The 57,671-nt window shown below is 65.7% G+C and carries 47 protein-coding genes (2 of these 47 only partly in view); 19 read left to right on the top strand and 28 right to left on the bottom strand.

Features of this window, described 5'->3' with window-relative positions:
- Window positions 1-7,865 carry the 3' portion of a glycoside hydrolase family 94 protein gene (locus HV681_RS23545; protein WP_175125298.1) on the top strand. 862 nt of this gene lie to the left of the window's left edge, so only the last 7,865 of its 8,727 coding nucleotides appear in the window; the start codon falls outside the window, past its left edge; it ends in the stop codon at window positions 7,863-7,865.
- A 172-nt stretch (window positions 7,866-8,037) separates the two neighbouring features.
- On the opposite strand, the gene HV681_RS23540 is transcribed toward HV681_RS23545, so the two are convergent.
- Together HV681_RS23540 and HV681_RS23535 are read right to left on the bottom strand one after the other, a co-directional pair.
- Window positions 8,038-8,646 (bottom strand): hypothetical protein, encoded by a 609-nt coding sequence (locus tag HV681_RS23540; protein WP_175125296.1) that lies wholly within the window; start codon window positions 8,644-8,646, stop codon window positions 8,038-8,040.
- Between the two features lie 246 nt (window positions 8,647-8,892).
- Window positions 8,893-10,122, bottom strand: a complete 1,230-nt coding sequence (locus tag HV681_RS23535) for an MFS transporter (protein WP_056563913.1) — start codon at window positions 10,120-10,122, stop codon at window positions 8,893-8,895.
- A gap of 451 nt (window positions 10,123-10,573) precedes the next feature.
- Between HV681_RS23535 and HV681_RS23530 the strand changes: the two genes are divergently transcribed.
- Window positions 10,574-11,986 (top strand): DUF2252 domain-containing protein, encoded by a 1,413-nt coding sequence (locus tag HV681_RS23530; protein ID WP_175125294.1) that lies wholly within the window; start codon window positions 10,574-10,576, stop codon window positions 11,984-11,986.
- 47 nt (window positions 11,987-12,033) lie between these two features.
- Here HV681_RS23530 and HV681_RS23525 read toward each other — a convergent pair whose 3' ends face one another.
- Complete coding sequence (locus HV681_RS23525) at window positions 12,034-12,723, bottom strand: lysozyme inhibitor LprI family protein (protein ID WP_056563919.1); 690 nt, start codon at window positions 12,721-12,723, stop codon at window positions 12,034-12,036.
- Complete coding sequence (locus HV681_RS23520; RefSeq protein ID WP_175125292.1) at window positions 12,717-13,163, bottom strand: rhodanese-like domain-containing protein; 447 nt, start codon at window positions 13,161-13,163, stop codon at window positions 12,717-12,719. Before HV681_RS23520 ends, HV681_RS23525 begins: the two co-directional genes overlap by 7 nt.
- 128 nt (window positions 13,164-13,291) lie before the next feature.
- Between HV681_RS23520 and ftrA the strand changes: the two genes are divergently transcribed.
- A complete protein-coding gene (gene ftrA / locus HV681_RS23515) occupies window positions 13,292-14,251 on the top strand; it encodes a transcriptional regulator FtrA (protein ID WP_175125290.1) in 960 nt (319 codons plus the stop codon).
- A 42-nt stretch (window positions 14,252-14,293) separates the two neighbouring features.
- Here ftrA and HV681_RS23510 read toward each other — a convergent pair whose 3' ends face one another.
- The 6 genes from HV681_RS23510 to HV681_RS28055 all read right to left on the bottom strand — a co-directional run bounded on the left by HV681_RS23510 (window position 14,294) and on the right by HV681_RS28055 (window position 21,082).
- On the bottom strand, window positions 14,294-15,031 hold the full coding sequence (locus HV681_RS23510; protein ID WP_175125288.1) for a hypothetical protein: 738 nt from the start codon (window positions 15,029-15,031) through the stop codon (window positions 14,294-14,296).
- Between the two features lie 97 nt (window positions 15,032-15,128).
- On the bottom strand, window positions 15,129-15,728 hold the full coding sequence (locus HV681_RS23505; RefSeq protein WP_175125286.1) for a BPSL1445 family SYLF domain-containing lipoprotein: 600 nt from the start codon (window positions 15,726-15,728) through the stop codon (window positions 15,129-15,131).
- 66 nt (window positions 15,729-15,794) lie between these two features.
- Window positions 15,795-16,265: a YMGG-like glycine zipper-containing protein gene (locus HV681_RS23500; RefSeq protein WP_175125285.1), complete on the bottom strand. Its 471-nt coding sequence runs from the start codon at window positions 16,263-16,265 to the stop codon at window positions 15,795-15,797.
- 137 nt (window positions 16,266-16,402) lie between these two features.
- Entirely contained in the window at window positions 16,403-19,144 is a 2,742-nt protein-coding gene (locus HV681_RS23495; protein WP_175125283.1) for an aminotransferase class I/II-fold pyridoxal phosphate-dependent enzyme, read from the bottom strand.
- Window positions 19,145-19,204: 60 nt separating this feature from the next.
- Window positions 19,205-20,893, bottom strand: coding sequence for an aspartate-alanine antiporter (gene aspT, locus HV681_RS23490; RefSeq protein WP_175125280.1), 1,689 nt, complete (start codon window positions 20,891-20,893; stop codon window positions 19,205-19,207).
- A gap of 57 nt (window positions 20,894-20,950) precedes the next feature.
- Complete coding sequence (locus tag HV681_RS28055; protein WP_286940046.1) at window positions 20,951-21,082, bottom strand: hypothetical protein; 132 nt, start codon at window positions 21,080-21,082, stop codon at window positions 20,951-20,953.
- Window positions 21,083-21,264: 182 nt separating this feature from the next.
- On the opposite strand from HV681_RS28055, the gene HV681_RS23485 reads away from it, so the two are divergent.
- Together HV681_RS23485 and HV681_RS23480 are read left to right on the top strand one after the other, a co-directional pair.
- Window positions 21,265-21,408, top strand: a complete 144-nt coding sequence (locus HV681_RS23485) for a hypothetical protein (protein ID WP_175125279.1) — start codon at window positions 21,265-21,267, stop codon at window positions 21,406-21,408.
- A gap of 408 nt (window positions 21,409-21,816) precedes the next feature.
- Window positions 21,817-25,128 (top strand): autotransporter outer membrane beta-barrel domain-containing protein, encoded by a 3,312-nt coding sequence (locus HV681_RS23480; RefSeq protein WP_175125277.1) that lies wholly within the window; start codon window positions 21,817-21,819, stop codon window positions 25,126-25,128.
- A 22-nt stretch (window positions 25,129-25,150) separates the two neighbouring features.
- Here HV681_RS23480 and HV681_RS23475 read toward each other — a convergent pair whose 3' ends face one another.
- Window positions 25,151-26,449: an SEL1-like repeat protein gene (locus tag HV681_RS23475; RefSeq protein WP_367647264.1), complete on the bottom strand. Its 1,299-nt coding sequence runs from the start codon at window positions 26,447-26,449 to the stop codon at window positions 25,151-25,153.
- Here HV681_RS23475 and HV681_RS27955 point away from each other — a divergent pair.
- Both HV681_RS27955 and HV681_RS23470 read left to right on the top strand, forming a co-directional pair.
- Window positions 26,366-26,764 carry a hypothetical protein gene (locus HV681_RS27955; RefSeq protein WP_254595054.1) on the top strand — a complete coding sequence of 133 codons (399 nt, stop codon included), beginning with the start codon at window positions 26,366-26,368 and terminating at the stop codon, window positions 26,762-26,764. The two genes, HV681_RS23475 and HV681_RS27955, sit on opposite strands and share 84 nt — an antisense overlap.
- 65 nt (window positions 26,765-26,829) lie before the next feature.
- Window positions 26,830-27,273 carry a DUF695 domain-containing protein gene (locus HV681_RS23470; RefSeq protein ID WP_175125274.1) on the top strand — a complete coding sequence of 148 codons (444 nt, stop codon included), beginning with the start codon at window positions 26,830-26,832 and terminating at the stop codon, window positions 27,271-27,273.
- A gap of 58 nt (window positions 27,274-27,331) precedes the next feature.
- Here HV681_RS23470 and HV681_RS23465 read toward each other — a convergent pair whose 3' ends face one another.
- The 4 genes from HV681_RS23465 to HV681_RS23450 all read right to left on the bottom strand — a co-directional run bounded on the left by HV681_RS23465 (window position 27,332) and on the right by HV681_RS23450 (window position 30,292).
- A complete protein-coding gene (locus tag HV681_RS23465) occupies window positions 27,332-28,723 on the bottom strand; it encodes an FAD-binding oxidoreductase (protein ID WP_175125272.1) in 1,392 nt (463 codons plus the stop codon).
- A gap of 227 nt (window positions 28,724-28,950) precedes the next feature.
- The gene (locus HV681_RS23460) at window positions 28,951-29,190 is read right to left on the bottom strand and encodes a hypothetical protein (protein WP_175125271.1); all 240 of its coding nucleotides are present in this window, start codon (window positions 29,188-29,190) and stop codon (window positions 28,951-28,953) included.
- Window positions 29,191-29,224: 34 nt separating this feature from the next.
- A complete protein-coding gene (locus HV681_RS23455) occupies window positions 29,225-29,425 on the bottom strand; it encodes a hypothetical protein (protein ID WP_246282998.1) in 201 nt (66 codons plus the stop codon).
- 45 nt (window positions 29,426-29,470) lie between these two features.
- Window positions 29,471-30,292 (bottom strand): BON domain-containing protein, encoded by an 822-nt coding sequence (locus HV681_RS23450; RefSeq protein ID WP_175125269.1) that lies wholly within the window; start codon window positions 30,290-30,292, stop codon window positions 29,471-29,473.
- Between the two features lie 554 nt (window positions 30,293-30,846).
- Here HV681_RS23450 and HV681_RS23445 point away from each other — a divergent pair.
- On the top strand, window positions 30,847-31,371 hold the full coding sequence (locus tag HV681_RS23445) for a CinA family protein (protein ID WP_175125267.1): 525 nt from the start codon (window positions 30,847-30,849) through the stop codon (window positions 31,369-31,371).
- On the opposite strand, the gene HV681_RS23440 is transcribed toward HV681_RS23445, so the two are convergent.
- The 7 genes from HV681_RS23440 to HV681_RS23410 are packed head-to-tail and all read right to left on the bottom strand — an operon-like array spanning window position 31,320 to window position 39,504.
- Window positions 31,320-32,051 carry a glycosyltransferase family 2 protein gene (locus tag HV681_RS23440; protein WP_175125266.1) on the bottom strand — a complete coding sequence of 244 codons (732 nt, stop codon included), beginning with the start codon at window positions 32,049-32,051 and terminating at the stop codon, window positions 31,320-31,322. The genes HV681_RS23445 and HV681_RS23440 overlap by 52 nt on opposite strands.
- On the bottom strand, window positions 32,048-32,653 hold the full coding sequence (locus HV681_RS23435) for a class I SAM-dependent methyltransferase (RefSeq protein WP_175125264.1): 606 nt from the start codon (window positions 32,651-32,653) through the stop codon (window positions 32,048-32,050). Before HV681_RS23435 ends, HV681_RS23440 begins: the two co-directional genes overlap by 4 nt.
- Window positions 32,641-33,681: an acyl-CoA dehydrogenase family protein gene (locus tag HV681_RS23430; protein WP_175125262.1), complete on the bottom strand. Its 1,041-nt coding sequence runs from the start codon at window positions 33,679-33,681 to the stop codon at window positions 32,641-32,643. The genes HV681_RS23435 and HV681_RS23430 overlap by 13 nt, the downstream gene beginning before the upstream one ends.
- Window positions 33,682-33,738: 57 nt before the next feature.
- A complete protein-coding gene (pdeM, locus tag HV681_RS23425) occupies window positions 33,739-34,410 on the bottom strand; it encodes a ligase-associated DNA damage response endonuclease PdeM (RefSeq protein ID WP_175125259.1) in 672 nt (223 codons plus the stop codon).
- Window positions 34,394-36,856 carry a ligase-associated DNA damage response DEXH box helicase gene (locus tag HV681_RS23420; RefSeq protein ID WP_175125257.1) on the bottom strand — a complete coding sequence of 821 codons (2,463 nt, stop codon included), beginning with the start codon at window positions 36,854-36,856 and terminating at the stop codon, window positions 34,394-34,396. The genes pdeM and HV681_RS23420 overlap by 17 nt, the downstream gene beginning before the upstream one ends.
- Window positions 36,853-38,457, bottom strand: a complete 1,605-nt coding sequence (locus HV681_RS23415) for an ATP-dependent DNA ligase (protein ID WP_175125255.1) — start codon at window positions 38,455-38,457, stop codon at window positions 36,853-36,855. Before HV681_RS23415 ends, HV681_RS23420 begins: the two co-directional genes overlap by 4 nt.
- 42 nt (window positions 38,458-38,499) lie before the next feature.
- On the bottom strand, window positions 38,500-39,504 hold the full coding sequence (locus tag HV681_RS23410) for a ligase-associated DNA damage response exonuclease (RefSeq protein WP_175125251.1): 1,005 nt from the start codon (window positions 39,502-39,504) through the stop codon (window positions 38,500-38,502).
- A gap of 300 nt (window positions 39,505-39,804) precedes the next feature.
- Between HV681_RS23410 and HV681_RS23405 the strand changes: the two genes are divergently transcribed.
- Window positions 39,805-41,208 (top strand): 3-deoxy-D-arabino-heptulosonate 7-phosphate synthase, encoded by a 1,404-nt coding sequence (locus HV681_RS23405; protein WP_175125249.1) that lies wholly within the window; start codon window positions 39,805-39,807, stop codon window positions 41,206-41,208.
- Here the strand turns inward: HV681_RS23405 and HV681_RS23400 are convergent.
- Window positions 41,187-42,152, bottom strand: coding sequence for a LysR family transcriptional regulator (locus tag HV681_RS23400; RefSeq protein WP_175125248.1), 966 nt, complete (start codon window positions 42,150-42,152; stop codon window positions 41,187-41,189). The genes HV681_RS23405 and HV681_RS23400 overlap by 22 nt on opposite strands.
- Window positions 42,153-42,256: 104 nt before the next feature.
- Here HV681_RS23400 and HV681_RS23395 point away from each other — a divergent pair, with 104 nt between their 5' ends.
- From HV681_RS23395 to HV681_RS23380, 4 genes are all read left to right on the top strand, one after another.
- The gene (locus HV681_RS23395; protein WP_175125246.1) at window positions 42,257-43,468 is read left to right on the top strand and encodes a CaiB/BaiF CoA transferase family protein; all 1,212 of its coding nucleotides are present in this window, start codon (window positions 42,257-42,259) and stop codon (window positions 43,466-43,468) included.
- A complete protein-coding gene (locus HV681_RS23390) occupies window positions 43,468-44,541 on the top strand; it encodes an NADPH:quinone oxidoreductase family protein (protein ID WP_175125244.1) in 1,074 nt (357 codons plus the stop codon). The genes HV681_RS23395 and HV681_RS23390 overlap by 1 nt, the downstream gene beginning before the upstream one ends.
- Complete coding sequence (locus HV681_RS23385; RefSeq protein ID WP_175125242.1) at window positions 44,481-45,476, top strand: Bug family tripartite tricarboxylate transporter substrate binding protein; 996 nt, start codon at window positions 44,481-44,483, stop codon at window positions 45,474-45,476. Before HV681_RS23390 ends, HV681_RS23385 begins: the two co-directional genes overlap by 61 nt.
- A gap of 145 nt (window positions 45,477-45,621) precedes the next feature.
- Entirely contained in the window at window positions 45,622-46,641 is a 1,020-nt protein-coding gene (locus tag HV681_RS23380) for a histone deacetylase family protein (RefSeq protein ID WP_175125240.1), read from the top strand.
- Window positions 46,642-46,750: 109 nt separating this feature from the next.
- Here the strand turns inward: HV681_RS23380 and HV681_RS23375 are convergent, their stop codons facing one another.
- Both HV681_RS23375 and HV681_RS23370 read right to left on the bottom strand, forming a co-directional pair.
- Window positions 46,751-48,340, bottom strand: a complete 1,590-nt coding sequence (locus tag HV681_RS23375) for a GGDEF domain-containing protein (RefSeq protein WP_254595058.1) — start codon at window positions 48,338-48,340, stop codon at window positions 46,751-46,753.
- 207 nt (window positions 48,341-48,547) lie between these two features.
- Window positions 48,548-49,069, bottom strand: a complete 522-nt coding sequence (locus tag HV681_RS23370) for a GNAT family N-acetyltransferase (protein ID WP_254595053.1) — start codon at window positions 49,067-49,069, stop codon at window positions 48,548-48,550.
- Between the two features lie 179 nt (window positions 49,070-49,248).
- Here HV681_RS23370 and HV681_RS23365 point away from each other — a divergent pair, with 179 nt between their 5' ends.
- The 3 genes from HV681_RS23365 to HV681_RS23355 all read left to right on the top strand — a co-directional run bounded on the left by HV681_RS23365 (window position 49,249) and on the right by HV681_RS23355 (window position 52,700).
- The gene (locus tag HV681_RS23365; protein WP_175125237.1) at window positions 49,249-50,382 is read left to right on the top strand and encodes a metallophosphoesterase; all 1,134 of its coding nucleotides are present in this window, start codon (window positions 49,249-49,251) and stop codon (window positions 50,380-50,382) included.
- A gap of 309 nt (window positions 50,383-50,691) precedes the next feature.
- A complete protein-coding gene (locus tag HV681_RS23360; RefSeq protein WP_175125236.1) occupies window positions 50,692-51,567 on the top strand; it encodes an RNA ligase family protein in 876 nt (291 codons plus the stop codon).
- Window positions 51,564-52,700, top strand: a complete 1,137-nt coding sequence (locus HV681_RS23355) for an AAA family ATPase (RefSeq protein ID WP_175125235.1) — start codon at window positions 51,564-51,566, stop codon at window positions 52,698-52,700. Before HV681_RS23360 ends, HV681_RS23355 begins: the two co-directional genes overlap by 4 nt.
- A 16-nt stretch (window positions 52,701-52,716) precedes the next feature.
- On the opposite strand, the gene HV681_RS23350 is transcribed toward HV681_RS23355, so the two are convergent.
- A complete protein-coding gene (locus HV681_RS23350) occupies window positions 52,717-53,622 on the bottom strand; it encodes a LysR family transcriptional regulator (RefSeq protein ID WP_254595052.1) in 906 nt (301 codons plus the stop codon).
- A 71-nt stretch (window positions 53,623-53,693) separates the two neighbouring features.
- Between HV681_RS23350 and HV681_RS23345 the strand changes: the two genes are divergently transcribed.
- From HV681_RS23345 to HV681_RS23335, 3 genes are all read left to right on the top strand, one after another.
- Window positions 53,694-54,941, top strand: a complete 1,248-nt coding sequence (locus tag HV681_RS23345; RefSeq protein ID WP_175125233.1) for a CaiB/BaiF CoA transferase family protein — start codon at window positions 53,694-53,696, stop codon at window positions 54,939-54,941.
- Window positions 54,938-55,417 carry a MaoC family dehydratase gene (locus HV681_RS23340; RefSeq protein ID WP_175125232.1) on the top strand — a complete coding sequence of 160 codons (480 nt, stop codon included), beginning with the start codon at window positions 54,938-54,940 and terminating at the stop codon, window positions 55,415-55,417. The genes HV681_RS23345 and HV681_RS23340 overlap by 4 nt, the downstream gene beginning before the upstream one ends.
- A gap of 86 nt (window positions 55,418-55,503) precedes the next feature.
- Window positions 55,504-56,469 carry a Bug family tripartite tricarboxylate transporter substrate binding protein gene (locus tag HV681_RS23335; protein ID WP_105240027.1) on the top strand — a complete coding sequence of 322 codons (966 nt, stop codon included), beginning with the start codon at window positions 55,504-55,506 and terminating at the stop codon, window positions 56,467-56,469.
- Window positions 56,470-56,555: 86 nt separating this feature from the next.
- Here the strand turns inward: HV681_RS23335 and HV681_RS23330 are convergent, their stop codons facing one another.
- Window positions 56,556-56,930, bottom strand: coding sequence for a tautomerase family protein (locus tag HV681_RS23330; RefSeq protein WP_175125231.1), 375 nt, complete (start codon window positions 56,928-56,930; stop codon window positions 56,556-56,558).
- Between the two features lie 125 nt (window positions 56,931-57,055).
- Window positions 57,056-57,671: the end of a quaternary amine ABC transporter ATP-binding protein gene (locus HV681_RS23325; protein WP_254595051.1), read on the bottom strand. 668 nt of this gene lie beyond the right edge of the window; only the last 616 of its 1,284 coding nucleotides appear in the window; its start codon lies beyond the right edge, outside the window; it ends in the stop codon at window positions 57,056-57,058.

Here is a 57,671-nt window from a genome sequence, read left to right as displayed (position 1 = left end):
AGAACCAGCAGCAGGCCGCCGACCAGGTGTCGATCAGCAACAGCATCGGCAGCCTGCGCACTTTGTCGAAGACGAACTGGAACGACTTCGTGGAAGCCGTCAGCATCGTGGACCGGACCCTGAGCCAGGATCCCGCCAACGTCTACCGGAGCATGGACTTTCCCACCCGAGACCACTACCGCCATCGAGTGGAGCGGATGGCGCGCAATTCTGACCATGCCGAAACCGAGATCGCCGCCATGGCGATCGACCTGGCCGCCGCAGCGGCGGCCGACCCGACCCCTGGCGTCGATCCGCGTCGCGGGCACGTGGGCTTCTACCTGATCGACCAGGGCCAGGACGAGCTGGCAAAACAGGCCAAGGTTAGATCCAGCATGGCGGAAAGGCTGGCCCGCATCTCCCCCCGCGCCGCGCTGCGCCTGTATGCGGGCGCCATCATCCTCCTGACGGGCGCGGTCAGCGCGCTGCTGCTGACGATGGCCCATGGGGCGGGAGCTGGCCCCTGGGCCATGGCGTGCTTCGCCTTGCTGTCCGTGCTGGCCGCCAGCCATCTCGCCGTGGCGATCGTCAACTGGTCCTTGACATGGCTGGTGCGCCCCCAGCGCCTGCCGCGCATGGATTACGCCAAGCGAATCCCCGACGATGCCCGCTGCCTGGTCGCCGTCCCCACGATGCTGATCGACCTGGATGACGCGGATACGCTCGCCGAAGCGCTGGAGATCCGCTTCCTGGCGAATCCCGGGGACAACCTGAGCTTCTGCCTGCTGACGGATTTCGCGGATGCCGCGTCGGAGCATCTGCCGTCGGACGCCCTGCTGCTGGAGCGCGCCAAGGCGCAGGTCCAGGCCCTGAACAAGAAATATCGGACGCTCGGACGCAGCCCGTTCTACCTCTGCCACCGCCCCCGCCGCTGGAACGAACAGGAACGGATCTGGATGGCCTACGAAAGAAAAAGAGGAAAGCTGGCCGATCTGAACGGCCTGCTTCGCGGCCAGGGCGCTGACGCATTTTCCTGCGTGGTGGGCGACTTGGCGGCGCTCGCCGGCACCAGGTACGTCATCACGCTGGACACCGACACCGACTTGCCTCGGGAAACCGCCTGGAAGCTGGTTGGCGCGATGGCCCATCCGCTCAATCAGGCGCAGTTCGACCCAGCGACGCGTCGGGTAACGCGCGGCTACGGCATCCTGCAGCCCCGGGTGACGGTAAGCCTGAACGACCTGTCGGCGTCGCCGTATGCACGCCTCAATGGTGGCGATCCGGGCATCGATCCCTATACCAACACAGTCTCGGACGTTTACCAGGACATCTTCAAAGAGGGGTCCTTCATCGGCAAGGGCATCTACGACGTGGACGCCTTCGATGCGGCATTGAAGGACTGCTTCCCGGACAACCGGATCCTGAGCCACGACCTGCTGGAAGGCTGCTATGCACGCTCGGGCCTGCTAAGCGACGTCCAGCTATTCGAAGGGCAGCCCGCCCGCTACGTCGCGGACGTCAGCCGCCGGCACCGTTGGATACGGGGAGACTGGCAGTTGCTGGGCTGGCTGTTCGGCCGCGCGCCCGCAGCCCCGGGCGCGGAACGCGGACCGCCCCTGCCTGCGCTGGCGCGCGCGAAGATCCTGGACAATCTGCGCCGCAGCTTGGTCCCGGCCAGTCTTGTGCTTTTGCTGGCGCTGGGCTGGATGCTGTTGCCGACCCCGTACCTGTGGACCGTCGCCTGCGTGATTATCCTGTTCCTGCCCGCCCTGTTCGCCTCCGCCTTGAGTGGGGTAAGGAAAGAAGAAGACGTCGAGCTGTCACGGCATCTGGTCGGCTGGTTGGCGCCCACGCTGCAGCAATTCACGCGGGCGGCGTTTTCCTTGACCAGTCTGGCTCACGAAGCCTTGTACAGCCTGGACGCGGTCATCAGGACGCTGTACCGGCTGATTTCGCGCCGGCGGTTGCTGGAATGGAAGGCGTCAAGCATCACCAACCAGGACAGCGGGACGCGTTCCGGTCCGTTCCTGCTTTCCGTCTGGGGCTCGCCCGTGCTCGCCGCCGCCATCGGCGCAGGTGTGATGCTGCTGAACCCATCGGCCTGGGTGGCTTCCTTGCCGGTGCTGGCACTATGGGTGGCGATGCCTGCCATCGCGTGGCGCTTGAGCCGCCCGCCGGTGCTTGCCCGGATCGACTTGTCTCTCGACCAAAACCAGTTCCTGAGAATGCTGGCGCGCAAGACCTGGTCATTCTTCGACGGCCACGGCGGCGCGGAAGACAACTGGCTGATACCCGACAACATCCAGGACCAGCCGTCCCCGGCCATCGCCCACCGCACCTCGCCCACCAACCTGGGGCTGGCGCTGCTGGCCAACCTGGCCGCTTACGACTTCGGTTACCTGCAGGCGGGCCGTCTGCTGGAAAAGACGCAGGCGTCGCTGGGCACCATGGCGACGCTAGAGCGCTATCTGGGCCACTTCTACAACTGGTACGACACTGTCACGCTGAAGCCGCTCGCCCCGCTCTACATTTCGACAGTGGACAGCGGCAACCTTGCCGGCCACCTGCTCACCTTGCGCCCCGGCCTGCTGGAACTGGCGCATGCGTCCATCCTGCATCCCCGAACATTCGAGGGTTGCGCCGACGCATTCGCGGTCTTGCGGGAAGCCGTCCCGACCGACGATTCGCCCGAATTGGAGGCGCTGGCCGACGCACTGGCGTCCGCCACCCTGGCAGGTCCCGCGACATTGGGGCAAGCCAGGCAACATCTCGACCGGCTATGCCAACTGGCCGCCGGCCTGACCGCACGCTACGCGGCGCCGGAATTCGCGCAGGCGCTGTGGCACGGCGAGGCGTTGTTGCGCCAATGCGAGGCCGCGCGCGATGAGCTGGCTCTGCTTGCGCCCTGGCGAGCCTCGCCCGCCGGCGTCGGATGGGGAGACATGCCCGAATTGAACGCCGTGCCGACCTTGCAGCAGGTCGCGGGTCAGGCCACGGGATTGCTGCCCGCCTTGCGCGCGCGGCTGTCGCTGCCGGAGACTTCCTCCGACGAGCGGGCATGGCTGCTGGAGACCGAGCTTTCCGTGGTCGTGGCGAGCGAGCGGGCCCGCGAACGCCTCGCCTTGATTGCCCTGCTGGCCGACACGCTGGCCGAGATGGCGGTGGCCGATTACGGGTTCCTGTACGACAAGGGCAGCCGCCTGCTGGCCATCGGCTACAACCTGACCGAGCGCAGGCGCGACGAGGGCCTGTACGACCTGCTGGCCTCCGAGGCCAGCCTTTGCAGCTTCGTGGCAATCGCGCAAGGCCAGCTCCCGCAGGAAACGTGGTTTGCCCTGGGCAGGCAGCTCAGCAGCGCCGCGGGCGGCACCGTGCTGTTGTCGTGGAGTGGCTCGATGTTCGAATACCTGATGCCGCGGCTCGTCATGCCGTCCTACGCGCATACTCTGCTGGAGCAGACCTGCAAGTCGGCCGTTCGCGCCCAGATCGAGTACGGCGACAAGCTCGGCATTCCCTGGGGCATGTCCGAAAGCGCGTACAACCTGTTCGACATCGGCATGAATTACCAGTATCGGGCGTTCGGCGTGCCGGGCCTCGGTCTGAAGCGGGGGCTTGCGGATGACGTGGTGGTGGCTCCGTACGCATCCATTCTGGCGCTGATGGTGTCACCCGACGAGGCGTGCAGGAACCTGCAGCGCCTGGCCAAGGAGAACCTGCTGGGTCGCTACGGGTTCTACGAGGCCATCGACTACACGCCGCGCCGCCTGCCGCCGGGCAAGACCGGCGCCATCATTTATGCCTACATGGCGCACCACCAGGGAATGGGGTTCCTATCGATCGCAAGCGTGCTGCTGGGACGCACGATGCAGGCGCGCTTTGAAGCCGATCCGTCCTTCCAGGCCACTCTGCTCCTGCTGCAGGAGCGGATCCCTCGCGCGGCGGCGGCCCACACCAAGGCCGTGGAACTATCGGTCATCCGCAGCACCGCGTCGGGACTGCCAGAGGCATCGGTGCGCGTGTTGGATACCGCCGACACCGCCATTCCCGAGGTGCAGCTCCTGTCCAACGGACGCTATCACGTCATGGTCACCAACAGCGGCGCGGGCTCGAGCCGTTGGAGAGACCTGGCCGTGACCCGCTGGCGCGAAGACGGTACCTGCGACAACTGGGGCACGTTCTGCTACCTAAAGGACAAGGACAGCGGCGCCATTTGGTCCACGTCGCACCAGCCTACCCTGACGCGGCCGAACCACTACGAAGTCATCTTCTCCGAGGGACGGGCCGAATTCCGCCGCACCGACCATCAGATCGACACGCATACCGAAATCGTCGTGTCGCCGGAAGACGATATCGAGCTGCGGCGCTGCCACCTGACGAACCGGAGCCGCGAACGGCGGACCATAGAAATCACCTGCTATGCCGAGATCGTCATCGCGCCGCCCATGGCGGACGAACTGCATCCGGCGTTCAGCAATCTCTTTGTGCAGACCGAGATCGTTCCGTCCGAACGCGCCATCCTGTGCTCGCGCCGGGGCCGCAGCCCGGCGGACAATCCGCCGAGAATGTTCCAGCTTCTGGCGATCCATGGCGGCAATCCCGGTACGGCGTCCTATGAAACCGACCGGTCCATCTTCCTGGGCCGAGGCCGCTCGGCGGCTGATCCCCAGGCGCTGGAGGGCGACGCGCCGTTGACGAACAGCCAGGGGTCGGTGCTGGACCCGATCTCCGCGATTCGCTGCGAGATCACCCTGGAGGCGGAGGAATCCGCGGTGATCGATCTGGTGCAGGGCGTGGGCGACAGCCGCAGCGCCTGCATGAACCTGATCAGCAAATACCGGGATCGCCACCTGGCCGACCGGGCCCTGGAACTGGCGTGGACGCACGCGCAGGTACTCGTGCGCCAATTGAACGCCACCGAGGCGGATGCCCAGCTCTATGCGCGGCTTGCCAACGCCATCGTCTACCAGAACCCGGCCATGCGCGCGGAGGCGGCGACGCTGCTGAAGAATCGCCGGGGACAATCGGGTCTGTGGGGATACGCCATCTCGGGCGACCTGCCCATCGTGCTGCTCCGGATCAAGGATCCGGCAAACTTCGAGCTGGTTCGCCAACTGGTCCAGGCGCATGCCTACTGGCGGCAGAAGGGCGTGGCGGTGGATCTGGTGATCTGGAACGAGGACACGGGCAGCTACCGCCAGGCGCTTCAGGACCGCATGATGGGTCTGATCTCCGCGGGCGTGGAGGCGCACATCATCGACCGCCCGGGCGGTATCTTTGTGCGCCCCGGCGACCAGATATCGGAAGAGGACCGCACGCTGCTGCTGGCGGTGTCGCGCATATCGCTCAGCGACGCGCTGGGTACGCTGGCGAACCAGGTGAACCGCCTGGGCCTGCCGGAGATCCGCACTCCGCCCATGGTGATCTCGACGCCGCCCCTGCCGCCTGCCGCGCAAGCGGCCGCCGCGCAGGAGCAGTCCGAGCTACTACATCACAACGGGCTGGGCGGTTTCACGCCCGACGGAGAGGAATACGTGATCACCACAAGCCGGGGCCAGCGCACGCCGGCGCCCTGGGTGAACGTCATTGCCAATGCCGGCTTCGGCACTGTCGTGTCCGAAAGCGGACAGGCCTATAGCTGGAGCGATAACGCCCACGAGTACCGCCTCACTCCCTGGCACAACGACGCGGTTAGCGACGCCTGCGGAGAAGCCTTCTACCTGCGCGACGAGATCAGCGGCCACTGCTGGTCCCCTGCGCCCTATCCGGCGGGCGGCGAGTCCGCCTACGTCACGCGCCACGGCTTTGGCTACACAGTGTTCGAACACTGGGAAGACGGCATCGAATCTGAACTGTGCGTCCATGTCGCCCAGGATGCGCCGGTGAAGTTCTACGCGTTGACGCTGCGCAACCGGTCGGGGCGGCGCCGTCGCCTGTCGGCAACCGGCTACGTGGAATGGGTGCTTGGCGACCTGCGCGCAAAGACCTCCATGCACGTCACGACCGAGATCGATCCCGACACCGGTTCACTGCTGGCACGCAACAGTTTCAATACGGATTTTGCCAGGCACATCGCGTGGTTCGACACCAGCAGCGCGAGCCGGACCATGACCGGCGACCGCAAGGAGTTCATCGGCAGGAACGGCACCCTGCGCCACCCGCAAGCGTTGCGCCGCAGCCGGCTCTCGGGCAGGACGGGCGCGGGACTCGATCCCTGCGCGGCCATCCAAGTCCCCGCCACGCTGGAGGACGGTCAGGACGTGCGAATCCTCTTTCACCTCGGCGCGTCGGCGCAGGGTATCGAACAAGTCAGGCAACTGGTGCGCCAATACAGCGAGCCGGGCGCGGCCGGAAGCGAACTCCAGGCGGTCAGGCGGTATTGGCGGGACACGCTGGGTGTCGTGCGCATCGACACCCCGGACGCGGCCGTGAATACGCTGGCCAATGGCTGGCTGCTCTACCAGACGTTGGCCTGCAGGCTGTGGGCGCGCAGCGGTCACTACCAGTCGGGTGGCGCCTACGGCTTTCGCGACCAACTGCAAGACGTCATGGCGCTGGTGCTCGCCCGCCCTGCCCTGGCACGCGATCACCTGCTGCGCTGCGCGGCCCAGCAGTTCGTGCAGGGGGACGTGCAGCATTGGTGGCATCCGCCCACGAACCGCGGCGTGCGCACGCGCTGCTCGGATGACTACCTGTGGCTGCCGTTTGCTACCTGCCACTATGTGAAGGTGACGGGGGACACAGGCGTGCTGGCTGAAGAAGTGGGCTTCATTGAGGGCCGCCTGCTTAACCCCGGCGAGTCTTCCAACTACGACCACCCCATTGCGTCCAGGGAGTCCGCAAGCCTGTACGCGCACTGCGCCCTTGCCTTGGCGCACGCCTTGAGCGCCGGCGGCGCGCATGGCTTGCCGCTGATCGGCTCCTGCGACTGGAACGACGGCATGGACAAAGTCGGAGAAGCCGGACGCGGCGAAAGCGTCTGGCTCGGCTTCTTCCTTTACGACACGCTGACGCGGTTCGCGCCAGTGGCCCGTGCGCAGGAAGACCTGGCGTTCGCCGCGCACTGCGAATCGGAAGCCGCCCGGCTGCGCTTGTGTCTTGAAGCGTCCGGCTGGGACGGCGGGTGGTACAGGCGGGCCTATTTCGACGACGGCAGCCCCCTGGGGTCCGCCGAGAATCCGGAATGCCAGATCGACGCCATCTCCCAAAGCTGGGCCGTGCTGTCGGACGCCGCCCGGGAGGACCGCGCCCGCCTGGCCATGCAGGCCGTGGACGACCGGCTCATCGACAACGCCCGCGGACTGATACGACTGCTGGATCCGCCTTTTGATTCCTCTGGCCTGAATCCCGGCTACATCCGAGGCTATGTGCCTGGCGTGCGCGAGAACGGCGGCCAGTACACCCACGCCGCCATCTGGACCGCCATGGCATTCTGCGGCCTTGGCGAAGATGCGCGAATCGGTGACCTGCTGACGATGCTAAACCCCATCAGCCATTCCGACTCCCCCGCAAAAGCTGCCGTCTACAAGGTGGAGCCTTATGTCATGGCCGCCGATATCTACACCACGCCCGGGCAGCGAGGCCGTGGCGGCTGGACCTGGTACACCGGCTCATCGGGCCTGATGTACCGCCTGATCCTGGAATCGGTGCTGGGGATGCGCCGGCGCGGCGCATCCATGAGCTTTCACCCCTGCCTGCCCGCAGACTGGAACGCCTTCAAGCTGCACTACCGGCACGGGGCTACGGTGTACTCCGTGACCGCCCTGCGCGGACAGTCCGAGAATGGCGCGGGGTACGTGACGCTTGATGGAGTGCTGCAGAAATCGGGTGAAATCCCCTTGCTGGACGACGGAAGGGATCGCGAGGTCATGATCGTGTTACAGGCGTGATCTCCCCGCCGTTGCACCGTAGAGCGCACCAATAGATACCTATTAGTGTGTTGTGGAAGATGCCACGTGCCTGCCTGGATACCGTGACGCGTTCAAAACGGTTGATGGCTCAATCACTTGGGAATGGCCGCTCTATTCCGGGACATGTCGCGCGCGCAAAACGACAGGCCGCTTAGGGCTCCAATCCCGCCACCGGCAAAGCGAACAGCACGATCCCCGGATTCGCCACGACAAACCCCGTGCCCGCCAGGAAGATCACAGGCGACAGCGCGCGCGCCATGTCCGCGCTACCTTGCGAATCTTGCACCGTAATGCGATACGACTGGTCCAGCGCCGTCTCCGTGGATCCGCCCGCCTGCGCCGCACCCGGCGTCGCCGGCCGGGCAAGATAGCGTTTGCCCTTGAGGTGGTGGGTGTAATAGACCATCCCTTCCTTTGTGGTCTGAAAGTGCATGGCCAGCGCCTGCTCCCGATCACGCGGCGTCGCGTTGTCCTTCAGTTGCAAGCGCACGTAGCCCCACGTGAAGCCGTCGGCCCCGACATAAAAGTTACGCGGAATCCCTGCGGTCAGGCGGGTGCGAAAGTCAGCTTTCATCGCCTGCGCCATCGCGGGCGGCATGTCGAACAGATAGTGATACTGCGGGCCCAGCACCGCAAACGTCTTGCCGTCCGACGACACCATCAAAGTGGAGACGTTTTCGGTGTAGGTCTTGGTCGACGCGCAGCCCGCCATCAGAAGGGTAAGCGCGGAGAGAAGCAGCGTGGTCAGAAAGCGTTGCATGGATCCATTGGTGCGTGTATTACCCGAGCACTACACGAACCAGCGCAACGTGTAGGCGTAGTACCCAACGCGTCAGATTGTAGACGCCAAAATCAAGCTGGTTTGTGCATTGCGCTCACCTGCGCGCTGACAGTCGAACAAGGTAAGAAATGGGACGAATGATTCGATGACTTCCATAGTCTGGCTCCGCTCGCCGGCCGACTGGCGCGGGGCGGTATAAATCCGTCACCGCGTTCATCACGATGTTCAAGAAGGCGCCGGGGAAGTATGCCTATCCCGAGGCAAGAAAAACAGCACCAACAACGAGCATGCTCCGGCGCAAAGGAACGCGATATCGTACCTGCCGCTGATCGCCACCGTCGCCGCGAAAGCAGCCGGCGCCACGATGTTCACCAAACTGACCAATATCGAGGCGCCCGCAGCAGTTTCCGCGATTTGGTGGGCCGGCGAGCGCCGGGCAACCTCCGCAATTTGCACACCGTTCCAACTTGCCGCGGAACAGCCAGCGACAAAGGCTAGAACCATGAGAGACCACAGCGGCCATTGCGCAGTGGTAAATCCCAAGAGAATTGTCGTGCCTGCAGAGAACAGGGCAGCAATCGACAGGCTTCCCGTGGCCGAACCCAAGCGGTCCGAGAGCCAACCCAACGCAATTCTGCCGACGACCCCCCCTACCTGCATCACGGCAAATATCGCACCCGCCAAGCTCAAGGAAAAGCCCAGCCTGTCCACCAGGTAAACCACGGTGAATGCGAACCAGCAGCTTTGGGATACGGCAAACAGGCTGCCCACAATCGACATCTTCAACAAGCCGGGATTGTTTCCTAGCGATGCCAACGGCACGCTGAGCATGCGTAACGAGTGCAGCGTAGGCACGATGGATGTCCGCCGCCTCTTCGCCGAACCTCTCACATCCAAGATCTCGCTCAATCGCCAGGTCAGCGCGGTTGGTACCAATACAATCACCGCACAGACAATGAGGGCCAAACGCCAACCGATAAGGGCGATCACTACGGGAATACACAGCCCCGCGATCATTCCGCCCAGAGGAACACCCGCCTGCTTGACCGAGAACATGAGATTGCGCATCTCCGGCGGCGAGAATCTCTGCAGCACCTCACTGCCCGCCGGGTTCGCAGCCCCGTTGCTCATACCCATGGCAAAGCAGGCCACCAGGGCTACGGCCATGCTCGGGTAATAGAAAAGTCCCATGCTTGCCGTTCCCAAGACCAGCGCAAGCTGCAGACTGCGCGTTCCTCCAATTTGCCTAAGCATGGACGAGCCGACAACGAGAATCATCAGGCCGCCTAAAGCGTTGCTCGCAGTCAGGTAACCGATGGAACTACCGCTCCATCCGAACTCTTCGGACATTGCAGTGGCAACGATCGGGATGAGGCGTGAAAGAAACGCGGAGACAGTCTGTAGCGTAAAAATGGCGACTACAGGCATGACCCATGCGGTGGAAGAGCTCTTCATGGCGGCGGGACCCAAGATGGTGACGAGGGTGATCTCTCGTTAAAGCCAGGCGAAATGATACCTACTGCGCGGCGTCTGATTCGCCGATGGGACCGTCGCCCGTGACTATCTGCATGTTCAGGGCGACCTCAAAGCCCGCCCCCGGCCGAGATGGGCCGGGCCTGGTCGTCGAACTTGGCGCTCGCGGAATCGTTCGCAAACCCAGGTCGAGCCCGGAAGCCCCCCCGAAGCACCAAGATAAGGCTGCGTGCCAGGCTTCGCGATAATTGGCCAGACACGAGAAATCCATCATTGATTTCGTCTTAAATCTGTGTAGCCTTTCGAAGTAGCAACCAAGCCGCACCGCTTTGCCAGATCGCTAGCCAGCGTCTATTGCGTCTTCCGGGATGCTCGCTGGTTTGCCCGTCCGCATGTCACTCGTACGTATTTCCTTAAATACCAGAGGGCGAAAATGGTTGAACCCCAAACCCTGGCGGAGCGGAAAACGGTAGGCCGGCAGGCGCGGCGCCGAGCGAAGCGATCTCAACATGCGCAGATCGGCAACACGGCGCGTGATCCCATCGAGCTTCTGCAAGCCAATAGTGCTGGCCGCGTCGAGGCACTGATTCCATTGCGTTATGGGCGCATGGCGGTGTCGCCGTTCACCTTCTTTCGAGGCAGCGCGATCCTCCAGGCCCACGACCTTGCGGGGACCGTCGATTCCGGCATCGTCTTTCCGATCTGCGGTGACGCCCATCTGATGAACTTCGGTGGCTTTGCGACACCGGAACGACAACTTGTCTTCGATCTGAATGACTTCGACGAAGCCGCGACGGGTCCATGGGAGTGGGACGTAAAGCGCCTTGCGGCGAGCTTGGCGATCGCCGGTCAACATGCGGGCGCTAAAAAAGGCACGATCAGCGACTTCATACACACGGCCGTCCTCGAATACGCTGCGCGCATGCGCGAGTACTCCAGCTTCAGCGCCCTCGAAATGTGGCACGAAATCCTTTCGTTCGAACGGTTGCGGGACAGTGCAGCAACGGACGAGGGGCGCAAACTCATCGACAAGGCGATTGCAAAGGCCGGAACCCGTACCCACGACAGCGTATTGAGCAAAATGGCCGTGCAGCGCGACGGCGCCTGGACAATTCAAGATGCCCCGCCCGCCTTGTTCCATCCGGCGGGCCCGGCCTCGTTGCTCGGCCCCGCCAGCAACTGGACCGATACACATGCCTGGCGAGGCAAGCTGGCCAAGGCATTCGAGGCTTATACCGAGACGCTATCTGCCGACCAGCGCACCTTGCTACGGCACTACACGCTGAACGATATCGCCTTCAAGGTCGTCGGTGTAGGCAGCGTGGGAACTTTCTGTCTGGTGATGCTGTTCATCGATGGACATGGGAAACCCTTGTTCCTGCAAGTCAAGGAAGCGCGCAATTCGGTGATCGCCGACTACTACCCCGCGTCAGGGGAGAAGCACCAGGGCGAGCGCGTGGTGGTCGGACAGCGGCTGCTGCAAGGCGCAAGTGATGCCTTTCTTGGCTGGACGTCCGGGCCTGCTGGCCGGAACTTCTATTTCCGGCAGTTGCGTGACATGAAGGTGTCGGCGGAGATCGAGCGTATGAGCAATACCTTGCTCCTGGGCTATTCCCGCTTTTGTGGCTGGGCGATGGCGCGAGCCCACGCCAAAGCCGGCGGGAAGGCCGTTGAGATTTCTGCCTATCTGGGGCGTGGAGAGGGCTTTTCCGACGCGCTGAACAAATACGCATTGGCTTACGCCGATCAGAATGAAGCGGACTATACGGCCTTCATTCGTGCGTGCCGCTCTGGAAAGCTGGAAGCCCGAAGCGACGAAGACATGGCAGCGGATTTCCGCATTTGAAGTCTTCTTTCAGACGCCCTACCCGCAGGCACGCATTTCGCTATCGCTCAGCGTATCGGGAAGTACATACCAGCCAAGGTTCCATTCGCGCCGCAATAAGGCGGACCCGATGCACCCGCGCCGGGCGGCTGCTCCTCGACGACCAGCCCATCACCCTGGCGCTTCAGGTTCAGAACCCAACCCTTGGTGTCGACGCTCTTGACCTGCAGGCGCTCGCCCTTGGCCTTGCCGGAGGCTTCCACGTTGCACGACCAGCTTCCGGTGCGAGGCTGGTCGGCCGAACCTTCATACAGGATGTCGCCGTCGGGCTTCTTCCAGAGCGTGATCTCGCCCGAGATGTTGCGCCATCTGCCGGTAAAGCCCTTGCGTTCGCCCAAGTCCAGCGAGGCGAGGAACGCGTCTCGATGTTTCATGCGGGTCGCGATTTCCTCGACGGGCTTGTTTTTGTCGAACGGCTTCTCGAAGGCGTCGTCGCGCACCTTGGTGAAATCGCGTTGGTCGCGCAACAACGCTTCGGCCGTCGCGGAGTCCAGGGATTTGCGCGCTTCGTTGTAGCGCTTGGCGATGCTTGCATCGAGCGCCGCGAGTTGCGGATTGGCGCAGATGGCTTTTTCTGCTCCCGTGCGTGCCTTGGCGCAGTCAAACGAAGGCGAGACCTCCGTCGCCGCCGCGGCGGACAGGGAAAGTGCGCACAGCACAGCGGCGCAGGCGGCGGGGAGTATCGTTTTGGTCAGCATGGTGTCGTGGATGATAGCGAGAATTTGCCCTGCCCGTCATCACTTCCCACAAGCGGAAAACGCTCATCGAGCCATCCCGTGATACCGCCGCGCATCACCTTCACCGGCCGCCCCAACTGAGCAAGCCGTATTGCGCCCCGTGTCGCGCCATTGCAATGCGGACCCGCGCAGTACGTCACGAAAATCGTGTCCATCGGATAGCTCGCCAACTTCGACTCGACGATTTTTCCATGCGGCAGGTTTACCGCGCCTGGCACATGGCCCTGCGCGAACAGCGTAGGGCTACGCACGTCCAGCAGCACAAAGCCCGGTGTTCCGCCAGCGAACGCGCTGGAGACATCTGAACAATCGGTCTCGAATTGCAGCTCCGCGCGAAAGTGGGCGAGCGCGGATGCGCCGTCTGCGGCGGGGATGGCGGTGACGGGATTGGTGGTCGGCATAAGAGAACCTTGAACAATAGGCCTAAGGAAGAGATTCGCCCGGAAAGATCGATCCAGGAGCCTCATTCTGACGTCGCGCCGCGATTCGGATAAGTGGCGTAAATGCCATTAACCGGTAATATCACGCCATGCACAAACATCTCGTCGTCGCGCTGGCCTATGACCGGCTGTGTACTTTCGAATTCGGCTGCGTGACCGAGCTGTTTGCGCTCGAGCGTCCGGAGCTTGGCGTCGATTGGTATCGCTTTGCAGTCTGCGCAAGCGAGCCCGGCCCGCTGCGTGCGGCAGGGGGCATCACGGTTGCCGCGCCCTACACCCTCAAGCTGCTCGATCAGGCGGACACGATCGTGGTCCCCGGCTGGCGCGATGCGGACGAAATGCCGCCATCGCCGTTGCTGAAGAAGCTCCGCAAGGCGTACGAGCGGGGCGCGAGGCTCTGCTCGATTTGTTCCGGTGTGTTCGTGCTGGCGGCGGCGGGGGTGCTCGACGGGAAAACTGTCACCACCCACTGGCGATACGCCGCAAAGCTGCAGCAACGCTACCCGCAAGTGCGGGTCGAGCCGGATGCGCTGTATGTCGATGAAGGACAGATCATCACGTCGGCAGGCTCGGCAGCCGGTCTGGACATGTTGCTTCACCTCGTGCGACGCGATTACGGCGGAGCCGTGGCAAACCGGGTCGCGCAGCGGCTCGTGGTGGCGCCGCATCGGGAGGGTGGTCAGGCGCAATTCGTGCCGCGCCCCATGCCGCATGACGAAAGCGGGCGCGTGGCCAAGCTGATGGACTGGATGCGCCGACATCCCGCTTTGCCGCACACCTTGCGCTCACTGGCAGAGCACGCCGCCATGAGCCCGCGCACGCTGCAACGGCAGTTTCATGACGCGACGGGCATGGCGCCGTATGAATGGCTTGTCCGGGAGCGGGTGGCGGCCGCCCGGGACATGCTCGAAGCCAAACCGCCCTTGCCGATTGGCCGCATTGCCGAACTAGCCGGGTTCGGCTCGGAAGAGTCCATGCGCAGGCACTTCCGGCGCATCGTACTGACGAGTCCGACCGCTTACCGGGACAAGTTCGGCAACGGCGTGTAGGCGCTTTCGGGAAGACCGCTCAACTCTTGGCAGCCGTCTGCCCTACCAGCGGATCGTATACGGCCTGTCCCCCAGCCCCCACACGCCGTCTTTCCGTTCCAGCATGATGTGCCGGGTTTCCCACTCGTCCGGCTGATCCTTCGAGGGAAAGCCGCTTATCTGAGGATAGAACGCGGGATCCGCCGCCCAATCCGCGGTGGTGCGATCCAGCCGCCATTCGAACTTCACCGCCGACACCGCGTTGGGGTTTTCGTCGAACGGATTCTTGCCCGGCTTGGTGTAGTTAAGAATCCTGCCGACCTGCAGGCCAGGGGCGCAGAACTTCGCGGTGTAGAGCAGTTTGGAACCGAAGAGGGCTTGGCCGTCGGTATAGTACGCGCGGCCCTTTTCGGTCAGCGCCATGTGGCTAGTGGCGTCGTCGGGATCCTCATCCGGTTTTGGAGGTGAACCGTCGCCATCGGCGCTGACGCGCTTGACCGTGATGAGTTCGTGCTTGATCAGCGCTTGCACGATTTTGTCCTGCTCTTGCAGAAAGACCGTGTAGACATCGGTCGGCAAGGGGCGCACACCCACCACGTTGACGCAGGCGCTGCCTGGCGCATTGGTGGGCGTCGCCATGGCGTCGACCAGGATGTTGTGTATCTTGCTTTCGGTCAGGCCTGGGCCCAGCGGCGATTCCTTCCAGGCATAAAACCCCACGGCTGCGACGATCGCCAGACCCAAGGCCCAGACCTTGCGCGGAATTCGGCGGCGTTTTGGCGTGCGCGACTGCTGATTCATTCCCTTCCTTGCGGCTGGTGGTCTCGCGATAGTAACGCGGGACGCAGGGGGCTTGCAGCGCGCCCGGCCGCGTCCCGCGGGTGGACCCATTCCGCCGTCAGGGCTCGTACTTCGAGATCTTCGTGCCCTCGAGCGATACGCCTGCCATCAGGCCACCGTTGTTCATCACGAAGCCAACAATCGGCTGCTTCGCAGTGTTCGTGTCGATGCGTCCGTTAGCGCCGATATTGACGATCGCCACCGTGGCGTCGGCGCCGACAGTCCAGCCGCTGCTGTTGCGAAACTTGTTCAAGGCGTCATCCGTCATGAACAGCAGGACCATGGCCTTTGATTGCGCGCCTGCCTGAAAGCCGATCGACCCCGACGTGGTGCGGTAGTAGCCTACCGCCGACTGCCCTACGCGCAGCACACCTTTGCCATGCTCGGCGCCAACGATGAAGCTCCCGCTGAGCACATCCGGGAACACCAGCACGCCCCTGGCGCGAGCGACCAGTTCACGGGATGACGGCGCGGCTTCGTAAAGCTTGGATAAGGTCGCGTTGGCCGCGTCGTCCAAAGCAGCCCGCGTATCGGTCTTGGGCGCAGCAGACGGTTTGGACGGCGGTGTCGTGGTACAGCCGCCAAACAGAAAGCCAGCCGCAATGATGGTGAAGAGGGCCATACCGGTCCGGCAGACTGCGGAATATTTATGAGACATGACGTACTCCTTTTGTGGTGTGTCGCACGGGAAACTGGGTAACGCGAGAAAAAATGCCCTGCGCGTTCACGGCCCGACCTGATAGCCGCGCTGCTGCATGCAAGCGGCATATGCTGACGAAGCGTTCGCACTCTGCTGCGCCTGGTTCGCACGATCCTGACGCCGGTCCTGTCGTTGGCGCGACCCGCCCACCACCATGCCCGCCGCGGCGGCGTCTTTCGCTTGGTTCTGCCGGTACGCCTGCTTGGTGTCGTCATCCATACGGTCGTACACCTCTTCGTGCTGGCGTCCACGCGCGCCTGCGACGACAGCGCCCGCCGTGGCGCCGGCTGCTGCGCCACGGGCTCGTCCGCCAGCCGAAGGCGTGTCGGCGGCCGCCGCGCTCGACGTGTTGGCCGACTGCGCCTGGCACGCGGCGACGTCCTGCTGGGTCAATTCGGGAGTCTGGCCTTTGAGCGGCGTAACGGTCTGGGCGGCCGTCGACAGGCAGACGCCTGAGAGCACGACCGCCATGCAAGGGAAAATCGACTTGTTCATGAAATGCTCCCTGAATATGAAAGTCCGGGATTCTTGGAGTGCGGCATCCCTCGCCCGAGCAAATTGGCGTGGCGCGGCGGTGACTTCCAGCATTCCGGCAGCGCAACGGAGGTCCGCATTGCTCGGGTCGGCGGCGCTCATTTCCCGATGACGGAGGGTTTGATCAGCTTTATGCCCCGCGACGCGTTGTAGCCGTGGATCTCCTTCACATCGAGCTTGCGCATGAACCCGACGGTGTGGGCATCGATGATTTGTCCCGGCACCATGATGGGAAACCCCGGTGGGTACGGAATGACGAAATTGGCGGACACCAGCGCCGGTCCGGCTTCCAGGCGTTGGTCCAGTTCCGGGCTCGCCAACGGTAGGTACTCGCAGTCCTCTTCGTTGTAGGCGGCAAAGAATGCAGCGCGGACGTTGCCCTCCGGCGTGATGCTGCCGGGATCGTCGCGGTATCCATCGTGGAATTGGCTGAAATTGGGCAAGTCCGGCACATCCTCCATCAGACTCCGGACCTTTTCCGCGAAGGCGGCCCGCCCGGCTTCGCCCGTTTCCCTCAGCCGCGTTTCGATCTCTTCCGAGATTTCGAGCAGTACCTTGATAAGCGACGCGACGTCGCTGCGGGTGTTGTTGATATTGCTCTGCAAGAGCACGCTATTTCGCGAGGTCTTGTTGAGCTGGATGTTGTAGCGCGAGGCCAGCAGGTTCTTGAACGCGGTGCCGTCATACCCCGCCGTGCCGCACACCAGCGTCAGTCGCGTCGGATCCAGACAGAACTCATCGTCCTTGAGCGCCTTGGCGGCGGTCAGCCAGTTCGTGCCGGGCGCCAGAAAATCGGCAAACCCCGATGCCCGAAACTCCTCAGGGATCATTTTGTCGGCGCCCAGGACACTGAAGTATCTGGAAATCAGCGGGTGATTGGACACCTCGCGCCGAATGGCCAACGCGACCTCGATGGCGCGCATGACCAGCTCGTAGCCTTCCAGCTCCATCTGCCGGCGTGCGACGTCCAGCGACGCAATGATCTGGGCATTGGGCGACGTGGACGCGTGAATGAAAACCGCCTCGCGAAATGCCGACACATGATGTTCGTAGTCTTCGTCGCGCACCGCCACGATCGACCCCTGCCGCAGGCTGGACATGGACTTGTGCACGGAATCCGTCTCGTAGACCCGTATCCGCATGGTCTTCGGGTTCGGCGTCAGCTCCCGGTCCAGCAGGCGCGGATCCTTGGGATCCAGGTCTTCGCCCAGTTCCCGGCACTGGGCCTCCCAGGCTTCCTGCGCCTTGGGATCGTCCCGCCACTCGCGCAAGGCCGCTGCAGCGCCCATGGCGGTGCGCATGCGCAGGAACGGTGACCAGCGCGCAAACCCAAACCACGCTTCATCCCATAGGAAGATCAGGTCCGGCTTGATGGCCAGGCATTCGGCCATGACGCGGCGGGTGTTGTAGATGTGGCCGTCGAAGGTGCAGTTGGTCAGCGTGACCATGGCGGCCTTGTCCAGGCGCCCCGCCGCCTTCAGGTCCAGCAGCGCCTGCTTGACCGTGCGTAGGGGCACGGCCCCGTACATCGAGTACTCCGTCATCGGGAAGGCTTCCACGTAGAGCGGCTGCGCGCCAGACAGCACCATGCCGTAGTGGTGCGATTTGTGGCAATTGCGGTCCACGATGACGATATCGCCCGGCTTGGTCACCGCCTGGTAGACCATCTTGTTCGACGTCGATGTGCCGTTCGTGACGAAGAATACGTGGTCAGCGCCAACAGCACGCGCGAACTTCTCCTGAGCAACCTTGATGTTGCCGGTCGGCTCCAGCATGCTGTCCAGGCCGCCGGTCGTGGCAGAGGTCTCCGCCAGGAACAGATTCAGGCCATAGAACTCGCCGAAGTCGCGGATCCAGTTCGACTTGATGATCGACTTGCCGCGTGCGATGGGCAGCGCATGGAAGGTGCTGATCGGCTTGGCGGCGTATTGCTTGAGGTTGTCGAAGTGCGGTGTGGATTGCCGATCTCGCACTCCTTCAAGAATGTTCAGGTGCACCTCCATGGGTTCCTCGACCTCATAGAACACGCGGCGTATGGCCGACGCGCTGGGGTCTCCGGCAAGCTGCTCCACCTTCCGGTCGGTGAGCAGATAGATGTCCAGCTCGGGCCGTATGTTGGCAATCAGGCGGGCCAGCTTCACGCCGATCTCCCTCGGCGAGTCCACCGTGGTGTCCAGATGCTGGTAGACGGACAGGTAATCGCGCAGCAGCGACGCATCGTGCTTGGACGGAACGGGTATGCCATCGTAGATGACCACTGCCTCGAGCTTGCCGTTGAGAATGGTCGCCAGCAGCGCATCTTCGACGCTGCCCGCCATCACGGGCTCGTAGATCAATGTGTCGTCGTGACGCCGAAGCTCGCGTATTTCGCGGCAGATGGCGGCGGCGCGCGCTGGTGGCGCCGGGCTGACGAAAAGCGCCTCAAAGTAAGGCCGCCGCGCAAGGCTCCCGGCCATCCCGGGTGGCGTTCGGTCCGGCCCCTCCCCCGCAGACTCCTCGGCTGCCTCCCATTCGCCTTCGTCGTAGCGGTAGCTACCCGAGAGCAGTGCGTTGCTCATGCGCAGCACCAGCCGCGCGGCGCCCATCGCATCGCCATCGGCGATTCGGTCGTCCAGCGTGCGCAGCAATTGCACGCCGGGGTATGCAAAGTAGCTCTCCATCGGCCGAAGATCGCTCAACGCGTCCTGAACGGCGCCGGACCCGCCCGCCCCCTTACCGCTGCGTACTTCGGCGGCCCAGGTCTGCGCCTTGGCGTTCAGGTCGCGCCATCGGTCCAGTCGCGCGGCGGAGATGGAGAACAAGTGGTCCAGTTGATGCCCTTCGTGTGTCTCGGTCGACATGACAGTCCCCTGATGGTTTGCGCAAGCCCTGTTGCCAAGCCGGCGGGGCTCGCAATGTCTCTACGAAAGAATCATGATCACCACCATTCCCCAGATCGTCAGCAAGGTATTGCCCACGGCGTACGTCACCGTGTACCCGAGTCCCGGCACCTGGCTCTTGGCCGCTTCGCACACCATGCCCAACGCGGCCGTAGTGGTGCGCGAGCCTGCGCAAATTCCAAGGATCAACGCCGGGTCGAAGCGGAAGACGAACTTGGCAATGAACATGCCCAGCACGAGCGGCACAGTCGTCGCGAAGATGCCCCACAGGAACAGGCTGATGCCGAGCTTCTGCAAGCCCGCGACGAAGCCCGGCCCTGCGGAAATACCGACTACCGCAATAAACACGTTCAAACCCACGGAGTTCATGAACCACAGCGTGGGTTCGGGAATCCGGCCAAAGGTGGGATGGATGGCGCGGAACCAGCCAAACACGATGCCGGCGATCAACGCGCCACCCGCTGTCGAAATCGTGAGCGGGATACCGCTGACGTTGATCACGATCGCGCCGATCAGCGCGCCGATGGTGATCGCCAACGACACGAAGGCGACGTCCGTCACAGTCGTGGGCCGGTCGACGTAGCCCAGATTCTTGGCCGCGGCATTGATGTCCTGGGTCCGCCCGACCACGGTGATCACGTCGCCGCGGAACAGTTCCGTCTTCGGCAGGATGGGGATCACCGTCTCGGTCGGCCCGCGCCGGATCTTCTTCAGGAACACGCCGCGCGCGCCGGGCCAGTGCGCCAGTTCCTCCAGCCGCTTGCCGTCCACGCTCTTGTTCGAGACGTAGATATCGACACCCTCGGTCTTGATGTCCAGCAGTTCGGCGTCCTCGACCTCCCGGCCGCTCGGGCCTAACCGGGCGATCATCTGGTCGCGCTTGCCGCCTACCGCGACGATGTCGCCGGCTTCGATGACGGTCGCCTGGTCCACCTCGATGATCTTGCCCCCCCGCCGTATCCGCTCGACAAAGGCCCGGAAGCCGGCCTGCGTGCCCGCTTCAACCTCGCCGACCGTCTTGCCGATGAAGGGGCTGTTCTCAGCGATGGCGTAGGCGCGCACTTCGAACTCGTACCAATGGGTAGCATCCGCCGCGCCTTGCCCCGCGCCCAGCTTCTGCTCATAGGCCTTGCATGCCGCCACTAGGTCGATGCCAAGCAATTTCGGGCCGATCTGCGCCAGGATGATCGCCGATCCCACGGTGCCGAAGATGTACGTGACCGCGTACGCGATCGGCATGGCGTCCAGCAACGCCTGCGTTTCCTCCGGCGTGCGGCCCAGCCGGTTGATCGCATCGGTCGCCAGGCCCATGGAGGCGGAAATGGTCTGCGAGCCCGCAAACAGCCCGGCCGCGGAACCCAGGTCGTAGCCGGCGAGCATCGCCGCGACGACCGCAGCGCCCAACGACAGCAGCGCCATGATCACCGCGAAGATCGCCTGCGGCAGCCCATCCTTTGCGATACCGCGCACGAACTGCGGGCCCACGCCGTAGCCCACGGCAAACAGGAACATCAGGAAGAAAACCGACTTCACATTGGGGGATATCTTGACGCCGAGAATGCCGATGACGATCGCGACCAGCAAGGTCGAGGTCACCGCACCCAGGCTGAAACCCTTGAAGCTCTTTCCGCCTACCCAGTAACCGATACCGAGCGCGAGAAAGATGGCGATTTCAGGGTAGGCCTTCAACGTAGCAACAAACCAGTCCATGACTTTCTCCTTGCCGATCCAAAGATGGAAAGCGCCGTGTCATGCAGTTCGGGGGTGCTAGCGTGTCCTGGCGGCCCTGCCGACGTCCAGCATCAGCCTGTTGGTGATGCGGCCGGCCAGCTTGAAAAGCTCGTCCTTCAATTCGAACGGGGAAAGCCTGGCTGGATGAGACGTATCGCGGATATTCATTGCGGCCTCCGATGCATAAAACAACGGTCAATGAAAATGCGTCTTGCGCGGCGCCAAAAGCGCGGCAAGTTCCGGAATGCGATTTGTCACTTGGGACTTGTTCTGGCCGGGCGCCAGGCGCATCGCACCATGCTTGATGCGAAATCTACCCGACGCCTGCGACCGTCTCAATCATCCCAAACATGCTGATCCTGCGGATGAATATACTGCTGCGAAATAAAAACAGCATCATCGTTTTTACAGTGACGGAAGACGCCATGGCGGGTCCAGATCAAGTGATTTCATTCCATCCGGACAGCCCAAGCACCAAGCCCATGATCAGCTGAGCAGTCGTCCCCTCTGGCGCTCGTCGCGCGAGGTTAAGTTCATTCGCTCCATGCCGTAGTACCAGAAAGAGCTCGAATCGGCGCTACGGCGCACATCGACCAACGGAGGAGTGCGACATGCCGAGGTTTCCCTTGAAGCGTCTTACCAATCAGAGAACCCCGCGCCGCCTGACGGGCTTTGTCGCCGTCCCCCTGTTGAACCTCGCGTCCAGCGCCTATATCGGGCAAACCGCCCTCGCCGGGGACTGCACCGTAAGCCCTACGTCCATTTGCTCCGGCCCGGCTGCCGTTACGGACGTCCCGCAGGGCATCAATGCGGGGGCTCCCATCTCTGTCACCACCCAACCCGGATTCGGCCTGTCCGTATCCGTGGCAGATAACGGAATCGATCTTCAGGGTATAGGCGGGGTGTCGTTCGTCGACGATCATCAGTCGAATATCAGCACGGCAGGCAGTTTCGGCATCTATGGCTTGAACGACATCAGCGGCGACCTAAACATCACCTCCACCGGCGCAGTCACCGCGACGGGCCCGTCGGGCGAAGGAATCCGAGGCGACAGCTATGGTGCAAACATGCTGATCATCGCCAATGACACCCAGGGCGGGGAAAACGGCATCGGCGCCAACGGCTACGGCAGCGGGTCGGTTCGGGTTGTCTCGACGGGGACGGCCACGGGCGTGAGCAAGGCAGGCATCTACGCCAACATGGTCGGCGGCACCGATCTGACGATCGAGGCGAATCACACGCAGGGCCACGAGAATGGCATCGTCGCCATGTCCGGAACCGGCGCGCTGACCGTGACCTCGTCAGGCTCGGCCACCGCGACGAACGGCCATGGCATCGCGCTTTACGGGCAAAACGGTGCCATCACGCTTACCGCAAGCGATACCTACGGTGGCAACGGCAACGGCATCTATGTGTCGAACAGCGGTACGGGCGCTGTCCACGTCACGTCCACTGGCACGGCCACCGGGTCCATCGACGGCATCGGCGTGCAGATCGCAGGCGGCACCGATACGACCGTCACCGCGGCGGACACGGCAGGCCTGAGTGGCGCGGCCATCATCGTCAACAACAACGCCGGCACCGGCGCCGTCCAGGTCAGCTCGACCGGCACGGCGAATGGCGCCAGCGACGGCATTGCCGTCACCAACGCGACCGGCACCAGCACCACGGTCCGCGCTGTAAACAGCAACGGCGCCAGCAACATGGGAATTCTGGTCGACCACAGCGGATCCGGCGCGGTGCAGATCGACTCCACGGGCACGGCGACCGGCGGCTTCAGCGGCATCGCCGCGTTCACCTATTCCGGGGTGGACACGACTATCGACGCCGTGGATACCCACGGTGAATTCGGCATTGCGGTCTCCGGCAACGGAGGCGCCATTTCGGTCAGGTCGACCGGTACCGCCACTGGCACGACGTCGTCGGGGATCTCGGTTGCAAATGCGGGGGCCGGAGACGTTACCGTTACCGGAAGGGTCACGAACGGCGGACTGTATGGCATTTACCTGGTGACGACCGACACGGGCGATGTCAGCATCACAAGCACGGACACCGCGACGGGCGCCGGCATGGATGGCGTGTATGCCGAAACCCGCGGCCTTGGGTCGGCGCTGGACATCACCGTCAATAACGCCCAGGGCGGACGCAGTGGCGTGTATGCGGTGAATGGCGCTGGCGCCTCGCCGACCGCCAATAGCACCAACGTCGTCGTGCTGGGACACGTGGCGGGAGGTTCCGGCGCCGCGATCTCTACAGCCTCGAATGCCGGCGGCACGAGCACCGTCGACGTCAGGCCGGCTGCCCGCGTCGAATCAACCTCCGGCGTTGCCATTTCGAACAATGGCGGGAACAGCCATGTCATCGTCCGCAACGGCGCCGTCGTCAACGGCGCCATCAACCTCGGCGCGGGCAACGATACGATGGACCTGTACGGCGGGTTCTCCGGCATCACCGCGCTGGACGGCGGCGGTGGCGGCGTTGACACCCTCAACGTGTCCAATGCCGTGAACGCGACGCACGCCGGCAGCGACATCCGCAATTGGAGCGTCTTCAACTTGGCCAGCAGTGGTCTCACCTTGACGGATGCCGGATTGGCGGTGGGCACACCCGCCGACACTACGACCGGTGTGTTCCTGCGTGACGGATCGTCGCTGACGGTTCAGCAGAGCGGTTTCGTCCTGAACGGCAATTTGTCCCTGGCTGCGGGCACGGCCCTGTCCGGACCGGCCATCAGCGGCGGTACGGCGACGATCAACGGCACCGTCACCAACGCGGGAACCATCACGCTGGGCGGGGCCGCGCCAGGCAACGTGCTGACCATCGGCGGCAACTACGTGGGCAGCGCCGGCGTCATCGCCTTGAACACCGTACTGGGCAACGACGCGTCGATCACCGACAAGGTGGTGGTCAACGGCGATACGGCCGGCACCTCGGTGTTGAAGGTAACCAACGCGGGCGGCGCGGGGGCCGCAACCACGGAAGGCATCATGCTGGTGTCGGTAGGCGGCAACTCGAACGGTGCCTTCTCGCTGGCCGGCGATTATCAAGTGAACGGCAAGCCCGCAGTCGTGGCGGGCTCGTACGCCTATCAGCTTTACCAGGGCAACGCATCCGGCACGGAACTGGGCAACTGGTATCTAAGGTCTGAACGGACGGACGACGCACCGTCCGCGCCGGGCGTGAATCCCGCGCCGCAACCGCTGTATCAGGCCGGCGTATCGGCCTACGAGGCCTACCCACAGGCGTTGCTGGCGTTGAACGGAGTGTCGACGCTGCAGCGCCGTGTCGGGAACCGCTATTGGTCGGGCGCGGGTGGCGGGCAAGTAGCAGGCGGCGATGCCCGCGCGGGTGGCATGCAGGACGCCGGCGCTCACCTCGACGGCACCGGCGCGTGGGCACGTATCGAAGGCGGCAACCGCCGGGTCGAGCCCAGCGCGTCGAGCAGCGGCACCGACTTCACGCTGAACTACTCGAAGGTGCAGGCGGGCTCGGACGTTCTGTTGTCCCGCCGCGAGAATGGCGCGCTGGTGGGCGGCGGATACTTCCAATACGTACACGGCAACACGTCGACGCGCTCCGTATATGGCAATGGCGACATCGCCACCGACGGCTACGGCCTGGGCGGCACGTTGACGTGGTACGGCAACGACGGCCTCTACGTGGATGGCTTGGCGCAGGTGATGTGGTTCAACTCGGACCTGAGTTCGCGACTGGCTGGCCGCCGCCTGGTCAAAGGCAACGATGGCGCCGGTTACGCCCTGTCCGTCGAAAGCGGCAAGCGCATCGCGCTGAACGCCGTATGGTCGCTGACGCCGCAGGCGCAGTTGACCTATTCGGGCGTGCACTTTGATCGCTTCGACGATGCGTTCGGCGCGACGGTGCGCTCAAGCCGGGGCGGCAGCCTGCAGAGCCGGCTGGGCGTGACGCTGGACCGTGAGACGCGCGGCGGCAAGGATGGGATGGACCGCGCGCATGTCTATGGTGTCGCCAACCTGTACTACGAGTTTCTGAACGGCAGCCAGGTGGATGTGGGCGGGACGGCATTCAAGTCTCGGCCGGATCGCCTGTGGGGCGGCATCGGCGCCGGCGCATCCCACAACTGGGGCAAGGACAAGTATTCGATCTATGCCGAGGGGTTGCTGAACACCAGCTTGGCGCACTCAGGCGGCAATCGCTCGTTGTCGGGGACCATGGGCTTTCGGATGCGCTGGTGAAGGCGGCGGACGAACGCCCGCTCTACTTCTTGAACATCCCTTCCGCGACCAGATCCGCTTGCCGGCCATTCACGAGCGCAGTCGCTTCCGTGATCCGGTAGTCGGCCAGAAAATCGCAGAATTCCTGGGTCTTCATCGGTAACAAGGTGCTTGAACTGAACGAATCCCATGCCCGGCCATCCAGCCCTTCGTTCATCGTATTCATGCCAAACGGACTGAACGCCAGGGTGCGCTGTGTCGTCGCGCCCTGGTCATTCTTCAATTCCACAGTCACCCGCAGATTGGCGATTTCACCCAGTTTGTCGGTGGTGACGACAAAATTCGGTTCGCAGGCCAAGGCGCCGCCGTTGCCGCCGTGGTACGTCGACTTGTGCTGCAGGCGCAGCATGGGCGCCGCTTTGCCCGCCTGTTTGCGCTGGTCCAGATCGCTTTTACATTGGCCCAGGAATTTGGCGTCGTCCTGCGGATCCGGTTGATGGTTGCGCCGCTCCTGGCGGTATTGCAGGGCCTTTTGGCAATCGGTCTTTACCGACTGGCCGTTGTAGTAGATCCAGATCAGGAATCTTGGTGCACGGGCGGAGCCCTGCTCAATCGCCTCTTCAAACAGGGAACGCGCCCGGGCGTAATCAACTGGAACGATCTCGCCCAGGTAGTAGATTTCGCCCAGATTGACCAACGCATCCCGGTCGCTTTGCGCGGCCGCGCGCTCGAACCATGACACGGCGACGGGTGGATCCTGATCCACGCCCCACTTGCCTTGCAAGTAGGCAAGGCCCAGCAGGTTCTGCGATTGCGGCTCGCCGGCTTCTGCCGCGCGTTGCCACCACCTGAAGGCCTCGGCGTCCTTCTTCTCGACGTGCGAGTAGCCAAAGTTGTAGAAGCTGCCAACACGGAACAGCATCTCGGGTTCTTTGTCCCGCTCTGCCCAGACGCGCGCCAACCGCAGGGTGTCAAGCTTGGTGAAGCCGATTCGCGCCATCATCGCGCGGGCATCAGAGGAGGCCGACCCGACGTGACGTTCAAGGTATTCGATGACCGGCAGCCGCATTTCGACGTCCGTCTCGGCTGCGGCCTTGCCCTCGTAAACGATGTGGCGCTGGCGCTCCAGCTCTTTCATGTCGTCGATGTTGTCGATGTCGTCCTTGGCGATGAGCCCGATGTAGCGCTCAGCGATGCTGGCGTCTTTGTCGACACCGATGCCGTACTCGAAAAAGTAGGCGGCGTTGGCACACCCGTATTGACCGACCTGATGGCACGCCAGCGCGTAGTTGGCGATGGCCAATTTGACGTCGCGGCTGACGCCAACGCCGTGCTCATACATGAAACCCAGCGCCATGAGCGCTTCGGGATCGTTGTCCTTCGCGAGATCCTGAAGCGCCTTCAGCGCCCCGGCGTCTTGCTGGACGGCGCGGTCATAGAGGCGTTCGGCCTGGTGGTCTGGCCCGGCGATGGCCGAAAAGGCGGATCCCACCAGCACCGCGGCGGCGGCGAACTTCAAATACGTGTACATCTACTGCTTCCCTGTGAACAACGGCTGTCGCTGTGGTGCAAACGACCGGGCGATTGTATCTGCGCCATGTGGCATGGCGGTTCCACGCAGATCAAGACGAACGCATTGATCCCGCACACCACCTGACCGCGCGATGCGTTGCGATAGACTCCCGGCTTGTTCGGCATTTGAATCAGCAGGAGTTACACGCAATGAGCAGCATATTTCCAGGCGATATGTGGGCAGTGGGCGAAGCCCAGATCAACGGTCTGCCGGTCGTCGTTCGCTTTCGCACCGGTCTGCCGTCCGAGTCCGATCGTCAGCTCAACGAAAACCTGATCATCATCACCTGGGCGTATCAGGGCATCGAGACGGGCATGCCGAACGACGAAGACAAGCAGCGCACCAATGCGTTTGAAGAAGCCATCGAACAGGGCTTCGAGCATTCGGACGCCGGTGTGCAGGTGGCTTGCCTGACGGGCAATCATCAGAAGGAGTGGCGGTACTACACGCCGAATGTCGAAGCGTTTCTGGATGCGTTCAACGCATGCCTTGCGGGGCATCCGGTCTATCCGGTCGAGCTGCGCATGTTCAAGGATCCGGACTGGAATGCCTTGGCGGGATTGCAGCCGAAGGGGTCGGATCAGTTGCATTGAAGCGGGGCCGGTCCCATGCTGCATCCCGCCGGCCCGGCTGACGCATCGCTCCCCGACATCAGGGCGCGGCCGGCTTGATGTTCTGGTTATGCCGGAAGAGGTTGTGCGGATCGTAGCGGGTCTTCACCTGCACCAGCCGGTCGAAGTTCTCGCCATAGGCCGCTCCCACCCGTGCGGTTTCGTCCTGCGTCAGGAAGTTCACATACACGCCGCCTTGCGACCAGGGCTCTGTCGCCTTGAAGATATCGCGCGCCCAGGCGATGCAACGCGCATCGTCCTGTGGATCGTCCCAACGTCCGTGCACGTTCATGGCGAATTGCGCTGCCCGGTGCGGATACGCGGTGGCTGACACCGGCACCTGCATCGCCACGCCGGCAATGTGGCCAAAGAAGATCTCGCATTGCGGCGACGGCACGTTCTGTACCGCCGACACGACGGCGTCGATCAGGCCGTCTTCCAGCTCCCCGATGTTGTGAGACTTCCAGTAGTTGCGCGCGCCGGGCGTCAGCAATGGATCGAACGCCTTCTGCCAGGCCGCGTACGGCATCGGCCCAAGATGTTCGCCGTAGGGCTCGCCCAGACCACGCACCACTTGCAGGGCATCCGGCCCCTTGTCCACGCCGCCCGTGTAGCACGACGCAAAGGCGATGATGGGCTTGCCGTGCACGGATGCCGGCAGGAAAGGCAGCGGCGGCGCCTGGCGCAGCACCGCCCAAACGGTCAGCTCCTGAGGCATGGACGGCAATGCATCGCGGTATCGCGCCAGCGCGTCGCGCGCCTGTTCGAGCGGTATCACCACCAGTCCGCCGTAGACCTCAGGCCCCACCGGATGAAGCTGAAACTCGAACATCGTGACCACGCCAAAATTACCGCCGCCGCCGCGAAGTGCCCAGAACAGGTCCGGGTTTTCCGAGTCGCTGGCGTGCAGCAACTGGCCGTCGGCTGTGACGACGTCGGCAGACACCAGATTGTCGACAGTCATGCCGAACCGGCGCGTCAGCCAGCCGAAACCGCCTCCCAACGTCAAGCCGGCTACGCCGGTCGTGGAGTTGATGCCCAGGGGAACGGCAAGGCCGAATGCCTGCGCTTCGTGATCGAGGTCGGACAAGGTGGCGCCGGGTTCCACGAAGGCCCGAGCGCGCACGGGATCGATGCGTACCGATTTCATGGGTGACAGATCGATCATCATGCCGTCATCGCAGACGGCGGTGCCCGCGATGTTGTGGCCGCCGCCGCGCACGGAGACTACCAACTGATTCTCGCGCGCGTAATCCACGGCGCGGCGCACGTCGGCAGGGCCCGCGCATCGCGCAATGACGGCGGGCCGCCGGTCTACCGTGGCGTTCCAGATCTTGCGAGCGTCGTCGTAGCCGGCATCGCCGGCGGACAGGATCTGGCCCCGGACCGCGGCGCGCAGATCTTCCAAGGTGCTGCTGGACAGTTTGTTCATCACACATCTCCTCGAAGGCGATGCATTTACAAACAGCGTCTAAAGCAAGCCGTCTATCTGCTGGGGCGCGACATGGGAGTTGCCTCCTTGAAAAAGGGGCCATGACCCTGTGCACATGAATGCCCGGCGAACGCCGCGCGGGGGGAAGGCGGCAGACGCCCTGTGCCGTGCGCCGGAGCGTGCGTGATGGGGAAAAGTATAGGCCTTTGCCCGCGCGGACAGGAGTCCTACGAATCGTTTTTCAGAACCCCGCGCACGTTCATGACGGCCAATCCCAGTTGCAGTGCAATAAGCGCCCACGCGTCATCGTGCAGGCCCCACGCCACCCACAGCACGTTGCTGGCGAGAAAGACCCAGAAGCCCGCGTGGCGGCGCCCGGCGCTACGCGACGCGACCAGCCAGGCGGCAGCAAGCGACGCCGCCATGGCTGGCCACTGCAGAAAGTCCCACAACGCGTCAAGCGTCATCGGCTACGGTCCCTGCACAATCTGTGCACCGGGATCACGGCTTGGACCGGGCGCCCTGACCGCGGTTGCGCTGGCTCTGCTGGTCCTGGCCAGTGCCGATCTGCGTGGTATGGCCCTCCTTCTTCGTGCGGTTCTGCGTGTCGCCGTGACTCGCCTGCGACTCGCGGGGCGTGTCGTCCTGGCTGCGGTCGGGCGCGTCCGTTTCGTGCGTGCTGTCCTTGTGTTTGGTCATCATGTGCTCCTTTCATCAGGGTCAACGTGGTACGTACTGGGGGACCAGTCATTCCTTCGCGGTGCCGACGTCATCGACACTGCCGGTGCTACCGGCGCCCGAGCTGCTCGCGCCTGGATTCAAGCCTCCCGCGGCTCCAACGCGGATCCGGTTCTCGACATCATTCACGCCCGCGCACTCGACCGTGCAATCCTCGACGCGGTGTTTGGTGCGCCGATCGGGAACGGTGCCCTCCAGCACGACATGACCGTCCAGGACCGCGACCGAAACGTCGCTCACGTCCAGGCCGCTATGGGCCAGCGCTTCGCATACGTTCTCGCGGATGCGATCGTCCGAACGGATGTAGCCCTTGGGATCGGTCCGGCGCGATGCGCGATCCCGCCAGGCCGTCGGGCCACGGTTATAGCCGCCCCGTTCGGCGGTTTCGAACGACATGGATTCCTCGCGCCACGCGGGGCGGTCGCCGTAGTAGCCGCCTTCGTCATCGCCGAACGACGTGGGACCGTCGTAGGCCTGTTCCCGGCCGCCATAGGCACGGTCGCGGCCGCTCTGGAAGCGTCCCTGGCCGCCGGCCCCGCGGCCTTGATCGCCATATCTATTTCCTTGCGGGTCGTATCCGCGATCATCACCGCCACGGCCGCGGCTCTGACCCTCATAGACCTGTTGGCGCTGGAACGAGGGATCTTCATTCGAAAACCCGCCATAGCTGCTTTGGCCGGGATCGGCACTGCGGCTGCGCACCGGTTCCCGGGTCTCGCGCGTGCCGCCTTGTCGCGTGCCTTCGCCCTGGTAACCGTATGACGGCGCGGGGTCCTGCCACGGTTCCCGGTCGCCGCGATAGTTCGACGTGTTCCTCGGGTCTCTACTCATATCGTCTCTCCCGTTGCAAGTTGCGAAACAAGCAGGCCGGACTCGCGCTCAAACGTTGAAACGCGCGCCCTCGCCCGCCCGCTTGGTGTAGGCAGCAAGTGCTGTGCCGGGTGCCGATTGCGCAAGCGGGGGCAGGGGTCCACGCTTTATGGCCGATAGGCCAAAGGCGGCCGCGATGCTAAGAAAGGGTCATGCGGTCAGAACGCCGTGGCAAGGCCAAACAACCGCATCCGGCAACACGACACTCGACATTCAGGAGATGAATATGGCTTCAGGATCCAGGCTGTCCGACGTAATCGTAAAACTCCCCGATCGCTCCACATGCCGCGTAGAACGGCGTTTGATCGCAAAGAGAACCCAGGAGGCCTCCAGCGTCCCCATCTATGTCTGCACCTTGCCTTCTGGCGAACCCGTAACGTGGCTGGGAGGCGGTAAATATCGCTTGCCGTGCGGGTCGGTAGGCGTGGCCGTTGCGCACAAACCGCCAGAAAGATGACGGGAGGGCGGACGGCACGGAGCTTGCTGGGCCCGGGCATTCACGCAGGAGGATCGGAATGAATGCCATCGAACGGGTCGCCGCTTACATGCACGAGCATTCGCTGAAACTGGTGACGGCCGAGTCCTGCACGGCGGGGCTGATTGCGGCCACGCTTGCGGACATACCGGGCGCGGGCGCGCTGCTGGATTGCGCGTTCGTCGCCTACTCGCCACAGGCCAAGCAGAAATGCCTGGGCGTCGCTGCACGCACGCTGCAACGCCACAACCTCACGAGCGAAGCCGTGGCGCGGGAAATGGCGCTGGGCGCGGCGCGAAACAGCCCGGCAAATGTAGCGATCTCAAACACGGGCGTCACCGACGATACCGACCCGGAGATTCCCGCCGGCACGCAGTGCTACGCGTGGGTGTTCAAGTCGGGTCCGGCCGACGCCTCGCCCGCGATCTATACCGAGACGGCGCGCTTCGAGGGCGATCGCAACGCCATCCGCCGCGCCAGCGCCGAACACGCCCTGGCGCAGCTGATCGCCTATCACAAGCAGTGGCTGGACGGCGCCCGCCCCTCCTCGTCCCGATCAGCCTGAGCACCAGCGCCGTCCGGCTCGGCCTCCCACCCCATCCGCAGTGCGGCGGCGAATCCGCCTTCGACGCGCGAGTACGGCCGAGCGCTTGTGCTGACGCGCGGCAGGCACGACCATGCGATGTGCGCCCCGCCGGCTTCCAGCTTGTCGACCAGGGCCTGGTCCTCGCTGCACGTCAGCGCCGCAAAGCCGCCGATGCGGCGGTACGTGTGCGCCGCGATGCCCAGGTTCGCACCATGCACATGCCGGTGACCGTCGCGATCGTGGTAGTGCGTGGCGAACGCCCGGCGTGCGCGCTGCGCGAACTCGCCATGCGCATCCCATCCGGTGACCGATACGGTGCCGCAAACCACCTCCGCATTCAGGGAAAGCTGGTCGGCCAGCCACCCGGGCGACACACAGGTGTCGGCGTCGGTGAAAGCCAGCCAGCGCGCGCCGGCATTGAGCAGATGTTGAGCGCCCGCCGCGCGCGCCATGCCGACGTTGCGCGCCTGGACCATCAGAAGCTCCACCGGCCAGCCTGCCGCCCGGCGCGCGGTCTCATCCTCGCAGTGATCCAGCACCACGACGATACGCACGGGTTCCCGGCCAAGACGCGGATGGCGGGATGCGCGCATGACGGCACGCAGGCAGTCTTCGATGTGGCGCTCCTCGTTGTGCGCTGGAATGCATACGCCGATCATGAATGGCTTCCTGATTGGGGGTGTCTGCGCCAGGCATCCAGGCGGAACTCGTCTTCCACGTGATGCACGCTGCGCGACAGGCCGGGCAACGCGCCGATCGCCGCGTGCAGCGCGTCCGTGTTCTGAAGACGGTCATCGAAATCCGGCCGCCAATGGCAGGCAACGATCTCGCCGTCCGGCGCAAGGGATGCATCGACGGCGCTCAGAAACCTGCACAGCGCGGCGCCGTCCAGGTAGTACGCGACTTCCGACAGCACGATGAGGTCAAAGCCAGCGGCGGGCGTCTCGGGCCACTGCCGCGGCAGGTCCAGCGTCAAGACCTGGACATGGTCCATGCCTTCGCCGGCCACGCGGGCGCTGCAACGCGCCGTTGCGGCCGGCGCGGCGTCCACCGCACAGACGCGCGCGCAGCGCAGCGCAAGGCACCGCGTCAGCTCGCCCGTGCCGCAACCCGGCTCGAGGGCATGGCGATAACACTCGCGCCCCAGCGCCGCCAGCAACAGGCCGCGTTTGCGGCGTTCGTACCACGCGCTGGCCACGCGCCACGGATCGGGATCCGCCTGGTAGAGACGTTCAAAATGGTCCACGGCTACAGAGCCCATGGCGTGCCTCCGTCGTTGAGCACCGCCTGCCCATGCGCGGCCTGATCACGCTCCGCATGGCTCTGCCGGATAAACACGGGCAGATCGGCCATTACCTGCGCAAAGTGCGCGTCGCGGCACAAGGGGCCCGCGCCCAGCGCCCGCGCGGCCCGTTCCACCACCACCGACGCAGCCGCTTCCACGGCCAGCCGCGCGCGGGCGCAGGCCAACGCGCACGCCTGCCGCGGATGCGCGTCGATCTCGGCGGCGGTTTCGCGCAACACCGCCCGGGCCTGCGCCAGGGCCACGTCGATGGCGCCCAGATGCACCAGCCGATGCGGGTCGGCGGAATGCCTGGGCAAGGCCCGGTGCAAAGTCTGTGCGATATGCAGCAATCCGCCGTACCAGCACGCTGCAATACCGGCGCCGCCGTGAAGAAAGCCAGGCCGATGCACGTACGCGCCAGGATCATCCACCAGCGCGCAGCGCGCGTCCCGAAAGACCACGTCCACGCTTGCCGACGCGCGCATGCCCACGGCATGCCAGCCGGCATCGGTCACCTGCACGCCGTCCTGATCCATTGCTACCGCGGCCAGACACGCCTCGCCCGCGGGATTCCAGCCGCTGACGAGCGCGTGCGTGACGGCAGCCGCGCCGGAGCACCACGCCTTGACGCCTTGCAGCACTGCCGTGCCGTCGGGCTGCGGGGTGATTTGCACGCGATGATCCGGGGGCTCCGCGCACCACACCGCCCAGCGGCTATTCGCCGGCGGGACAGGCGCCTGGAGTTCCGCCAGGATGGCGAGCGCATCGGTGTGCCCTTCGTAGAGTTTGACCAGGCTCAGGTCCGCCTCGGCCACGCGGGCCAGTGCGCGCCACCGATCCAGCGTTTGGCCCGACCCCGGCAAGGGCAGTTGATCGCATCCCTGTTCCACCAGGACGCGCAGCCAACGGCCGGGATCCAACGGCGCATGGGCGTCGGATAGGACCTCATTCAATCGTTGGTGCGCGGACTGCCGGGGAGGTGACGGGTCGGGACGTTCGGTCATGGCGATGCGTAGGTGCGGCGTTGGGGTTATGTCCCCGGACAGCAAGCGCCGTGCCCATCACCGCGCGCGCGGCGTCCAACCCATGGGCAACGCGTCGCCTTCCACGCAAGCGACCAACGAAGCCCCCTGCCCGCCCTGCACCGCATGGCCGCCGGTGAAATCGGAAAATGCCGGCAGCACGGTGATGCCTTCACGCAGCCAGAACGCGGGCCAGCTGCGCGGGACGCCCGGCACACGCGTTTTGGGGTGGACGTGGCCGGCGATCACGTGCCGGCCCAGCGCGTCCGGTGTCGGCAGGTGGCGGAACAGGAACGGGCCGTCGGCCCACGCCTCGCCGAGCTGGCGCATGCCCAGCGCCGGGGCGTCCAGCGCGCGGTCATGGTTGCCGGCCAGCACCGCCACGTCCACGTCCGGATTCGCCTCGCGCCACGCAATCCACGCATCGCGCCACGCGGCCTGCGCGGCGGGCCCGTGCAGGACGTCGCCGACAATCAAAAGCTCCGTGGCGCCCGTCGCGGCGATCAGGTCCGACAGGCGCCGCAGGTCGTCCATCGTCGCCCCGCGCGGCACGGCGATACCCGCTTGCCGAAAGACGTGGCTCTTGCCCAGATGCAGGTCCGCGATCACCAGCCGGGACCGCGCAGGCCAGTGCAACGCGCGCGCCCCCAGCAGGACGACAGGCTCGCCTGCCAGCGCCACCGCAAGTCCGGCCTCAGGCGATTCGCGCATACCGCTTCTCCAGTTGCTCGGCGGCGCGCTTGACTCGTGCCTGCCAGGTTTCGGTGCTGAGCTGCCCGCGCAGGCTTTCCGTCCACAGCGGAAACGACAGCGGCGTAAGCGCGCGCGGCTCGCACAAGGCCAGCTCGCGCCGCTGGCAGTCCTGCAGCGCCGCCAGGAGCCGCGGCGCCTCCAGTTGCAGTTCAAAGACTTCGCGCTCGGCCTGCGCGAGCAGCAGGTGATCGGGATCGTAGCGGCGCAGCACGTCGTAGAGCAGCCCGCTGGAGGCCTGCACCTGCCGCAGCGAACGCGCCGCCTGCCCCGGCAGCGATGGCGTCAACAACCCCGCGACACGCGCGATCTCTCGAAACTGCCGGCGCGCCATTTCGCCCAGATTGACGCCTTCGCGCAGGTCATCGGCCATGTTGTCCGGGCTGAGCAGTGCGCGCAGCAGCGTGTCGTCCAGGGCTGCGGGTTCGGCCAGCGTCAGCATCAGGCCGTAATCGTTGACGGTGTAGGAGATGGTGTTGGCCTGCCGCCGGCCCCAGCGCAGGGCGACCATCGCAGCGATTCCTTCATGCACGGCGCGGCCTGCAAACGGAAACAGGAACAGATGCGAGCCGCGCCGCGTCTTGATCAGTTCGGCCACCAGACGGCCGTGGTCGGGCAGTGCGCTGGCCTGTTCCTGGATGCGAAGCAGCGGGGCAACGGCGCGCATTTCCGGGTGCTCGCCGGGATGGGAGTACAGGCTCTCGACCTCGCTCGCCAATTGCGTGGACAAGGGCATGCGCCCGCCCTGCCAGGTCGCGACGGGTCCGTCTCCGCCCTTTGCCCGCCGTACGTAAGCCACCATGCCCTCCAGCCGCACCAGTTCCAGCGTGCGCCCGGCAAATTGAAACCGGTCGCCGCGCCGCAAGCGCGCCAGAAAGCCCTCCTCGACCGATCCCAGGCCGCCGCCTCGCAGATACTTCACCGCCACCGCGCCGTCGGACGTGATGGTGCCGATGGACAGCCGATGCCGGAACGCGATGCGCCGGTCATGCACGCGGTAGCAGCCGTCTTCATCGCGCACGACGCGGTGGTAGTCCGGATACTTCGCGAGCGCGCGTCCGCCCTGCACGATGAAATCCAGCACGGCCTGCCAGGTCGCGGCATCGAGCGTGGCGTAGGCATGCGTGCCGCGCACCTCCTCAAACAGATCGCCAGCTTCGAAGCCGCCACCCAGCGCCAGCGTCACCGCGTGCTGCGCCAGCACATCCAGGCTGCCGATAGGCGGCACGCGGGACTCGATCTCGCCGCGCGCGATCGCCTGCCGGGCCGCGGCATACTCGATCAGTTCCAGCGCTTGCGCGGGCACGCAGACCACGTTGCCGGACTCGCCGGGCCGGTGCTTGGCGCGGCCGGCGCGTTGCAACAGCCGCGCGACGCCCTTGGGGCTGCCGATCTGCAGCACCTGATCCACCGCCGGAAAGTCCACGCCCAGATCCAGGCTGGACGTGGCCACCACGCAGCGCACCGTGCCGTCGCGCAGCCCTTGTTCGACTGTGGCGCGCAGTTTGGGGTCCAGCGAGCCGTGATGCAGCGCCAGCGTGCGCGGATCCTCCGGCCAGATCGACTCCAGCGCGCGGTGCCACAGCTCGGCCTGCGCACGCGTGTTGGTAAAGAGCAGCGTCGCGCGCACATCGAACAGGCGCTTGAAGACGCGTTCCAGCTGCGACAACCCCAGGTGGCCCGCCCACGGCAGCGCGCGGCTGCGTTCCGGCAGCAAGGTGGAGATCTGGATCTTGCGCGGCCTGGCGCCGGCCACCAGCGCGCTGTCGGGCGCCTGCGGCAGCAGCACGGCGCGGGCCTCATCCAGGTTGCCCAGCGTGGCGGACAACCCCCACGTTCGAGCCGCTGGCGACAGCTTGCGGACTCGCGCCAGGCACAGCTGCAGCAGCACGCCGCGCTTGTTGCCCAGCAGTTCATGCCATTCGTCGACCACGATGCAGCGCAAGGCGCGAAAGCGCGTCGACGCGTCGGCGTAGGACAGCAGCAGCGCCAGCGATTCCGGTGTGATCACCAGCACGTGCGCCTTGCCCTGCCGCGCCAGCCGCTTGTCGCGCGCGCTGGCATCGCCCGTGCGCAACGCGACGGTCCAGTCGATGCCCAGTTCGGCCGCCGTCTGGGTCAATGCCCGCGTCGTGTCCGCAGCCAGTGCGCGCAGCGGCGTCACCCACAAGACGCGCGGACCTTCGCCGGTGGCCGCCTTTGCCGGCATGTCTTCCGAAAGCGCTTCAAGCAGCGGGCCGCCAAATGCCGCCAGCGTCTTGCCGCTACCGGTGGGCGTGTGCAACAGGCCCGACTCGCCGTCCAGATAGCGGCGCCACGTCTCGCGTTGAAAAGGCGCGGCTTTCCAGCCGCGCGCCGCAAACCACGCGACCAGCGGCGCACCCCTGCCCCGGGCCGTGCCGCTCATCGCGCCAGCGCCTTCAGCGTGTCCAGCTGATCGGCCTGATCCGCCGGCTTGTCGTGCCGCCAGCGCAGGATGCGCGGAAAGCGCACGGCGATTCCGGACTTGTGACGCTTGGAGATGTTCACGCCTTCGAAGCCCAGTTCAAACACCTGCACGGGTTCGACCGAGCGCACCGGACCGAAGCGCTCGCGCGTGTGCGCCCGCAGCCAGCGGTCCAGTTCCAGGATCTCTTTATCGTCCAGGCCCGAGTAGGCCTTGGCAATGGGCACCAGCGCGTCGCCTTCCCACAGCCCGAAGGTGTAGTCGGTGTAGAGCGTGCTGCGGCGGCCGTGGCCGGACTGCGCGTACAGCAGCACGGCGTCGATGGTGAGCGGGTCGATCTTCCACTTCCACCAGTCGCCGCGCCGCCGCCCGCTTTGGTACGGCGCGCTGCGCCGCTTGAGCATGAAGCCTTCGACGCCACGCTCGCGCGATTCGCCGCGCAGCGCGTGGGCCTCGTCCCAGCTTGCCGGCACGACGGCCGGTGACATCCGCAGCCGTGGGTCGGGATGGCGGCGCAGCAGCGCTTCCAGGCGCTCGCGGCGCTCGGCCTGCGGCAATTCGCGCAGGTCCTCGCCTTCAAGTTCGAGCAGGTCATACGCCAGCAACTGCACCGGCGCCTCGGCCAGCCACTTGGGACCGGGCTTCAGGCGCTGGATGCGGGTCTGCAGGGCCGAGAACGGCATGGGGTCCGTGTTGCCGTCCTGCCAGGCGAGCAGTTCCCCGTCGATGACGCAGTCCACGTCCAGCGCGGCGGCCGCCGCTTCAACTTCCGGAAAGCGGCCGTCAAGGCGCTCTTCGCCGCGCGACCAGATGGACACCTCGCCACGCCGCCGGATGAGCTGCGCGCGGATGCCGTCCCACTTCCATTCCAGCAGCCATTCGTCGATGGGTCCAAGCACGGCGGGATCGCCTTCGAGCGGCGACGCCAGGAAAAAGGGATACGGTTGCTGGCGGTCGCCTGGCAGTTCCTCGGCGCTGAGCAGATCGCGCAGGAACGCCGGACTGGGCGACCACGCGCCCAGCATGCGCTGCGCAATGCGGGCGATGGGCACGCCCGACATTTCGGCCAGCGCCTGCTGCACCATGCGCTGAGACACGCCGACGCGCAGCGCGCCGGTCAGCAGCTTGTTGAAGACCAGGCGTTCTGCATAGGGCAAGCCCAGCCAGGCCGAGACGACCACCTCGCGCCGCTCGATCTCATCGCGGTTCGCGACGGGCAAGAGAATCTCTTCGATCCAGTCAGCCAGGCCGCGATCCGGCGCGGCCGCTTCCGGATCCGGGACGAGCAGCGCCAGGGTTTCGGCCAGGTCGCCGACCTGGTCATAGCAGGCGTCCAGCAGCCAGGGCGCAGTGCTGGAAGCGTCGGCCGCCCAGGCCCGCAACTCGCTAACCCCCGCGATCTTCTTACGTGTGCTGGTGATCTTGCCGCCGGCCAGCAGATACAACGCCCAGACCGCGTCGCGCGGCGGGGCATCGCGGAAGTACGCCACCAGCGCCGCGCGCTTATCCAAGGTGGCGGTACTGCGGTCAAGCTCCTGATACAACGCCGCGAATCGCTTCATGCCTGCGTCCGTTCCCCTGTCGATCTTCGTTCATTGGCCGCCCTAATCGTCTTCGCCATACTGCGTCACCAGCGTCTCGGCGGCGATGCCGGATTCATTCAACGTACGCACCAGCGCCTCGGTGTCGCCGTGCGTGGCGATGACCCGCTTGGCGCCGGTGTCGTGGATGGTGCGCAGCAGGTCGGGCCAATCAGCATGATCCGACACGACAAAGCCGCGGTCCATGTTGCGGCGCCGGCGGTTGCCGCGCAGCCGCATCCAGCCCGACGCAAAGCCATGCTGCGCCTTGCGGAAGCGCCGCAGCCACGCGCTGCCCGCCGCCGACGGCGGCGCCAGGATCAGCTCTCCAGCAAATCCCGTTCCCGAGGCCGCGGAAGGGCCGTCCGCGTCGATGACCAGACGCGTGTCGGCCAGCGGAACACCGGCCTTACGATAGACGTCCACCCCCGCGGCGATCGCGCCGTGCAGGTAGACGGGCCGGTCCGCAAAGGGGATCAATTCAGCCAGCACGCGCTGCGCTTTGCCCAGGGCGTAGCAATAGAGGATGGCGGCCTCGCCGCGCGCGGCGCAGTGGTCGCGCCATTGCACGATGTCGCGCGCCACGTCCGAGGCGCTGGGCCAACGGTAAATAGGCAGGCCAAAGGTGGCCTCGGTGATGAAGGTGTCGCAAGGCACGACTTCAAACAGGCTGCACGTCGGATCGGGCTGGCGCTTGTAGTCGCCGGACACGACCCAGACTTCGCCATCGACTTCGATGCGCACCTGCGCCGATCCCAACACGTGGCCCGCCGGATGCAACGACACGCGCGCGTTACCCAACGTGAAGACTTCGCCGTAGGCATGGACCCGGTAGTCCTGGTCGCCCAGCCGCCATTGCAGGATAGGCAAGCCTTCGGCGCTGGTGTGGTAGCGCCCCATGCCGGAACGTGCATGATCGCCATGACCATGCGTCAGCACGGCGACCTCGACGGGCCGCCACGGATCGATATGAAAGCCGCCGGCTGGGCAATACAGGCCTTCCGGACGCAATTGCACGATGTCGCGCATGGGACCTCCCGATCGGCGCGGCGCGACGGTTTCGCGGCCGCATGTCTTTGGTTATACCCCGCGAGGACGCAGAAAAAGTGCGCTGGAAACGCACCGCTAACATCCGATGAAAAATTAAAAGTTCAGTTGCAGACGGGGGGCATCGTAAGCCGGTAGTGTGGAGCGGTGGCTTAAAGGAGAGAATATGCGTACCAATCACATCCTCACGATTATTGTTGTGGTCGTCGTCGCTTCGATCGCCCTGTCGGTCGTTCCCTGGTAATTCCTTGGCAGCGAGGCCGGACATGACACGGAACCTTCATGCCCTCTGCTTTGCCGCATTCCCTGCTGGACCTGACGCTGCGCGCCATCCCGCGTCGCTATCGCGTGGGCCCGCTGCCCGCGGCCCGCAGCGGGCTTGAAGTTTCCGACCCGGCGACGGCGCTTGCCATCGCCATCGAACAGGCCCGCGTTGCGCTCAGTGCAGACGCAGCGCCGTCATCCGCCTGTGAACGCCTGTTCGTAGACGCGCTCTCGCAACTGATTCGGGATGCACTGCGCGAAAGCGGCGGAGATTCCGCGTTTCGGGCCATGGTGCTGCGGCATCAATCCCCTCTGGTGCGCGAATACGCTTCGTTGTCGGCGCACGCCCAGGCGGACCGGCGCGCGGTACGTACTGCGGTCGATGCGTTTGCGCATCCCGGCAAGCGCCGCGGCATGCCGGCCGGGCCGCTGGGGGACGCGCTGACGTCGTTGCATGCGGCGGCGGCGGCCGAGGACTGGGCGGTTTTGACGCAAGGCGCCGAGCGCCTGCTTGCGGCGCAGCCCTCGGATGCCGCGACAAGCCCGGCGATTTCCGCGCCACTGGAACGGTTGCTGAAGGATCCCGCCTTGGCGCGTCTGCGGCGCATGGAGACGTTGTCCACGGATCCGCTGGTGCAACGCTATCAACACTTTTGGCAACGGCAAGGCCCCCGCCCCGGCACGCCGCAGGCCGCCGCGCAGGGGCTGGACGCTCGCCGCCGCGGCATCGCCGTTGAAGCGTTGGCCAAAGGCGCCATTGCCGCAATGGCCACGCAGCTTGCGCAAAGGACGGGCGAAAGTTATCGGGTGGTCACGTCAATGCACGTCCCGGCGTCTATCCCGGGCAACGCAGACCGCGCCAAGACCGAATGGGACGTGGCCCTGCTGCGCCAGTCGGCCGGCGACGCTGCGGCGCCGGTCTGGGATGTGTGCCTGCTGGTCGAGGCCAAGGCATCAACAGACGCGGCGACGACGGATCTGCCCCGCTTGCTGCGCGGTCTGCGCTTGCTTGCGCACGCAGACGCACAGACCATTTATGTGTTCGAGAGCCATCAGGGGCCGGTGCGGCTGCGCGGTGCGGCGTTGGCGGCTCTGTCGGCGGACGACGCGGATCTTGCCCGGACGATTCTCTACTTCTCCGACGCGCCGGCGGATACCGCGCCTCGGCTGCTGAATGCCGCTGGCCGGATGCAGCTGTTGTCGGCGCAGGAAAGCCTGGACTTCGCCAGCGCGTTGGCCTCAGGCGAGGCGCCGGATGCGTCGGCGCTTTCGCCGGTGTGGCAACAGTTGCTGGTTTCGCCTCGCTGGCGCGCCGTGCTGAACCAGTTCGCGCTGTTGCGGCAGGTGCGTGAGCTGATGGTGCATGTGGATGACATGCACACTGCCATCACGCGCTTGGGTCAGGATCGCGCCGGCACATAAGCGCAGTCGCCCGCGGCCGCTCCGCTCCAATCCGGCGCATGCCGCTCGATGTGCGCGCGGATGAAATCCGCCAGCACGCGCGTAGCCATGGACGGGAACCGGTTGGGCGCGGTCAGCAGGTAGATGGCGTCGCCCACCCCCTCGGGCTCGTACGCGGGCAGCACCTGCACCAGCGTCTCGTCACGCAGCAATTCCCACACGGCATAGCGGGGCAGCAGCGCCACACCCAAGCCCGCCAGCACCGCATCGCGCAGAAACGGATAGTCGCCCGACTGCAGCCGCGGCGCGACGCGCAGGATCAGCGGGTCGCCATGCGCCTGCTTGAGCCGCAGGTCGAAGCGCCGGCCCAGCGATTGCGGCGCGATCAGGTCGCAGCGGCCCAACTGCTCCATGCGTTGCACCGGCCCGTTGCGCGCCAGGAAATCCGGCGACGCGCACAGGCACCACTGAATGTCGCACAGCCGCCGCGCCACGTGATCTTCGGGCGGAGACGAGGTGATTTTGAGGGCGATGTCGACTTCGGCGGAGATCAGGTCGCCGATCCCGTCGTTGATGTGCACACGCAGCGCAATGTCGGGGTGCGCGCGCGCAAATTCCAGCAGCACGGGGGCAAGATAAAGGTGGCCCAGGCCAGTGGGCAGCCGGATGCGCACATCGCCGCGCACGGTCCCATCCAGGCTGTCGATGGCCGCCTGCACCGCGCGCATCTCGTCCAGCAATCGGATCCCGTGCTGGTACAGCAACTGGCCGGCCTGCGTCAGCTCGACATGCCGGGTGGTGCGCCGGAACAGCTGCGCGCCCAGATCGAGTTCCAGCCGCTTCAGGCGGTGTGACATGTTCGACCGCGTCATGCCGCAACGCTGCGCGGCCGCGCTCAGGTTGCGCGACTCGACCATCGCGACGAACAGTCTGACGAGGTTGAGGTCCGGCTTATTGTCAATCATGGTTCACCATTCCCGGCACAAACCGGTGGATTGTCCAATGCGTCGGCCGAGTCTAGCATCGTCTTCATCGCCTTCGAACCCTTGCTCCGGACCGACATCCACCCATGCCCACCCCGTTGACCGACGCTTCCAGCGGACCCTATTCCGGACTGCGTGTGCTGGACCTCAGCCAGGGCATCGCGGGCCCGTACTGCGCGCAGATGCTGTGGCAGCAAGGCGCCGACGTCGTAAAGGTGGAACCGCCAGACGGCGACTGGGGCCGGCACGTCGGTGTGCTCCGCGACGACCAGAGCGCGCTATCCATCGCCTACAACGCCGGCAAACGCGGTGTGTGCGTGGACGCGCGCCAGCCGCAAGGCAAAGTGCTGCTGGCAGACATGGCGCGGCGCGCGGACCTCGTGATCCAGAATTTCCGCCCCGGCGTCGCCGAACGCATGGGGGTGGGCTACGACAGCCTGGCCGCACGTTGCCCGGGGTTGATCTACGTGTCCATCAGCGGCTACGGACCGGACGGTCCCTACGCCAATGCGCCCGCCTCCGACTCCGTGATGCAGGCGGATAGCGGCCTGATGTTCGCCAACCAGACACCCGCCGGCGAGCCGCGCCGCATCGGCCTTCTGATGGCGGACATCGCCACCGCGCTGTACGCCGTGCAGGCGGCCAGCGCCGCGCTCTACCAATTGGCGCGCACCGGCCGCGGCCAGCATGTGCAGTTGAATCTGCTGCAGGCCTGCGCGGCCTTGCAGGTGAACGACATCCTTGCGTACGGCATTGCGGGACAGCGGGAGGCCGTGGCGGTCAGCGCCCCCAACGGCGTCTTCGACACCGCGGATGCGCGCCTGTCCGTGCTGGCGTTGAACAACGACCAGTTCGCGCGCTTGTGCCGCGCGCTCGAACGAACCGACTGGCTGGCGGACCCCGCCTTATCCACCAACGCAGGCCGCATGGCGCAGCGCGACCGACTGCATCGGGAAATGGCGGAACAGTTGGCGCGGCGCCCTGCCGCACACTGGGTGGAGCGCCTGGCCCGCGAGGACGTGCTGCACGCGTACGTGCGGGACTACGACGGCCTGGCGGCGCATCCGCAGGCCACGCATCTGGGACTGCTGGAACCGCTGGCGCAGCCCGGCGGCCAGCCCCTGCCCTATGCGCGCGCGGCCGGGGCCTTGTCACGCCGGCCGCTCACCGCGGCGCCGGCGGTTGGCGAGCACACCGTGGATGTGTTGACCGAGTGGGGCGTCGCGCCCGCCGACATCCAGGCCATGCTGCATGCCGGCGTGCTGCGCCAGGCAAAATGCGGCAAGGAAGGCCGCTGATGCGCGCCCTGGTCTGCCATCGCCATGGTCCGGTTGAAGACGTGTTGCCCGGCGAGCTTCCCGAGGCGCCGGCGCCCGCGCCCGACGAAGTCACCATCGCCGTCGAGCATGCCAGCGTCAGCCACGCAACCAAGCTGCTCATCGAGGGACGCTATCAAAGCCGTCCGCCGCTGCCGTTTGCGCCCGGCACGGAGGCCGCGGGCCGCGTCATCGCGTGCGGCGCCAAGGTCACGCGGTTCAAGCCCGGCGACAAGGTAGTGGCGCTGGCGCGCTGGGGCTGCTATGCCGAACGACTGACCTTGCCGGAATACACCGTCTATCCCGTGCCCGAGGATCTGCCGCTTCTGACCGCGCTGCCCATTCCCATCTCGTACGGCACGGCATGGGGCGCGTTGTTGTGGCGCGCCGCGATGCAGCCCGGCGACACGGTGCTGGTGCTGGGTGCGGGCTCGGGCGTGGGACTGGCGGCCGTGGAGATTGCGTCGGCGCTGGGCGCGACGGTGCTGGCCTGCGCCAGCACACCGGCCAAGCGCCAGGCCGCGCTGGACGCGGGCGCGGCGCAGGCGTTCGCCGCTGACGAGTCGATGCCGCAGGCCGTCAAGGCGGCCAGCGACGGGCGCGGCGCGGATGTGGTGCTGGACGCGGTGGGCGGCGACGCCTTCGAACGCAGCGTGCGCGCCGCGGCGGCCAATGCCCGCATGGTGTCGGTGGGTTTCGCCAGCGGCCGCGTCCCCGACGTGCCGCTGAACCTGCTGCTTGTGAAGAACATTGCCCTGCATGGGTTTTTCTTTGGCCGCTACATCGGCTGGACGCCCGCGGACGAACGCATCGTCCACGCGCCTGCCATGCAGCGGACCATGTCCACCCTGTTCGACTGGGCCCGCCGCCAGCGGATCCGGCCGGCTGTAACGGCGATCTATCCGATCACCGGTCTTGCCGCAGCACTCGCCGCCCTGGAAAGCCGACAAGTCGTCGGCAAGGTGGCGATCACGATAACGACGGAGACAACCCCATGCGTACCAACGACTTCCGGCGCGCCGCCCGGCCACGCCATCTTGCCGCCGCGGCGCTAGCCGCCTGCTGCGCCAGCCTGCCCGTCGCCGCGGTGGCGGCCGACGCCTATCCCGGCAAACCCCTCACGATGGTCGTGCCCTACCCGCCCGGCGGGCCGACCGACATCGTGGCGCGGTTGGTGGCCGCCGAGATGTCCAAGACCATCGGCCAGAACATCGTCGTCGACAACAAGCCCGGCGCCAGCGGCATGATCGGCGCGGACCTCGTGGCGCGCGCCGCGCCCGACGGCTACACGTTCCTGGCCAACGCGTCGCTGCACGTCATCAACCCGTACATCTACGCGTCGATGCGTTACGACGCCTTCAAGGACTTCGCGCCCATTACGCAGCTTGCAAACGTGCCACTCGTGCTGGTCGTGCCTGAAACGTCGAAGGTGCGCACGGTGCAGGACCTTGTGGCGCAGGGCAAGGCCCAGCCGTTGAACTTCGGATCGGCGGGCTCGGCCTCCGCGCAACAGCTTGCGGGCGAATCGTTCAAGGTGCGTTCCGGCCTGCCGATGCAGCACGTGCCTTACAAGGGTAGCGCGCCCGCGCTGACGGATCTGGTGGGCGGGCAGATCCAGCTGATGTTCGATTCGATGCCGTCGGCGATGCCGTTCATCAAGTCGGGCAAGCTGCGGGCGGTGGCGGTGACGACCAGCCGCCGCGTCGATGAACTGCCCGACGTGCCCACCATGGCCGAATCCGGTTTCCCGGGCTTTGACATCAGCACGTGGTACGGCCTGTGGGCGCCCAAGGGCACGCCGCCGGCCATTGTGGCCAAGCTGTCCGAGCACGCGGCGCGGGCGCTCAAGCAGCCCAATGTCGTGACGCAGTACGCCGGCCTGGGCGCCAAGCCGGTGGGATCTGATCCCGCCACGTTTGCCCGTTTCAATGTGTCCGAGGGCGAAAAGTGGCGCGACATCGTCAAGGCGGCGCAGATCACGCCGCAATAGTGGAAAAGGCGGCTCAGACTGACCTCGACCCGGGCGGCGCGGGTAATCCCCCATAAGCAGCGCCACGCCGCTGGATAAGAATTCATGGTTTCCTATCCGCGGCCGCCGCGCGCATCGCGCGCCAACCAACCCCGAGGTCCCAGGCATGAAGGCGTTCTTCCACGACGATCAAAAGCTTCACCATCCGCAGACCTACTTTTCGCGCGGCAAGATGCGCACGCCGCAGGAGGTGCCGTCGCGGCTGGACGGCCTGGTGCAGGCGGCGCGCAAGCAGGGATTCGACGTCCAGGCTCCCGCCGACGACGGGGCGGGTGCGATCGCGGCGGTGCACAGCCTGGATTACCTGCGCTTCCTGCAGGACGCGCATGAGGACTGGATGAAGCTGCCCGGCGATTGGGGCGGCGAGGTCGTGTCGAACGTCTTCGTGCGCGAACGCAATGCGCTGCGCGGCGTGCTGGCCAAGGCCGGGCGTTACCTGGCGGACGGCAGTTGTCCGGTCGGCCCCAAAACCTGGCACTCGGCGTATTGGTCGGCGCAATGCGCCATCGCGGGCGCCGACGCCCTGCTGGCCGGAGACCGCAGCGCCTACGCGATCTGCCGCCCGCCCGGTCACCACGCGCGGCGCGATGCCGCGGGCGGCTTCTGCTACCTGAACAACGCCGCCATCGCGGCCCAGCGGCTGACGTCCAAATTTCCGCGCGTGGCCATCCTGGACACCGACATGCATCACGGCCAGGGCATCCAGGAGATCTTCTACGAGCGCAGCGACGTCCTGTACGTGTCCATCCACGGCGATCCCGAGAATTTCTATCCGGTGGTGGCAGGCTTTGAAGACGAGCGCGGAGCTGGCGAAGGATACGGCTACAACATCAACCTGCCCATGCCGCACGGCTCGCCCGAATCCGTGTTCTTCGACCGGCTGGCGCAGGCGCGCCGCGCGATCACGTTGTTCCAGCCCGATGCGCTGGTGCTGTCGCTGGGCTTCGACATCTTCGAAAAGGATCCGCAGGCCATGGTCAGCGTGTCCGAAGACGGCTTCGAGCGCTTGGGCCGCGACGTAGGCGGACTGAACCTGCCCACGCTGATCGTGCAGGAGGGCGGGTATTACATCGAAGGTCTGGAGTCGAACGCGAAGCGGTTTTTCGCGGGCCTGGCGGGCGCCTGATCCACCGGTGGGCACACTGGCCGTCAGAAGCTGACCGCCACCCCTGCGCCGCCGCGGTCAGACGGTTCAAGCCGAACCACCCGAAATCGCTGGTGGCCGCCGGGCGGGTTCAAGCCTCGGCCGACGCTTCCCACATCGTCACTCTGTCCCGGCCCGTCTGCTTTGATCGGTACAGCGCCTGATCGGCGCATTTGATGACGGCCTGCGGCGACGTGCCGTCCCGCGGCCACAGCGCCACGCCCACGGACACGGTCACCGGACGCACGCCGTCGGGCATCGGGCGCGCCGCCACGGCCGCCCGGATGCGCTCGGCCGCCTGGGCTGCTATCTGTGCCGCGGGCCGCGTGGCGCCCTGCGCTTCGTCCTGCGCGCCTCGCTGCGGCAAGATCATCACGAATTCCTCGCCGCCGATGCGAAAGGCCTGATCGCCGGCGCGCACGTTCTCCTGCAGGGTCCGCGCCAGCGCCACCAGGACCTTATCGCCCGTCGGATGGCCATACACATCATTGATCTGCTTGAAGTGGTCGAGATCGAGCGCGATGACCGCGAACGGCGACGCGGCGGCGACCAGCTCGTCGATCCGCGCGCGCAGGGCGCGGCGATTCATCAGCCCGGTCATGGGATCGGTCAGCGATTCCGTGTTCAAGCGGCCGACTTCGTCCCGATGGCGCGCTTGCGCGGCGGCCAAGGCCTGCCGCAGCTTTTCGGCCTCGAAATACCAGGTCTTCAGCGTGGTGGCGCGCAAGGCCGTCGGACCAACCGGCTCGTCGCTGGCGAAGGCCTCAGCCAGGCGTGCGAGCGGCCGTGCGATCGCGTAGGCGCATGCGCTGACGAGCAACAAGGTCAGCACCACAGCCGGAACGGCAAACTGCAGCGACGCGCCCAATAGGTCCTTGAGCGGCGACAGCGCGCTGTCGAGCGGACGCTGCACCACGACCGCCCAGTTGCCCTTGACCAGCGGCGCGTATCCCGCGATCACCGCCGCGCCAGAAGCGTCCATGACTTGCTCGACGCCCGGCCCCGTGGCGGGCGACAAGCGCGCCTGGACCGCGCTCGCAATGTCCGCGTCCGCGCCATGCCGGTACAGCATCTGACCCTCGCCGTTGACCAGATACACGGAGGTGCCGTCCGCATACGCATGCTGGCCGACGAGCCGGTCCAGGCCGCCGCCATGCTCCAGCACAACGATGGCGGCGAGATAACCCGACACCGCGTTCTGCGGGCCTGGCACAGGTTCCACCAGTGTCAGCGTCGCAAAACGCGCGCCGCGCAGGCAGCATGGCCGCGCCCATTGCCCCGCGCGCAGCTCCCGCACGCCCAGTTCGTCCAGTTGCTTGATGGCGGCCAGCGGCGACGGACTGTCCTTGGACCGGCTGGTGATCCGGCCACCGGGATCTGCCAGCAGTACCGCCGTCACGCCTTCGATCGTGCCGGCCAGATCCGACAGTTCAGCCTGCAGCGCGCCGGGCGCATCCGCCAGCCGCGGGATGCGGTTTGCCCCGGCGGTAAGCTGCCGGTCGCCCGTCTGGATATACAGGTTGATGATGTCCGCCAGCTTCTGCGCGTAGGCCAGATTGGCGTCGAGCGTGTTCTTGACGACCTGCGTCTTCTGCGCCTGGTAGCCCGCGTACATGGCATTGAAAAAGCCGACCGCCACGCTGAGCACCGCCAGCGAAATAAGCACGGTCAACAAGCGCACCCTGCGTTCTCTTGCCATGTCGCTCCTGAGGGGAGAGCACCGCGAATCGCCCGGATCGGCGTAGCTGCCGGATGCGCACGCCACGGAGGACGACAGCGCAGTCACCGGCGCGGGCTGGCGCACCGGGATAACGCAGAATACCGAACTATTTTTGGGTAATCCAGCGGTCGCCAACCGCAACTCGGCAGGCCCAACGCGGCGCTTGGGCTATGCGTCCGGTGCCCGCTGCAGGCGCATCGCCACGCGCCGCGCAACCGGCAGCCCGTGGCTGGCCTCGGCCGCCAGCACCGCATGCAGCCGTGAGCCGGGAGTTACCTGCACTTCGCGGAATCCGAGCCGCGCATACCAGGGCGCATTCCATGCCAGGTCGCGAAAGGTCGTCAGGGTGACAACAGCCAGGCCCGCTGCCCAGGCATGGCCGCATGCGGCCTGCACCAGGGAGCGGCCAATTCCCATGCGCTGATGACCGGCATCGACCGCCAGCTCCCGCAGGTGCAACGCGTCTTCGAAGCGCTCGGCGCAAAGGAATCCGCACAGTTGGTCCGACGCTTGCGCCACCCATGACGTGCCCTGCGCGATCAGGCGCAGATGGTCGGCCTCAGACATCACCGCGTCGTCCGCGATCCATTCCAGGCCGGGCGCGGCGCGAAACAGCGCGCCCGCAGATCGTTCGATCGCGGGCAGCAGCGCAGCATCCTCGGGACGGGCGGGGCGGATAAGCGTGGACAAGGCAACTCCAGATTGCGGCAGGCGCATGCGATTCTACGACCCGCCATCAACGCGCGCCATGTTCAGCCGCCGCGCAGAATCCAGTGTTTTAATCGGCGCTCCCTCGCGGGAAATTTCGTCCGGGCGGCAGCGAGACGCCGGGCCGGGCGATTCCAACAACAAGATTCAGGATTTCGCACGTGTTTCATGTCATCACAGGGCTTATCGCGCTCTACGTCATCTGGCGCTTCGTCTGGCAATTGAAGTGGCCTGCCCCCGGCCGAGTACTGCTGTCCGTATTGGTCGTGCTGGCCGCCGAGCACCATCTCATCACTCGCAACTTCTTCGGCACCATGGCCTCGCCCGAGGTGCCCGCTGCGGTGCTGATGACGCTGGGCTGGGCGTTTGGCGCGCTCATTCTGCTGGCCGCCTTCCTGTTCGTCACGGATGTGGCGGGGCTCGTCATATCGCTGTTCTCGCGGGGACGCGGACGCGCGCTGCTGGGCTGCACGCGTCTGCGCGCCGGGTCCGCCGTGGCCGCGCTTGCGCTGTCCGCCGTTGGCGTCTGGCAGGCCGTGCGCGTGCCGGAGGTCAAGACGATCGAGGTCGCCTTGCCCAACCTGCCGCAAGCGTATGACGGCTTTCGCATCGTGCACCTGACCGACCTGCACGCCAGCCGCCTGCTGCAGGGCGACTGGATGCAGGCCGTCGTGGCGCGCACCAATGCGCTCAAGCCGGACCTGACGCTCATTACCGGCGATCTGGTCGATGGCACGCCTGCGGCGCGCGCCGCCGACGTGCAACCGCTGGCCGATCTGCGCGCGCAATATGGCGTGGTGGCGATTCCGGGCAACCACGAGTATTACGCCGAGTACCTGGGCTGGATCGAGGCCTTCAGGAAACTCGGCCTGCGCATGCTGCTCAATGAACACATGACAATTGAACGCGACGGCCAGCCGCTGGTCCTGGCGGGCATCACCGACAGCGTGGCGGCGCGCGTGAACCAGCCCCTGCCTGACATCGACGCGGCCATGAAGGGCGTGCCGCCGTCGTCGGCGGTGATCCTCTTGAGCCATCGGCCCGTGGGCGCCAAGCGCCACGCGCAAGCCGGCGCCGGCCTGCAACTGTCGGGCCATACGCATGGCGGCCAGATTCTGGGTCCGCATTTCATCACCCAGCTGGCCAACGAAGGCTATGTGTCGGGCATGTACCAGGCCGGCAACATGCAGCTCTACGTGAGCAACGGCGCGGGCCTGTGGCCAGGCTTTCCCATCCGGCTTGGCCGGCCGTCGGAGATCACGCAGATCGTGCTGCGCGCCGCGCCGCCCGCCTGACGCGGCCCTGCCACACACGCGGCGGCGCATTGACAAGCGCCGCCGCGCTGACTTAGCATTCGGCCCTGCTTTTTCAACGCCTTTCGCTTCTTGGGTGCAACCGTGTCTGCCATTCGTCAATTCGCCTGAACGCCGACGAGTACCGTCCTGGTACCGCGGTCAGCCTGCCCGCATTCGCTGCTCGACGCCATGTAATGAGCACACCCCCGCCCGGCAGGCGCGGATCCAGGAAGCGCAACACCTCCCATCCCCGCTTCCCCTCCCGTAAAGACTGTGTCGTCGGCTTTTCCCATTTGCTGGAGAAGACCCATGACGCTGGATTTCTGCGCCTATGCGCAATCGCTAGACCTGTTCCGATATCCCCGAACGCCTCACCTTGAAGGCTCGCGCCTGCAGGATGGGGACGAAGGCCATGACCACGTGCCTTATCGCACGTTGGCCGGCCAGACGCTCGTCGTCGAAGAAAAGCTGGACGGCGCCAACACCGGCATCAGCTTCAGCCCGTCGGGCGAACTGCTGCTGCAATCCCGCGGCCACTACCTGGTGGGCGGCGGCCGCGAGCGGCAGTTCAGCTTCGTCAAGGCCTGGGCCGCCGCGCACGCGGACTGGCTGCTGGAGCGGCTGGAAGATCGCTATGTGATGTACGGCGAAACGCTGTCGAAGAAGCACTCCGTGTTCTACGACGCCCTGCCGCATCACTTCTTTGAATTCGACGTGCTGGACCGGCGCACCGGCGAGTTCCTGTCGACCGGCGCGCGCCGCGCGTTGCTGGCCGATGGTCCGGTGCTGTCCGTGCCCGTGTTGTACGAAGGCCCCGCGCCCGCGCGGTTGGCCGAAGTGAAGGCCATGCTCAAGCCGTCGCTTGCCAAGACGGCTGGCTGGCGCGATGCCTTCGAGGCCACCGTGCTGCGCGAAGGCCTGGACCTGGCTCGCGCGTGGAAGCAGTGCGACAAGTCGGATCTGTCGGAAGGCCTGTATATCAAGGCCGAAGCGGACGGCAAGACCATCGCCCGCTACAAGTGGGTGCGCCGCGACTTCGTACAGGCCATTCTGGATTCGGACATGCACCATTCGGAGCAGCCGTTCATCCCCAACCAGCTCGCCGACGGCGTCGACCTGTACGCGCCGCGCCTTGCAGTCGACTGGGACACGTTGCGCGACGACCGCACGGGAGAGACATCATGAATCACGAACAGATCCGGGCCCTCGTGCCCCAGCCGGGGCGCGGCGCGGACTATGCGGCTTGCCTGGCCGCCTTCCCCGCGCTGGAGCTGGCCAAGACCACGCCGCAGGACCCCCGCTATCACGGCGAGGGCGATGTATGGACGCATACGCAGATGGTGGTGGACGCGCTGCTCGCGCTGCCGCAGTACCAGGCCGCGCCCCGCGCGGAGCAGGAGATCGTGTTCCTGGCCGCGCTGCTGCACGACGTGGCCAAGCACAGCACCACGGTGATCGACCCGGTAACCGGCGCCATCGGCCAGCCTGGCCATTCGCGCAAGGGCGCCATCGACGCGCGCATCGCATTGTGGGACGCGGGCGTGCCGTTCGCGGTGCGCGAAGCGATATGCCGGCTGATCGCCACGCATCAGGTGCCGTTCTTCGCGCTGGAAGGCTCGCGCCGCGGCCGCTCGCCGGAGTTCATCGTGCGCGAGTTGTCCTGGCACGTGTCGCTTCCATTGCTCGCCATGCTGGCCGAAGCCGACATGCGCGGCCGGATATGCGCTGACTCTGCCCGCGTGCTGGACAACATCGCCCTCTTCTGCGAGCTGGCGCGCGACGAGCAGTGCTTCGGCCAGCCCCGTGCCTTTGCCGACGCGCACACCGCCGTCAGCTATTTCCGCGGCGCCGACGTGCATCCCGACTATGCGTTGTTCCAGGAGCCGGGCTCGCGGGTCATCGTCATGTCGGGGTTGCCGGCGTCCGGCAAGAACACGTGGGTGGCGGCGCATCATCGGGACCTGCCGGTGGTGTCGTTTGACGATGCGCGCGAGGAACTGGGCCTGCGCCATGGCAAGAACGAGGGCATGGTCGCGCACCTGGCCATTGACCGTGCAAAGGCACTGCTGCGCGCCCGCGCGCCGTTTGTGTGGAACGCCACCAACCTCAGCGAGCTGATGCGCAAGAAGACGCTGGACCTGCTGTATGCGTATCACGCGGACGTGGAGCTGGTGTATCTGGAAAAGCCGCGTGTCGAGCTGCTGCGCCGCAATGCGCGGCGCGACACGTCGCTGTCCAACAAGACGCTGACCGGCATGCTGCACCGCTGGGACCTGCCGCTGCCCACGGAGGCACACCGGGTGGTTTATGCGGTGTAGCGCGGTGTAGCGCGGGTCAGGCAGGCACAAGCGCCGGCGTCAGCATGCTGTCGCGCAGGCGCAGCACGGATGCGCATGAGGTGTCGCGATGCGTCACCAGCGACAGCGACAGCGCGCCCTGCGCATCCGGGTCGGTCAGCGGCACAAATGCCACGTGCGGCGTCGAATACGCGCGGGTCACGCCGGGCACCAGCGCCACGCCCAGGCCGCTGGCGACCAGGCTGACCAGCGTCTGCACCTGAATGGCTTCCTGGCTGATGCGAGGCGAAAACCCCGCCTTGTGACACAGCGCCAGCGTCACGCCGTTCAACCCCGGTACCTTGGCTGGCGAATACAGCACGAAGTTTTCGGACCGCATGCGCTCGAGCGCAATCGGGCCAACGTCGGCCAGAGGATGGCGGGCCGGCACGGCCAGCATCAGGTCGTCGCGCTCGACCACCCAAGAATCCAGTTCGCTGTCTTCGGCCAACGGACCGCGCACCAAACCTGCGTCGATCTCGTTGGCGCGCAGCATCGCCACCAATCCGACCGTGCTGTCTTCGCGCAGGTCCAGATGCACATCCGGGTACTGCGCGCGGAAGGCCGGCAGGCAGCGCGGCAGCAGCATGTACGTGGCCGAGCCCACAAAGCCCAGGCGCAGCGTCCCCCATTCCCCCAACGCCACCCGGCGCGCCGCCTGGCGCGCCTGATCGCTATGGAACAGCGCGCGGCGCGCATCGGCCATCAGGGCGTCGCCCGCGGGTGTCGTGGTGACGCCCTTGGCGCCCCGCACCAGCAGCGGCACGCCTACCGCGTGCTCCAGCTTCTGGATCGACACCGACAGCGCGGGTTGGGCGATGTGCAGCGCATCGGCGGCGCGACGGTAACTCCCCAGTTCGGCGATCGTGACGAACTGCCGAAGCTGGCGCAAATCTATAGCCATAACAGATTCCGTATCAAGCAATACCGAAGCCATATTAGACGCGTATGTGCGGCGCCGATAGGATTTCCGCCATGACGACAACTCCCCTCTCAAATGGCCCGGCGCTGGACGGCATCCGCGTCCTGGACCTGACTTCCGTCGTATTCGGCCCCTATGCCTCGCAGATCCTGGCCGACTACGGCGCGGACGTCATCAAGGTCGAAGCGCCCGGCGGCGACTCCACCCGGCAAACCGGCCCCGCGCAGGAACCCGGCCTGTCCGCGATCTTTCTGGGTCTGAACCGCAACAAGCGCAGCATCGTGCTGGACCTGAAGCAGCCCGCCGCGCGCGAGGCGCTGCTGACGCTGGTGGACCAGGCCGACGTGCTGATGCACAGCATGCGGCCGGCCAAGATGGCGGCGCTGGGGCTGGACCCCGCCACGCTGTGCGCGCGCAACCCGCGGCTGGTCTATGCCGGCCTGTATGGCTTCGGTGAAGGCGGCGCGTACGACGGCCGCCCAGCCTACGACGACATCATTCAAGGCCTGTCGGGGTTCGCGGATCTTGTCGGCCGCCAGACCGGCGCGCCGCGCTACCTGCCCACCGTCGCCGCCGACAAGACGTGCGGTCTGGTCGCCACGCACGCCATTCTTGCGGCGCTGTTCCAGCGCGCGCGTACCGGACAGGGGCAGCAGCTGGAAGTGCCCATGTTCGAAAGCATGGCGTCCTTTGCGCTGGTCGAGCACTACTATGGCCGGCATCTGGCGGACGAGCCCGGCGACGCCGGTTATCCGCGCGTGCTCACGCCCTGGCGCCGGCCCTGCCAGACCGCAGACGGACACGTCTGCCTGATGCCCTATACCGACGCGCATTGGCGCGACTTCTTCAACGCGGCCGGCCGCCCCGATCTGGCGCAGGATCCGCGCTTTGCCGACATCTCGGCGCGCACGCGGCACATCGAGACCCTGTACGAATTGCAGGCCGGCCTCGTCGCGGCCCATGACACGGCGTACTGGCTGGCGCTGTGCGAGCGGCTGCAGATCCCGGCCGCACCCGTGAACCGGCTGGAAGATCTGGAGACCGACCCACATCTGGCCAGCGTGGACTTCTTCGTGCCGCTGGAAAGCGCGTCCGGCAGTCACTACCGCTTTCCGCGTAACCCCGTGCGTTTGCAGCATTCCCACGTGCCGCCCGCCATGCCGCCGCGCCTGGGCGAGCACACGCGTAACGTGCTGGCCGAAGCGGGCCTCTCGCCGGCAGCCGTCGACGCGCTGCTGGACACCGGCGCCGCCCGGCAAGCGAACGTCCCCCTTTCTGAAAACGCCAAGGACCCCGCATGACCCAAGACCGCGACACCTCGCCCGCCATCCAACTCGGCCAAGGCTTTTACTGGCAGGACCTGACAGTCGGCCAGCGCTTCCAGACATTTCGCCGCACGGTGACCGAGACCGACATCGTCAACTTCATCAGCGTCACCGGCATGCTGGAGACCATCTTCATCGACGCCACCTACACCCACGGCGCCATCCAGGGCCGCCCCGCGCCGGGCGCGCTGACCTATGGCCTGATCGAAGGCCTGATCATGCAGGGCATGGTGCAGGGAACGGGTCTGGCGCTGCTGGAGGTCCACAAGAAGATGATTGCGCCGGTGGTGGCCGGCGACACCATCTGGGCCGAGATCGAAGTCACCGGCGTGCGCCCGACCTCGCAGCACAACCGCGCGGTCGTCACGTCCGCCATCGACGTGCGCAACCAGCACGGCAAGCCGGTGATGGCCTACACGGCCGTGCGCATGCTGGCCGGCAGGCCGCGCTGACCAGGCTGACCGCTATCAGCGGCAGGCATCCCGCAGAGGCGCCGCCGCCCATCCGCAGTACCCATAACAGCCCAAGGAGACAACCCATGAAAAAAGCACTGCTGGCGACCACGCTGGCCATTCTGGCGCTAGGAGGCGCCGCCAGCGCCCAGGCCGCGTGGCCCGACCGCCCGATCACGATGGTGGTGCCCTTCCCGCCCGGCGGTCCGACTGATCTGGTGGCGCGCGTGCTGGCCAAGCAGTTGACGGACCAGTTGGGCCAGACCGTCGTCGTCGAAAACAAGGGCGGCGCCAACGGCAACATCGGCATGCAGTACGCGGCCGCGGCCAAGCCCGACGGCTACACGGTGCTGTACAACACCTCGTCCATCGCGCTCAGCCCCAACCTGTATCGCTCGCTGGCCTTCGACCCGGTCAAGGACTTTGCGCCGGTGTCCACCACGGCCGTCATTCCGCTCGTCCTGCTTGTGCATCCGTCGGTGCCCGCCGACACGGCGCCGGCCTTCGTGGACTATGCCCGCAAGCATCCCGGCAAGCTGTCGTACGGCTCTGCCGGCGCCGGCAACGTCACGCATCTGGGCGCGCTCCTGCTTTTGCGGTCACTGGATATCGATGCGGTCCACGTGCCCTATCGCGGCAGCGCCCCGGCCATGACGGATCTGGTCGGCGGACAGGTCCAGGTGATGACCAACACGCTGAACGATTCGCTGGGCTTCATCCGCGAAGGCAAGCTGCGTGCGCTGGCGGTGACCAGCGAGACGCGCAGCGACCAGTTGCCCAACGTGCCGACGGTGGCGGAAACCGTGGCGCCGGGTTTTGGGATGGGGGCTTGGCAGGGCGTGGTGGTGCCGGCCGGCACGCCCGCGCCTGTGATCGACAAGCTCAATGCCGAGATCCTGCGCGCGCTGAAATCTCCGGAGATGCAGAAGCAGCTCAAGGTGCAAGGCGCGCAGGCGCTGGGGTCGACGCCGCAGGAATATGCCGCCTACATCAAGAGCGAGATCGCGCGATGGGGCGAGGTGGTGAAGGCGGCGAACGTGAAGCTGGATTGAACGCAATTGCGCCTACGCGTCACTCGCCAAGACAAACGCCCGCGTGAAGCGGGCGTTTTCAATACTGCTTTGGTAAGCCGGGCGACTTAACGTCCCGCGGCCTTGGCGCTCAGGCCATTTGCCACGCCCATGTCGGTCTTGGGCACGTCGCGCAGGATCACGCGGACGTCTTCGCCAGAGATGTCGAGACTGGCGCACACGGCCTGGTTCAGCGCCGCGATCAGGGCGGCCTTCTTGGCTTCGTCGCGGCCTTCGATCAGATCCACGTCCACGCGCGCCATGCGCTTGCCGATTTCGCCCGCGACGATCACGTGTTCGGCCGGGACTTCGTGCAGCACGGCGCGCACGCTGGACAGCGGCGCCGCGATGCTTTCGACCACCGCGTTGGACGCGGCGTTGAGCAGGTCGGCTTTCTGGGCGGCCGTGTGGCCTTGCATGATCTGGACGTTCAAGAGGGGCATGACGATTCCGATGTTCCGATAAAAGGAAAACCGGCCAAGCCGACCGGCAAGCCATCATATCGTGACTGCGCCCGCGTGCAAGCAACTGCACGCGGGCGCAAGGGGTCATGCGGAGAACGCCGGAATCAGGCGGCGGCCTTGCCTTCGCGTTCCAGTTCCGGTTGGACGTTCGACGCGTCTGCATCCGCCGTAGCCGGGGTTTCCGTCAAGGTTTCAGCCGACACGGGCGTCTCGGTCAGGGCCGGCGTCACCAGCTCCACGACCTTTTTGCGGGACAGCATGCCCAGGAACTCGTCGTCCTCGCCCGTCACGGCGACCGGCTGATCGCTGTGAACCAGTTGCGCCAGCACTTCGCCCAGGCCCGCCGTGGCAGGCACCGACGCCAGGTCCTCGACAAAGCGGGACACATCGCGCGCGCCTTCCTGCATGGCCTTCGCGGCTGCCTCGGCAGTCAAAACGCCGGCGAGGCGCTTGCCGTCCAGCACCGGCGCGTACTCGTAGTTCAGCGCGCTCATGCGGTCCACGGCATGCGCGGGGCGCGAGCGCATGGTCAGCGTCAGGCGCGCCGGATTCACGGCGTGCGTGGCGTTGAGCACCTTGGTGCGGTTCACGTCCTGCAGGAACGACTGCACGTAATCGTTGGCCGGGTTCAGCAAAATGTCCTCCGGCGTGCCTTCCTGCACCAGCTCGCCGTCCTTCAGGATGGCAATGCGGTTGCCCAGGCGCAGCGCTTCGTCCAGA

The organism is Achromobacter animicus (assembly GCF_902859585.1).
Taxonomy (GTDB): Bacteria; Pseudomonadota; Gammaproteobacteria; order Burkholderiales; family Burkholderiaceae_B; genus Achromobacter; species Achromobacter animicus.
Note: the sequence above shows the minus strand (reverse complement) of the source record. Positions and strands in the feature narration are given on the sequence as shown.

What these genes read in the sequence shown, in the direction of transcription:
- HV681_RS23540 (WP_175125296.1), bottom strand. Translation starts at nt 8,646, where the DNA reads ATGCAACGCTTTCTGACCACGCTGCTTCTCTCCGCGCTTACCCTTCTG.
- HV681_RS23535 (WP_056563913.1), bottom strand. Translation starts at nt 10,122, where the DNA reads ATGAAGAGCTCTTCCACCGCATGGGTCATGCCTGTAGTCGCCATTTTT.
- HV681_RS23530 (WP_175125294.1), top strand. Translation starts at nt 10,574, where the DNA reads ATGGTTGAACCCCAAACCCTGGCGGAGCGGAAAACGGTAGGCCGGCAG.
- HV681_RS23525 (WP_056563919.1), bottom strand. Translation starts at nt 12,723, where the DNA reads ATGCTGACCAAAACGATACTCCCCGCCGCCTGCGCCGCTGTGCTGTGC.
- HV681_RS23520 (WP_175125292.1), bottom strand. Translation starts at nt 13,163, where the DNA reads ATGCCGACCACCAATCCCGTCACCGCCATCCCCGCCGCAGACGGCGCA.
- ftrA (WP_175125290.1), top strand. Translation starts at nt 13,292, where the DNA reads ATGCACAAACATCTCGTCGTCGCGCTGGCCTATGACCGGCTGTGTACT.
- HV681_RS23510 (WP_175125288.1), bottom strand. Translation starts at nt 15,031, where the DNA reads ATGAATCAGCAGTCGCGCACGCCAAAACGCCGCCGAATTCCGCGCAAG.
- HV681_RS23505 (WP_175125286.1), bottom strand. Translation starts at nt 15,728, where the DNA reads ATGTCTCATAAATATTCCGCAGTCTGCCGGACCGGTATGGCCCTCTTC.
- HV681_RS23500 (WP_175125285.1), bottom strand. Translation starts at nt 16,265, where the DNA reads ATGAACAAGTCGATTTTCCCTTGCATGGCGGTCGTGCTCTCAGGCGTC.
- HV681_RS23495 (WP_175125283.1), bottom strand. Translation starts at nt 19,144, where the DNA reads ATGTCGACCGAGACACACGAAGGGCATCAACTGGACCACTTGTTCTCC.
- aspT (WP_175125280.1), bottom strand. Translation starts at nt 20,893, where the DNA reads ATGGACTGGTTTGTTGCTACGTTGAAGGCCTACCCTGAAATCGCCATC.
- HV681_RS28055 (WP_286940046.1), bottom strand. Translation starts at nt 21,082, where the DNA reads ATGAATATCCGCGATACGTCTCATCCAGCCAGGCTTTCCCCGTTCGAA.
- HV681_RS23485 (WP_175125279.1), top strand. Translation starts at nt 21,265, where the DNA reads ATGCTGATCCTGCGGATGAATATACTGCTGCGAAATAAAAACAGCATC.
- HV681_RS23475 (WP_367647264.1), bottom strand. Translation starts at nt 26,449, where the DNA reads ATGTATGAGCACGGCGTTGGCGTCAGCCGCGACGTCAAATTGGCCATC.
- HV681_RS23470 (WP_175125274.1), top strand. Translation starts at nt 26,830, where the DNA reads ATGAGCAGCATATTTCCAGGCGATATGTGGGCAGTGGGCGAAGCCCAG.
- HV681_RS23465 (WP_175125272.1), bottom strand. Translation starts at nt 28,723, where the DNA reads ATGAACAAACTGTCCAGCAGCACCTTGGAAGATCTGCGCGCCGCGGTC.
- HV681_RS23460 (WP_175125271.1), bottom strand. Translation starts at nt 29,190, where the DNA reads ATGACGCTTGACGCGTTGTGGGACTTTCTGCAGTGGCCAGCCATGGCG.
- HV681_RS23455 (WP_246282998.1), bottom strand. Translation starts at nt 29,425, where the DNA reads ATGATGACCAAACACAAGGACAGCACGCACGAAACGGACGCGCCCGAC.
- HV681_RS23450 (WP_175125269.1), bottom strand. Translation starts at nt 30,292, where the DNA reads ATGAGTAGAGACCCGAGGAACACGTCGAACTATCGCGGCGACCGGGAA.
- HV681_RS23445 (WP_175125267.1), top strand. Translation starts at nt 30,847, where the DNA reads ATGAATGCCATCGAACGGGTCGCCGCTTACATGCACGAGCATTCGCTG.
- HV681_RS23440 (WP_175125266.1), bottom strand. Translation starts at nt 32,051, where the DNA reads ATGATCGGCGTATGCATTCCAGCGCACAACGAGGAGCGCCACATCGAA.
- HV681_RS23435 (WP_175125264.1), bottom strand. Translation starts at nt 32,653, where the DNA reads ATGGGCTCTGTAGCCGTGGACCATTTTGAACGTCTCTACCAGGCGGAT.
- HV681_RS23430 (WP_175125262.1), bottom strand. Translation starts at nt 33,681, where the DNA reads ATGACCGAACGTCCCGACCCGTCACCTCCCCGGCAGTCCGCGCACCAA.
- pdeM (WP_175125259.1), bottom strand. Translation starts at nt 34,410, where the DNA reads ATGCGCGAATCGCCTGAGGCCGGACTTGCGGTGGCGCTGGCAGGCGAG.
- HV681_RS23420 (WP_175125257.1), bottom strand. Translation starts at nt 36,856, where the DNA reads ATGAGCGGCACGGCCCGGGGCAGGGGTGCGCCGCTGGTCGCGTGGTTT.
- HV681_RS23415 (WP_175125255.1), bottom strand. Translation starts at nt 38,457, where the DNA reads ATGAAGCGATTCGCGGCGTTGTATCAGGAGCTTGACCGCAGTACCGCC.
- HV681_RS23410 (WP_175125251.1), bottom strand. Translation starts at nt 39,504, where the DNA reads ATGCGCGACATCGTGCAATTGCGTCCGGAAGGCCTGTATTGCCCAGCC.
- HV681_RS23405 (WP_175125249.1), top strand. Translation starts at nt 39,805, where the DNA reads ATGCCCTCTGCTTTGCCGCATTCCCTGCTGGACCTGACGCTGCGCGCC.
- HV681_RS23400 (WP_175125248.1), bottom strand. Translation starts at nt 42,152, where the DNA reads ATGATTGACAATAAGCCGGACCTCAACCTCGTCAGACTGTTCGTCGCG.
- HV681_RS23395 (WP_175125246.1), top strand. Translation starts at nt 42,257, where the DNA reads ATGCCCACCCCGTTGACCGACGCTTCCAGCGGACCCTATTCCGGACTG.
- HV681_RS23390 (WP_175125244.1), top strand. Translation starts at nt 43,468, where the DNA reads ATGCGCGCCCTGGTCTGCCATCGCCATGGTCCGGTTGAAGACGTGTTG.
- HV681_RS23385 (WP_175125242.1), top strand. Translation starts at nt 44,481, where the DNA reads ATGCGTACCAACGACTTCCGGCGCGCCGCCCGGCCACGCCATCTTGCC.
- HV681_RS23380 (WP_175125240.1), top strand. Translation starts at nt 45,622, where the DNA reads ATGAAGGCGTTCTTCCACGACGATCAAAAGCTTCACCATCCGCAGACC.
- HV681_RS23360 (WP_175125236.1), top strand. Translation starts at nt 50,692, where the DNA reads ATGACGCTGGATTTCTGCGCCTATGCGCAATCGCTAGACCTGTTCCGA.
- HV681_RS23355 (WP_175125235.1), top strand. Translation starts at nt 51,564, where the DNA reads ATGAATCACGAACAGATCCGGGCCCTCGTGCCCCAGCCGGGGCGCGGC.
- HV681_RS23350 (WP_254595052.1), bottom strand. Translation starts at nt 53,622, where the DNA reads ATGGCTATAGATTTGCGCCAGCTTCGGCAGTTCGTCACGATCGCCGAA.
- HV681_RS23345 (WP_175125233.1), top strand. Translation starts at nt 53,694, where the DNA reads ATGACGACAACTCCCCTCTCAAATGGCCCGGCGCTGGACGGCATCCGC.
- HV681_RS23340 (WP_175125232.1), top strand. Translation starts at nt 54,938, where the DNA reads ATGACCCAAGACCGCGACACCTCGCCCGCCATCCAACTCGGCCAAGGC.
- HV681_RS23335 (WP_105240027.1), top strand. Translation starts at nt 55,504, where the DNA reads ATGAAAAAAGCACTGCTGGCGACCACGCTGGCCATTCTGGCGCTAGGA.
- HV681_RS23330 (WP_175125231.1), bottom strand. Translation starts at nt 56,930, where the DNA reads ATGCCCCTCTTGAACGTCCAGATCATGCAAGGCCACACGGCCGCCCAG.